The following is a 57671-nucleotide window of genomic DNA, read 5'->3' as shown; positions in this document are numbered from 1 at the left end:
ACTGAACGCTGTACGGTTAAACTCGACGAGTCACGCTGGGAAAAGAAAATTCAGCAATGGCAGAAGATTATTATTGGCGCCTGTGAACAAAGCGGTCGCAACATTATTCCCGCGCTCAACGCCCCGGTAAGTCTTAATCAATGGTTGTCGTCTTCAACCAATACCACAAGATTAGTTCTCGCACCGGGCGCAGAGCAAAGCTTGGCAAGACAACCTTATAATGCTCAAGGCTTTCGTTTGCTTATTGGCCCTGAAGGTGGGTTATCTGAAACAGAAATTCATCAGGCAAACGAAAACGGTTATCAGTCGGTAAGTTTGGGCCCACGTATTTTGCGCACCGAGACAGCGGCGATTACAAGCCTAAGTATTCTTCAAGCTCAGCACGGCGACTTCTAAGTCAGTATTTTAGGCGACTATATAGCAAGCATAGTGCTAGCTCAGTAACTTGAAGAATTCAGGTGTGCCCCCATATATATTTACAATCAGCTGGGCCATCTGAGCCGGCATTTTATCAACATTCAAGGTGAAAACATTATGCGATATACCGTTGGCGTAATTATGGACCCCATCGCGAGCATTAAGCCACATAAAGATACAAGCTTTGCGATGATGCTCGAAGCTCAGCGCCGCGGTGCAAAGGTTGTATATTTTGAATTAAAAGACCTGTATTTAGACAATGGTAAGCCTATGGGTTTAGGTAAAACCGTATCGGTCAAGGATCAAGCTACAAATTTCTACACCATTGAAGACGAGTCGACCTTGCATTTAGGCGACATTGATGTGTTACTCATGCGCAAAGATCCACCCTTTGACAGCGAGTTTTTGTATGCGACTCAGGTGCTGTCGCTTGCGCAGGACGCGGGAGCGCTAGTTGTAAATAACCCTCAAGCGCTTCGCGACTACAACGAGAAGCTGTTTACGTCGTACTTCCCAGAACACATTCCCAATACCTTAGTCACGAACAACCAAGCGCTTATCCGTGAGTTTCACGCCAAGCACCAAGACATTATTTGCAAACCCTTAGACGGTATGGGTGGCGCGTCTATCTTTAGAGTGAAGCCTGATGGCAATAACTTAGGCGTTATTATTGAAACCCTAACCAAGTTAGGCACGCGCTACATGATGGTACAAGAGTACCTTCCAGAGATTAAAGACGGCGATAAGCGCGTACTCATCGTTGATGGTGAAGTCATGCCGTATTGCTTAGCGCGACTGCCTACAAAAGGGGAAACCAGAGGTAACCTAGCCGCTGGCGGTACAGGACGCCCTCAGCCAATCTCAGATTCTGACCGCGCCCTAGCCGAAGCCATCGCGCCAACGCTCAAGGAAAATAACATTTTATTTGTAGGACTTGATGTTATTGGCAGCAAAATTACTGAAATAAACATTACTAGCCCAACTTGCGTAAGAGAAATAGAAGCAGCTTACGATGTTAATATAATGGGTGCGCTGTTTGACGCCATTGAAAAGCGCTTAGCCAGTAAATAAAGTAAGGTTGTATTGGTAACACAGTGCAATTCGTATCGTAAAAAGCAAATATGAGTGGATAGAGCGCCTTTAGCTTCAATAGTGTAAAGGCCCTCACAGAGCAAAAGATAGTAGATAAAAGACAAACTATGACGGAATTAAAAAGCCTACAAAATCATTTTCTAGTCGCGATGCCTAGTTTGGACGATCCGTATTTTTCTCGCTCACTCATTTATATTTGTGAACACAACGCTGAAGGTGCTATGGGTATTGTAGTAAATCAACCCTCCACAATGAACGTGAAGCAGCTTCTTGAACAGACTGACAAAGAACTCACTGTGTCTGACGACAAAGCAGAGCAAATCGTGCTGGCTGGCGGTCCTGTAAGCCAAGAGCGAGGATTTGTGCTGCACTCGTCGCAAAGAGAGTGGACATCTAGCTTAAAGCTTGCACCAGGGGTTATGGTGACCACCTCCAAGGACATTTTGACAGCTATTGCCAATGATGAAGGCCCTGAAGACGTTTTGATTGCTTTGGGGTACGCGGGCTGGACAGCCGGTCAGCTTGAGAAGGAAATGCAGGAAAACGCATGGCTCACCATCGAAGCTGACGAAGAAATTCTGTTTAACACGCCTATGCACAAGAAATGGCAAGCAACAGTAAATAAACTCGGTGTGGATGTATGGCAGCTAGCACCGGGAGCGGGACATGCCTGATATAGGAAATCGTACGGTACTTGCGTTTGATTTTGGTACCAAAAGCATTGGCGTGGCGGTAGGTCAGGAAATTACCGGTACGGCTTCCCCTCTTGCAGCGCTGAAGGCACGAGACGGTATTCCTGACTGGACGTTAATAGAAAAGCTTTACGAAGAATGGCAACCGCATATCGTGGTGGTGGGTTTACCGCTTAATATGGATGGTACTGAGCAGGAGATGACTCAACGCGCCCGCAAATTTGCAAACCGTCTACATGGGCGTTTTAAAGTGGCCGTTGACACCTGTGATGAGCGACTGACTACCACAGACGCTAAAGCCATGCTGTTTGAGTTAGGTGGCTATAAGAAACTGACTAAAGATAAGGTTGATAGTGTGTCGGCATGCGTAATATTCGCTAGCTGGAGCGAGAGTCAGTACGAATAATTGTTAGGGCCTGTTGACCTTTGTATGCTGCTGGCTCTTGCTGTTATTACTTTTCTGCCCCACACTGCCAGCAGACATCAAAAGCAGCGCCATTTTGTTCACTGCACTCACCACAAATCCAGTCTTCACTAGATACTGCCTTATCGTTTGATTTCTGAATGAAGGGCTCAATAACTTTCGACGCTCTTGCATACCAGCTATCGTCAACAAGCCACACTTCCTGCTGAGAATCTTGCCAAGGCAGCTCTCCGATTGCGCCACTGGCATACTCATTTTTTACCATATAAGGAATAGATAAAGCATCAAGCTCGCTGCGAACCGCTTGAAGTTCAAAAGCGTCTTGTGAAGTGAAGAGTTTTTTCAATGGCTACCCTCTTGTTAAACACAAAAGCAGCCCGTGGGCTGCTCATCATGCGAGAAAAACGTGTCTCTCTACTGCTTTATTTCAGTAAGCGTTTCAAATGCAGCTCCCCCTAAAGGGATTTCAGCATAAAGCGAAAGCAATTAGTCATCCATATCAATAGATACATTTGACAGTGTACCTAAGCTAGAACCGTCGCTGGTATCTAGCTTGATCATCAAGCGCAAATCGTTGGGCGAGTCGGCGTGGTGCAGCGCTTGGTCCATATCAATCTTACCCGCTTTGTACAAATCATACAGCGCCATATCAAAGCTCTGCATGCCCTGCTCTTTGCCTTTTTTCATTGCTTCTTTTAACGCGCCTATTTCATTGCGCTGTATTAGGTCGCGCACTAGCGGCGAGTTTAGCAGTATTTCTATTGCCGCAACCCTACCCTTGCCGTCTGGCGTTGGTACTAGTTGCTGCGCAACAATGGCGCGGATGTTTAAGCTTAAGTCAAAGCGCAACTTATCGTGCTGATCTTTCGGCGCTAAATGCATAATACGTTCAATAGCTTGGTTCGCGTTGTTAGCGTGCAGCGTAGCCACACACAAATGCCCTGTATCAGCAAACGACATGGCATATTCCATGGTTTCCATTGAACGAATTTCACCAATAAGAATGACATCAGGCGCCTGACGTAGCGAACTTTTAAGGGCGTCGTCGAAAGACTGAGTATCTATGCCCACCTCGCGCTGGGTAATAACACAGTTTTTATGCTCGTGCACAAATTCAATGGGGTCTTCAATAGTCAGTATATGCCCGTGCGAATTTTCATTTCTATGCCCAATAAGCGCAGCCAATGACGTTGATTTACCCGTGCCTGTTCCACCTACAAATAGAACAAGACCGCGTTTAGCCATAATAATTTCTTTTAATACTCGCGGCAGACCCAAATCATCAGCTTTCGGAATTTGGGTAACGATGCGGCGAATCACCATGCCCGCTTGGTCACGATGCCAAAATGCAGAGCAGCGGAAACGACCAATGCCCTCTCGTACTATGGCGAAATTACATTCTTTGGTCGTGTGAAACTCATTCTGCTGTTTTTCAGTCATCGCTTCGTGAACCAGCGCCAGCGATGCCTCTTCCGAGGTCGCGCTTTCCGTCACTGGCGTAAGTTTGCCGTTAATTTTGGCACTTACCGGAAACCCCGCCGTTACGAATAAATCCGAAGCGTTGGTATCGACCATTTTTTGTAGTAGTGAATCTAACATATTGGCCTCTAGAAACTGTTCATCGACTGTTTATCAACTGACTTTGCTGCGGCGTCTTGTTTGGTAATAACGCCCATCGCCACTAAGCGCTGAAGACACTGATCCATAGTTTGCATACCGTGAGCCTGGCCCGTTTGAATAACCGAGTACATTTGCGGCACTTTATCTTCTCGAATAAGGTTACGAATAGCGGGGATCCCCACCATGATTTCATGAGCCGCAACTCGGCCCCCGCCGACTTTCTTAAGCAGTGTCTGTGAAATAACCGCACGCAATGATTCCGACAACATAGAACGCACCATGGCTTTTTCTTCTGCCGGGAAAACATCGATAATACGGTCAATGGTTTTTGGTGCAGAGTTGGTGTGAAGAGTGCCGAATACTAAATGGCCGGTTTCGGCAGCTGAAATGGCAAGGCGTATGGTTTCCAAGTCACGTAGCTCACCGACTAGAATTACGTCTGGGTCTTCACGAAGCGCCGAGCGCAGTGCGTTATTAAACGAGTGCGTATCGCGGTGTACTTCCCGCTGGTTTACCAAGCTAAGCTTGTTGTCGTGCACGAATTCGATAGGGTCTTCAATGGTAAGAATATGTTCACGCTTGTGGGTGTTGATATGGTCGACCATGGCCGCAAGCGTGGTACTTTTACCCGAGCCGGTGGCACCTGTCACAAGTACAATGCCGGTAGGCTGATTTATAATTTCCTTGAAAATCTCAGGCGCGCCAAGGTCGTCTAAGGTTAATACTTTACTGGGGATAGTACGTAATACTGCAGCGGCGCCTCGGTTTTGCACAAACGCGTTAACACGAAAGCGCGACAAGCCATTCACTTCGAAAGAAAAATCGGTTTCCAGGTTTTCTTCGTATTCTTTGCGCTGCATGTCATTCATAATCTCATAAACGAGACCATGTACTTGCTTGTGATCGAGGGCTGGCACGTTCAGTTTACGCATTTCGCCATCTACACGAATTATTGGTGGTAGGCCCGCTGATAAGTGTAAATCTGAGGCGTTATTCTTAACACTGAAAGCCAAAAGTTCGGTAATATCCACAACCACTTCTCCAAAACAAGGTGAATAATGCAAACAATAGCAGAAAGACTAAATTCCGCACGAAAAGGAATAGACCAAGCCGCTACCAGTGCACATCGTCCACCAAATTCCGTTAAATTGCTAGCGGTTAGCAAAACAAAACCCGTATCAGATATCATGGAAGCGTATGAAGGCGGACAACGTATGTTCGGCGAAAATTATGTGCAGGAAGGTGTTGAAAAGGTTCAGGAACTTTCTCACTTAAGCGATATAGAGTGGCACATGATTGGTCCAATTCAGTCGAATAAAACCAAGGTAGTAGCCGAACACTTTGATTGGGTTCAGTCTGTAGACAGAGAAAAAATTGCCCGCCGCTTAAACGAACAGCGACCTGACTCAATGCCGCCGTTAAACGTGTGCATTCAGGTTAATATTGATGACGAAGAGAGTAAGTCAGGGGTAGCCCTAAGTGAATTAGATGCGCTAGTGGAGTTTATTAACTCTCAAAAGCACCTGACCTTGCGTGGACTAATGGCCATTCCCAAAGCTAGTCCTAGTGAAGAACAACAGCGCGCCACACTCTCTAAGCTAAAAGAATTATTCGACCACTACCATACATCATTGAGCAATTTTGATACCCTATCCGTAGGAATGAGTAGTGATATGGCAGAAGCGATTCAACACGGGTCGACTATGGTGCGCATCGGCACCGCTATTTTCGGTAAACGAAACTAGCGCGCTAACCCAACGGGTAGCGCTTCGCCTCGCTACGCAGACTTAAACGCAACCAACAAATAGGATTTACATGCAACAGAAAAAATTAGCATTTATTGGCGCGGGTAACATGAGCCGCAGCATCATCAGTGGTCTTATCAAATCTGGGTACGCGAAAGAAAATATCCTTGCGGCAAACCCTTCCACACCAAAGTTAGACGGCCTGAAGGCCGAGTTTGGTATTCACACCACACAATCTAATGATGAAGCCTGCCAATTCGCTGATGCCATAGTGCTTGCGGTAAAACCACAAATAATGGGCGATATGTGCGGCGAGCTTCAGAAAAACAATGACCTTTCGGGCAAGTTGTTTATGAGCATTGCAGCGGGGCTGCCGGTAGCCAGATTGCAAGAAATGCTAGGTGGTGAATACCCTGTTGTTCGTATTATGCCAAACACCCCGAGTTTGTTAGGCAAAGGCATGTCTGGGATGTATGCCGACGACACGGTTTCTGAGTCGGACAGGCAATACGTTGACGATGTAATGAACAGCGTTGGCGAAACCGTTTGGGTAGATAAAGAAGAGGGTATTAACGGTGTTATCGCCGCAGCGGGCAGCAGCCCAGCTTATTTCTTCTTGTTCTTACAAAATATGCAGGAAGAAGCCATGAACATGGGTTTTGACAAAGCGCAATCCCGCTTAATGGTTCAACAAGCGATGTTAGGCGCAGCCGAAATGGTTTGTAACAACCCAGACCTTGAATTAAGTGAGCTTCGTGCCCAAGTTACGTCTAAGGGCGGCACTACCGCAGAAGCCGTTAACACTTTCATTAATGAAGGTTTAAAAGATATTGTCAGCAAATCGATGCGCGCCGCCGTAGCACGTGCTGAAGAAATGGCAAAACAGCTATAACGTTTTAGGAAAAACACAACATGAACGCAACGGTATTTTTGGTTGATACCTTATTTAGCCTTTATTTGATGGTGGTTATTCTGCGCCTTTGGTTACAAATGGTTCAAGCAGATTTTTATAATCCACTCAGTCAATTTGTAGTAAAAGCAACCCACCCTATCGTGGGGCCGTTGCGCCGTATCATTCCGTCAATCGGCAGGTTCGACACCGCTACCTTTGTTTTAGCCATAGCGGTATGCGCGCTTAAGTTAATAACCCTTGGGTTAATGTTTGGCGGTAGTCTAAACCCAATCGGCATTGCGATTTTGTCAGTGGTTGGCGTGATAAAAGAAACCCTGTCATTAATGTTCTGGGTGCTGCTGCTACGCGCTATTTTAAGCTGGGTGTCACAAGGTCAGTCTCCGGTTGACTATGTACTGTATCAGCTGACCGAGCCGTTTTTGGCGCCAATACGTAAAGTCATCCCACCATTAGGCGGTTTAGATTTATCAGTGCTTATTGCCATCATCGCATTACAGTTTCTACAGCTTCTGATCCGAGACATTTTCCCTATGTAAACAATGTCTGTTAAAGACACTGTTAATGAAAATATCGGTCATACAGTTTGGGTCATAGAGCGAAACAAGCTGTAATGGGTAAGAATTAAAAACAAGATGAAGGCAGAGGTAGTTTCTATCATGGGTAGAATAAATCAAATCAAAAAAGCTTACGTAGCACTTTTTGCGATGGCTATGTCATGCTTAAGCTTTTCCGCATTTGCCGAGCAAAAGCAAACGCTTGGTGAATGGGATGTTCACTATATGGTGGTGAGTACACCATTTCTGACACCTGAAGTGGCGGCAAGCTACGGCATTGTAAGAAGTAAGTTTAATGCGTTGGTTAACATTTCGGTGTTAGACAAAGATTCCGGTAAAGCACAACGGGCAGATGTAACAGGTACAGCTAAGAACCTGTTAGGCAACTCGCGTAAGCTGACTTTCAAGAAGGTGGAAGAAGACGATGCTATCTATTACCTTGCCGTGCTGCCATTTCGCGACCAGGAAACCTTTAGGTTTGAAATTGACGTGCAAAAAGGTAGCAGCAAACAAACACTCAAGTTCCAGCAGAAAATGTACGTAGACGAGTAATTCATAGGGCGATTAGCGCTTTAATAGTGCCCAGGGCATTAGTAAGCGTTCACCCATAAATCATTCATGCTTTTGAGAAAAAGCCATGATTAACGAAGCGAGATATCCGTTAGCCCGGTATCTCGCTTTTTTATTATGTTAAAAATATGGGAACTGCACTTTACCAATCGAATGCGGTGGTAAATAATCAAAGCAACTGGTCGGGCAAGTTAGTGTGATCGGATTATGTGTAACCATTAGCACTTAAATCACGAAAGACAGTTGAACACTGCGCCGCAGCAAAGAGCAACATGCACTAACTGCCTTCATAGCAAATAAAAAGAGAACAATTATGAATACGCCCTCGTCTCAGACCGTATCTCAGACAGCTACACCGCAGTCTGCTAACAATTCGGAACAACTCTCACCTTACTTCCCTAACCTGTTAGCTCCGTTAGATTTGGGCTTTACCAAACTTCGCAACCGCACCCTTATGGGTTCAATGCATTTAGGCCTGGAAGAAGAGAAAGGCGGTTTTGACAAACTTGCTGCGTTTTACGCTGAGCGAGCAAAAGGCGGTGCGGGGCTAATCGTAACAGGTGGTATTAGCCCGAACATTTCAGGTTGGGTAGCGCCCTTTGCTGGCAGAATGACCCGCTCTCGCCACGCGAAAAAACACCGTGTTATTACAGATGCTGTGCATAAAGAAGACGGCAAAATTTGCATGCAAATTTTGCATTCAGGCCGTTACGGTTATCATCCACTTGCTGTTTCGGCTTCACCGATGAAGTCCCCCATTACCCCTTTTAAGCCCCGCGAATTATCCTCTCGCGGCGTAAGAAGCACAATAAAAGACTACGTAAAATGCGCTAGCCTAGCTCAAAAGGCGGGCTATGACGGCGTAGAAATTATGGGTTCTGAAGGCTACCTCATAAATCAGTTTTTCTGTGAGCGCACCAACCACAGAAATGATGAATGGGGTGGCAGCTTAGAAAACCGCGCTCGCCTAGCGATTGAGATAGTAAAAGGTGTACGCGAGAAAGTGGGCACTAACTTCATCATTATTTATCGCCTGTCTATGCTGGACTTAGTCGAAGGCGGCGCTAGGTGGGAAGAAGTCGTATATTTAGCCAAAGAAATCGAAAAAGCAGGCGCTACCCTGATCAATACTGGCATTGGATGGCACGAAGCACGGGTACCCACTATTTCCACATCTGTGCCTCGAGCGGCGTTTACCTGGATAACCGAACGCATGAAAAAAGAGGTGTCTATCCCTCTTATTACCACTAACCGTATCAATACACCTGAAGTTGCAGAATCGGTACTCGCACAAGGCCATGCTGATATGGTATCGATGGCGCGACCTTTCTTGGCTGACGCTCACTTTGTAGCGAAGGCTATGCGCAATGAGTCTAAGCTAATCAACACGTGTATTGCCTGTAACCAGGCTTGCCTAGACCATGCATTCGAACAAAAGCGTGCAAGTTGCTTGGTAAACCCACAAGCGTGCTACGAGACCGAACTTTCCTTTACCCCTACTCAAAATAAGAAAAAACTAGCGGTAGTAGGTGCAGGGCCTGCGGGTTTGGCGTTTTCCATGTATGCCGCAGAGCGCGGTCACGAGGTACATCTATTTGATAAAGCCAGTGAAATTGGCGGTCAATTTAATTACGCCAAGCAAGTGCCGGGTAAAGAAGAGTTTTACGAAACCCTACGCTACTTTGACAATCAATTAGCTCGCCTGGGCGTTACGGTTCACCTTAACACCCAAGTAAACGTAGAGAGCCTTTCAAACAAGGGGTTTGATGAAGTGGTGCTAGCCACCGGTATAAATCCTCGTACGCTTACAATTGACGGGCACGACCACCCTAAAGTGATGAGTTATTTAGACGTATTACGCGACCACAAGTCAGTAGGTAAGAAAGTGGCTATTGTTGGCGCCGGCGGCATTGGTTTTGATGTAGCTGAGTTCTTGGTTGAACACGAACATTTAGCCAAAGATAAAGAAAAATGGCTGGCGCATTGGGGTATAGATAAAGACTATGCGGCACCGGGTGCACTAAAGGAAAAAGCCATAGAGCCTTCAGATCGCGAAGTGTATCTACTGCAACGTAAAACGTCTAAAGTGGGCAAAGGGCTAGGCAAAACAACGGGCTGGATCCACAGGCAATCATTGAAACACCACAATGTTCAAATGATAAATGGTGTGAGCTACGAGAAAGTAGACGATGAAGGCCTGCACGTGCTGATTAACGACACGCCCAAAGTATTGCCGGTCGATAACGTCATTGTATGTGCTGGTCAGGAGCCGTTTAAGCCTCTGCAACAACCTCTAGAAGAGGCAGGATTTACCGTGCACATTATCGGCGGTGCTGACGTAGCGGCTGAACTTGATGCTAAACGCGCTATTCGTCAGGGCGCTGAACTGGCAGCGCGAATTTAAGCGCACAGCCAGCACCAAAAAAACCGTTCGTTATTGGCTATTTTGAATAGCCTGTAGCTTTGCGGTGTAAAGCGCTCTGTTATGCGAAGGCAGCGAAAGAGAGAGCGCTTTTTCCATCATACTTTCAGCTTTGATCACCTCTCCCTTTAAAAAGTAAGTTTTAGCCATAGCCGAGTAACTCTCGCCTAAATAAGGTCCTGTAGCGATGGCCTTGTTGAAAAACATTTCTGCCTCCGAAAGCTCACCTTTCGCTAAAAATGCATTCCCCAAATCTATCCATCGGTAAGGGTTGTCATCGTCTGTTTTTAAATACATTTCCCCAATTCGCGATAAGGTTTCTACGTCGCCTATTTTCTTAAGTAGCACTGCAAAGTTTGATAGCGTATGAACCGATTGGATATGGTTTTCAATTGCAAATTCGTAAAGTTTCCGAGCTTCTTCTTCATAGCCGTTTGAACGGTAGAGTACCGCGAGAGAATTTAGCGTAGATGCATTCGCCGTGTTTAACTGCATTGCGCGATACAAATAACTGTAGGCTAAATCAGGGTTGTCGCTCATCACTTCAGCAGACATATTTTGGTAATACATTGAGATAAAGTCAGCCTCGGAGATATAAACTCCCCGGTCGTTACGGCTTGATGGAAAATAATCAATGATAGCTCTTCCCCGAAAAACAATACTATCGCCTGTTTTTTCGGGTTCAGGCCCTAAAATAATGCTTCGAACATGTGTTGACGTAGTGAGCGTGTTTCCAAACCGCCGATACAGTGGTGGAGTATGGACCTGTTGATAAACCACATCTAAGTTAACGAGCTTGGCAAGCGCTGTAGTAAGCAATGCAAGCGACATGCAGTTTCCGTAACGTTTGTTTAAAACATCTCGAGCTATTAGCGTGTCGCCTGCGTAACTGAAGTTCGAAACCAGGTTATCCAGATAATAAGCGAGGCGAAAGTTAGGTGATATATGTGCTTTGGCGGGCGAATTATAATAAGAAAGAAAGTGCTGCTTTTGCTGCTCAGATAACGCAAAGAGCGCCTCGGGCTCTTCCACATCGACCAATGCGAATTCGCTAATCTGCCAATTGAAGGGTGCTAACTCACTCTTACTCTGGGCATCACTGCTTTTGGTGCTCTGGCACGCCACATTAGCCATCAATGCCATAGCTAGAAATAACAGTTTTGTTTTCAACATGCTTTCCCTTTCTGACTTTCCCTTAGTTTAAGAGTAATTGTTCAAAAAGCGCTTTACAAGTTAGCCCACAAATCGCGATTAGAAGGGCTTCTTTATATTAAAACTGATCGAACATAATAGCGTTGCCATCCGGGTCTTTAACAATTAGATGCCCGGGACCGCTATCGCCTTTCACAGGCACGTCCAATGCAATACCCTGCTCAACCAAGCTCGCCTGAAGTGCTCTAACATCGCTAGGGTTAAAGGTCATAATATTGTCTTCAAACATTCCTTCAAATAAGCCAATCATGGTGCTGCCATTTTTCATCATTAGCCATTTGTCTTCCACCGACCCACAGGACGGCATAGCATCAAAGCCCAATGCTTCATAAAACGCTTTCGACTTTCTGATGTCCTTTACCGTTAAACTTAGCGAAAATAACCCTAACTCCACCTTATTCTCCCTTATATTTCGTAACCATTATTCACTTATACCAATTAATACTCTAGTGAAGCTTTTGAACAATATCACTGCCATTAGTCGCAAAAAGAAAAAAGCCAGTAATACTGAATATTACTGGCTTTACGTCAAATATCGGCTTTTTACTGTTCTTAACTTAACGCTGATTTCGCTGTAAAAAGTTTAATTAAAGGTATTATTCCTTAACTTTTTTGACTAGCGATCCAGCGATCAATTTTCTGTTCAAGAATAGCAAGAGGAATGCCGCCCGTGTTTAACACTTGCGCGTGGAACTCACGGATATCGAAATCATCACCTAATGCCTTCTCTGCGCGCGCGCGCAATTCTTGAATTTTAAGCGCGCCCACTTTGTAAGATAGCGCTTGCGACGGAATAGCAATATAACGCTCTACCTCGGCCACAACTTCTGTGCGGGTCATACCTGAGTTATCAAGCATAAAGTCGATGGCTTGTTCACGGGTCCAACCTTTCGCGTGAATACCTGTGTCGACTACTAAACGCATGGCGCGCAACTGTTCATCTTGAAGCGTGCCATAACGATTCCATGGATCGTCAAAGAACCCCATTTCATACCCTAGCGTTTCAGAATATAGCGCCCATCCTTCACCGAAAGCGGGTAGGAAGCTAAAGCGCATAAACGACGGTAGCGCCTCATTTTCTTGTGCAAGACTTACTTGGAAATGGTGACCTGGAGCGCCTTCGTGTAGGTATAAGGTAACGTTGCCAGTGGTTAAGCGGCTAGGCAAATCGTAGGCATTAAAATAGAAAGTACCTGGGCGAGAGCCATCTGGCGTGCCCGGCTGATATGAGCCACCCGCACTGAACTGCTCGATAGCAGGGTCGTAAGGTTTTATTTCTAACTCTGACTTCGGCAATAGTGAAAAGTACTGATCAATTTTCTCATCAACTTCACGGCCAATATCATAATAGCTCTGTGTGAGCGCTTCACGGCTTTCAGGCTTGAACTTAGGATCGGTACGTACATAGTCGAAGAATTCGTTTAATGTCCCTTCAAACTTCACTTCGTCCTTAATTTCAAGCATGTCATTTTTGATACGCTTAACTTCTTCTAAACCAAGGTTATGCAGTTCATCAGGCGTCATTGGTAGTGTCGTTGAACCTTCCACCATCAATTGATAAAGCTTTGCACCACCTTTCATATCGCTAAGGCCAATGCTTTCACGGGCAACAGGCAAATACTCATCGCGAAGGAAGTCGCGCATACGCGTGGTTGCATCGTAAATCTCTTGCGTCGCTTTCTCGTAGTCAGCGGTTAAACGGGCTTTTTCTTCGTCAGAGAAACTTTCTGGGAACATGGTAATTGGCCCCCAAAACTGTGATTCTTTAATTGGGATAGCCAGCTGAGTATCGAACTGCTTGATCACGCGATCGATAGTCAGCTTAGTTTCAAGAACACCGCTTTCCATGCCCTCGCGGAACTTTCCGATAGCGCGGTCAGAAATAGCAATGTAATCCTTATGGCGAGATAAGTTATTTTCGTAATCTTCTACTGTTTTAAATGGCGCTGCGCCCTTTCCGCTCGCGAAGGTCGGGTAGAAGGTGTGGAACCCACTGAAGTGATTAACAGGACGCACTTCCGTTAGCGCTTCAATCTCGTCGGTAGACATTTTTAGCGAGCGCTCTTCGTTGTATTTAAATACGTCGTAGGCGAGTTTATCGGTGTCGCTTAACTTACTGCGGTCAATTTGTTTAAGCTCTGACAAATTCAGCAATGTCGCTGTCTTTCCCGCCAAAGCGTGAGAGTCTGTAAAGAAGTCGCCCATTCTGTCCGCGTAACGCATGTCGCCGCGAAAAATGGCCATAATTGGGTTTAGCTCAATATCACGCTGGTCAGCAGCTGCAAACAACGCAAAGAGTTTTTCGTGCTCAGGCGCTTCTTTTGTCACTGAAGTACTTTTTGATGAACTCTGCACATTTGCATTGCCGTGTTCATGTGCCGCAGCTGAGCTAAGGCCCAGTGCCATGGTCACAGCACTACTTACAAGTAGTGTTTTAAATGCTTTCATTTTTTGTTCCCTTGTTATTTCGCCTTTATTTTGCGGTTTGTTTTCAACAAAAAAAGGCGCTGTCGTTTTGTGTTTCTTTGATTCTATATATCGCGTGATAAACGCATTTAAACCTAATAGTGCGTACCTAACGCCAGATATCAGGCATACCGGCTGTACAATGCAATTCAGCGTTTACTTAATGAGCCACATTTTCACACGGTATCTATTTATTTAAGGTTTTTCAGGCTGCGCTGTTTATTCAGGCAAATGAGCCGTCTCTTTTCGCCACGCCCTTTCATACGCCTCACGGCCTAACACACGTTGAGCGTACGCGGCTACATTGTCTATTTTACCGTTCAAAGTAATATCTAATTTACTGCCCTTTGCCCACGCCAAAATATGACCTGCTATTATGTCGGCCATGGTAAACATGGTGCCGCATACAAATTCTTTATCGCCCAGCATAGAAGAAAATACGGGCAACACGCGCTTAAACTCCCACACCGCTACATCACGCATTTGTTCAAGTCTTTGCTCTTTAGGCAACGCAAAGGTGTGCTTTGCTAAATTCCAAATCGGCTGCTCTAACTCATTGGTAAGAAACAACATCATTTCTTCATATTTGGCTCGCTCGAAGCTACCAGGCTCTGGAATGAATTCGTGCATGCCGTGACGTTCAGCTAAAAAAGTGACAATAGCGGCTGACTCGGTCAAGGTACCTTCCGCTGTCGCTAGCGCTGGAATTTTCGAGGCTGGACTAATGGCTTTAAATTCTTCTGTCAGGTGTTGCCCCTGCTTTAAGTCAACCAAGTTGTAGTCAAAAGGTAAACCTAGCTCTTCCAGTGCCCATGCCACGCGAACCGAGCGGGTTTTCGGATATCCGTAAAGTGTGTACATACCTATGCCCTTGCTTATGTAATGTGAGCTAACTGTAAGTCGAATAGGAAAAAAGTGCTACTGCCATATTGTTACTGAGTTTTAACACTGTAACTTCTGTATGACAGTACCGCCTACTCATGGAGAGGCTCCATATCCAAAGACTATATGAAGAGGCGACCTTCAAAGAGAGTGAAAATAATACGGAAAAGCCAAAAAGATAAGGTAATGGTCGGTAACTTTTTCACGTAACCAATATAATGATTTCCGTAAATGCCAGTAGCTGTTCGCTAACATACAACTCGGTTGTCGCTTCAACGCCCTAGTATTACTAGTCTTGCGTAGTATCCCTGAGTTATGCGCCACAATGGTTCACTTTATGCTCATCTCACTTCAATGCTTTTAACAAATTCGTTAATAATTGAGTGAAGGAGAACACGATGAAGAAACGTTTACTATCTACCTTAGCAGGCTCACTGACATTAATGTTAAGTGCGAGCAGTTTCGCAGGCCATCATGATAACGATGGAAAAGAAGTGATAATGAATAACCTGGAAACAGGGATGAGCATGGGCTCAGTAGTGGTGAGCAGTTATGATGATGACGGTTTAGTATTTACGCCAAACCTGTCAGGGTTAACGCCAGGCATTCATGGTTTTCATGTCCACCAAAATGGTGACTGTTCACCCTCAATGAAAGATGGACAAAAAGTGTTGGGCGGCGCAGCGGGCGGCCATTTCGATCCAGAAGGTACCGGTAAACACCGTGCTCCTTGGTCTGAGAAGGGTCACGAGGGCGATCTACCCGTGCTTTATGTTGATGAAAATGGAAACGCAACCCAGCCTATCTTTGCACCAGAGCTTGAGTTAGATGATATTGAAGGCCGCGCCTTAATGATTCACGCAGGTGGCGACAATTACTCTGATTCACCTAAAAAGTTAGGTGGCGGTGGTGACCGCGTAGCATGTGGCGTAATTGGGAAATAAACTAACGCCACCTCATGTTATGCAATCAACATCTTATACAAAAAAGCGGCTTCTAAAGCCGCTTTTTTATACTTCACTTGATAAAGACAACTTGCCTGCTGTTGTCTAACAAAGCGAGTCCTATCTTTCGATAAGGATAGTAATAGCCTTTATCTCTTATTCAATATTCAATCGGTATTCCAATGTGATGTTGGCATTAAGAAGTTGAGATACTGGGCAATTTTCTTTTGCTTCCTGGGCAATTTTCTCAAACTCATCTTCGGTAATCCCTTCAACCTCAGCATCTAAGCTTAGTGCCGATTGAGTTATTTCAAAGCCGTCATCGTTTTTCTCTAAACTGATTTTTGCAGTGGTATTTAACTCGCCGTCATCGTATCCCGCGTCTGAAAGCGCAAAAGAAAGTGCCATGGTGAAACAACTTGCATGCGCCGCACCAATTAATTCTTCGGGGTTAGTTCCCTTTCCATCTTCAAACCGCGTGTTAAAACCATAAGGCTGGTTCGATAAAGCACCGGTTTGTGTAGAAATGCTCCCCTTTCCCTTTTTACCTAGCGGCTTGTAAACTGCACTACCTGATTTGACTATCGACATATCATCTTTCCTTTCATTTTAACTAAACTGATTTTCATGTAGTTGGATAAGATGCAAGTGCTCTGCCGATCATAATAAATCGCTCTATCCCTTGTCATAGCGGCTTTACAGCCCCGTCTTGTAAATGATGGAATCAAAGACAGTTCCCTTTTTGAAAGAAGACTACAGAGTGAGATGAAAATTTTACTTACATCCTCCTAGTCTTTTTCAGTACCTATGCTTTAGCGCCAGGCATCAAGCTTCGCAATGTGCGTTTAGAAAAAATGTGCGCTTGTAAAACAAAATCGAATTAACTCACAGCACTACGATGAAATTAATTTCAGCTTAAACCGTTCTTTATTCGTTAACCGTATATCTTCGCAAACTAGGGCCTGAAGACTTAAACGCGAAGGTCGCTTCAACGTTAAACCAACACATAAGAGGTGAGTGATGAAATTAACACTTTCTGCAGTTTTAATTAGCACAGCGTTAAGCGCTTCGGTTTTTACGCCATCAACAAGTGCCGACGAGGCCATACTAGCTGGGGGCTGCTTTTGGTGCATGGAGTCTGATTTTGAAAAGCTAGACGGGGTTACTGATGTGGTGTCGGGGTTCACTGGCGGAAGCGCGCCAAATCCGACTTATAATGGCAACCACAAGGGACACTTTGAGGCGGTAAAGATCACCTACGACGGCGGTATGCTTTCTTATAATGATATTCTCGATCATTTTTGGGTGAACATTGACCCTTTCGATGACCGAGGTCAGTTTTGTGATAAGGGACCCAGTTACTTAAGCGCCATCTTTGTAGCAAACGATAAAGAACGTGCTATAGCAGAAAAAACAAAAGGTGACGAAATTGGCCATCAAGATTTTTATAAAAAAAGTCCCGTTCGCTATAAGTTCTACCGATGGAACTGTGGGCGTGACCAGCGCTTGGAAGAAATTTGGGGCGAGAAAGCCTTGGGTAAGAATAAGTCTTAGCCCAACAACTTAACATCTACGCGCAACGCTAAACCAAAGCGATACCAAAAGCCACACCAAAAGAAAGCACGCCGCAAAACACTGGCAGCCCTAAGCTTTTGAATTTGCGCCAAACAAGCACAGTGACAACAGTGCCTATTGCGGTTGCAATCCAACTCGCCGCTGACGGTGCTTTTGGAATAAGTGACGCTCCTAGCATAGCGGCAATCATCAACGGCCCTAACACGCTTAGCCACGTAGGTAAACGCGCCTCAGTGTTATTGGCCTTGTGTTTATTAAAGTGACGCTGAGTCCACAGCAACGGGACTACGCGCAATGCATATGTTCCGATGGCCGCAACAACAATAGCTATCCAAATATCAACGTGCATGAGATTGCTTCCTTTCAACGTGCGAGGTGAGAAGATAAAAGGTTATTGCACCGCATAGTGCTGCCAACGGAATTGCAGCGTTTTTAAAGGCGCTGAGAGCCAAAAAAAGAGCCGCCGTCATTGTAACGAGCAAGGTAGCGCTCCATAATTTACTTGAGAATTTAGGCGCGAGTAGCACAAGAAAAAGTGCAGGTAAGGCAAAGGGCATCACGCTGTCTAATATTGGCCATTGTTGGGTAAGGGAGTCCCCTGCGATACCGCCAAGCGCCGTCCCTACGATCCAACTAAGCCACGCCACCATCGATACACCTTTAAACCAATCTACCTTGTTAGCATCGTCCATTAGCGGCAAGCGAGTATGGGCTAGCGCAAAAATCTGGTCAGTAAGGCCGTGCATTAAATAGGGCCAAGCTTTACTTTGCGGTAAATAAGGCACCAAGTTGGGCGCATAAACCACATGACGTACATTAACTAATAACGTCATACAAACCGCTAGCCAAAGTGGCGCACCTGATGCCACCATGGCTACCAAAAGAAACTGCGACGCGCCTGCGTAAATGAATATGGAAATTAGCGTGGCTTCCAACGTAGAAAAGCCGGCTTGAACTGCGATCACGCCAAATGAAATGGCTACAGGAATGTAACCACCTAACAAAGGTAACCCGTCAATAACCCCTTGCTTAAGTCCGCTTTTTGATGAAAGTTGGCTCATTCCTTTGCCTCTTTGTGATAAACGATTGTGATAAGACATGTCGCCCACTCGTCTCCCGTTTTGTATACGTGAGGCAAATCAGCGTTAAATGCTAAACTTTGTCCCGGATGCAGCCATTGAGTAATTCCACTATTCCCAGCTTCTAGAGAGCCGCTAACAACGGTAATCGTTTCTTCTGTTCCTGTGGCGTGAGCTTCTGCCTCTCGAAAAGTATTGGGTGCAACCGACATCCAATAAGCATCAACGTTCGGGATACCTTGTCCTTGCTCAATTAAACGAACTTCTACCCCCTTTTCTCCAACGCTTGCGCTAAGAGGCTGAACTAGCTGACCGAACGGAACGTCTAGTTGTTTAGCTAATCGCCAAATGGTGTCTAGGGTCGGGTTGCCATTGCCCTGCTCCAATCTTGAAAGGTTAGATTTAGCGATACCTGCCCCTGCTGCCAATTGCGACAGCGAGACACCTTTGTCTTGCCTGAGTTTCTGCAAATGCCTTCCGAGAATGTTGAGCGTTGATTGATTCACACCTTACCAACTTCATTTTGTTCCATTTAAAGAACGTTCTATATATAGAACACCTCAAAGTCAAGACGTTTGTTTTCAACGGAGGCATAGATACGGCGTTGTGCTCACGCCACGATTGGAAAACGTGACAAATGTTAAAAGATGACAAAGTGATGAACTAAAAGGTAACCAATGTTTTTGCACAGAAAACAGTCACCTTCGATTTTCTTAAACGCCCATTCGACTTTCTAACGCAAAAGGTCCGACGTAATTTATTAACAAAAGCACTACATTTAAATCGCTGAATTGATTAAGAAACCTTATCAGTTACCGTTACTTGCTATCTGAGCGATGCTACGATCTCTTGCAGTAAACGAATACGAAAAGCACGAACCTGTGCGCTGTTGCTCATTGCTAAATATTACCGATGGTTGCTAAATATTATCGATGATAAGGACGACTATTCGAAGAGAACCGGCAAACATTCTGTTGAGCCGGTATTTGCGTTTCATCAAAGCGCTAGTCTGCTGAGAGCCTTTTATCTTTGATGACACACAGACATTGTAAAAATGCACAGCAAAGCTCAACAGACCCTCGCTAAAACAGCCACTAAGTACGTGATTGAACTCAATGAACAAAAGGACGTTTATGACGAATCAAACTGACAAGATTCTTTCTGACCAAGCCTCTCCAAAGCAGGCCTCTTCAGAGCAGCCCTCAGCATTGGGTGAATACTCACTGGCCACTATAACCTTTTGGCTGGCTTTCGGAACCTTTGTGATCGGTTGCAGCGAATTTGCGGCAATGGGTTTATTGCCTTACTTTGCAGAAGATTTTGGCATTACTGAAAATGTCGCCGGTCACGCAATTAGTGCTTATGCCATTGGTGTTGTAGTGGGCGCGCCGCTTATCACTATCTTTTTTTCCAGGCTTGCAAGACGCACCATGCTTATTTCAATGATGGTATTTTATGCTGGCGGAAACTTGCTAACAGCACTAGCGTGGTCAGAATGGACAATGAATATAGCGCGCTTTATTGCTGGCCTTCCTCATGGCGCTTACTTCGGCATTGCCATGCTCTTTGCTGCAGACATTGCCGGTAAGAATAAACGGGCGCAAGCTGTCAGTAACGTCATTTTAGGCTTGGCTATTGCCAATATTATTGGTGTGCCGTCAATTAGCGGTATTGGGCAAATGTTCGGATGGCGAACTGGCTTCTTTATTATTTCAGCCTTTGCGTTAGTTACTGCATTAATGGTTTGGAAAACCGCACCGTACCGCGGCCCTAATCCAGATGCCAAACCGCTTACCGAGCTTAAAGCTCTGAAAAACAAAGACGTGCTGCTGGTACTACTTATGGGCGCGATTGGCTTTGGTGGCATGTTCTCCGTATATTCTTACTTCAGTGCCTCTTACCTCAATACAACCTCTTCACCTGAGTGGGGAATCTCGGCCACATTGCTTATCTATGGCATAGGCGTAACCTTGGGCAATATTATTGCAGGCCGCTATTCTGAGGGCAGGCTACTGACGTCAGCGATTACGTTTCAGGTTTTATTGGGCCTATCAGCTGCAGCTTACGCTGCGTCGATGGGAAATCCGTACTTAATGGCAGCATCACTGTTTTTCATTGGTATCGGTGGTGGCATGGTGGTGCCGCTGCAAACAAGGCTTATGGACGTCGCTGGCGAGGCTCAGACTTTAGCCGGCGCCATGAACCATGCGGCTTTTAACACCGCTAATGCGCTTGGCCCTTGGTTGGCAGGAATGACACTGTCAGCGGGTTACGGCTATACATCAACGGGTTGGGTAGGCCTAGCGCTTGCCGGTGGTGGTGTACTGGTGTGGCTGGTCATTGTTATGACTGCTCGCAATACTCAAGTACAAACAGCAACCGTATCTGGTTAAATGAAGGTTGAGCGCTGACAACCTTCGTTGTTAGCGCTTGTCAATTATATTCCCTCGGTATTACTCGGCGTCGTTTTCACGATCAGAGTTATTGCGAGAAGCACTTCCCCATACATCTTCGGGAATGTCTCTTTTGGGCGCTGGCGCACTAGCTATCGCTTCAGCCTGCTTCTTCTCTTGATTTGACCACTTAACACGAATTTTCTTACCGTCGATAACTTTGGCGTTAAGTTTTTCAATGGCTTTATCGGTTTCTTCTTGCGTGCTCATTTCTACGAAACCAAAGCCTTTCGATAAGCCAGAAGCCTCATCCATCACCAAGTCGCACGACGCTATGGTGCCAAACTCGAAAAACAAGTCTTCAAGATTTTCTTTTGTAAATGTCTTTGGTAAGTTTCGAACTAATATACTCAAGATTTTGGCTCTGCTTTAAGGTGGTTTGTTCTGTACCTATTGTAGCACGCAGCAGCATGTTTAATAGAGGTATTAACCGCTCAACGCTAATTGTTGAACAAGCGCCCTAAACTACGTTAACGCCTATTCGTTGTTTGCTGATAAGTATCTCGCCAGCGTGAAACATTCATTCCAAAAGTTCGTTTAAAAAGTCGATTAAAATGCCCTGGGTCTTGATACCCCACTGCCCATGCAATTTCTTCTGCACTCTTATCGCTGTGTTTCAGAAACTCTTTCCCCTGTTCTATTCTAAGTTGTTGAATGTAACCAAGAGGAGTTTCCCCCGTAGCCTCTTTAAACCTGCGTTTAAAGGTGCGTTCAGTCATATTTATGCGCGCCGCCATTTCACCTATGGTCACTTTTTCTGCAAAGTGTATCTCTAACCACTGCTGAATATTTAAAATATCGTCGTCTTGATGATAGGTTTGGTGGTTGAGCGACGTTGCTTCTGACGTAACACCACGGCGAAAGTCGACCAGAAACGCCTGCTCTATAGCCTCCCCCACCGCTTTGCACGACAAACGCGATATCAGAAAAACAATTATTTCTAATGCGGCATTTAGCCCTGCAGAACAATACAGCTCGCCTGTGGCGGTAATGAATCTATCAGACCTAAGGTTTACTTTGGGAAAAGCTCGTGCAAAGTGCGATTGTTTATGCCAGTGAGTGGTGCCCATTCTCTCGTTGAGCAGCCCTGCCTGTGCGAGAAAAAAAGCGCCCGTGGCTGCCGCCATTATTGGAATACCTTTGCTATGCCACTGCCGTAGCTTCGGGTATAAAGCGGTTTGTTGAGCCAATAATGGTTCCATGTCCCCCCACACACTGTGCAGTATTACCAAATCAGTCTCATCAATATCAGCCAGCGCACAGTCTGGAGTAATCGCAAGGCCACTAAACGTTGTCGTAGGATTACCGTCTATCGTCACTAGCTTTACTGTTATCGCGTTTCCCAGCAGTTTATGCTGAAGGTCTGACGCAAATTTCAGCACGTCATGGGTTAAGCCCATGCTAAGCCCCATGGTGTTTTCGCTGGCATATAAAGTTACGTGTTTAAGCATGGTCTTTCCCTGTTCAAGCTAGCTATTTTGATCTCGCCACTTTGGCCCGATTGGCCAATCTATTGTCCCAACTCACACTGTTAACATTATTTTCACAAAATTACTATGAAGTCAGTCACAATTTCGTAGAGATAGAAAAATGCAATTTACTGAAGAGCACAACGCACTTAGAAAAACCGTTCACGATTTTGTAAATCAAGAGATGGACCCGTTCATTGACGAATGGGAGCAGGACGGCATTGCTCCCCTTCATAGCTTGTTTAAAAAGATGGGGAATTTAGGTCTCTTAGGTATTCAAAAGCCTGAAGCCTACGGCGGCGCGAGTTTAGATTACAGTTTCAACCTGGTATTTGCTGAAGAAATAGGTCGTGCGTATGGCGGTTCTATTCCTATGGCTATCGGCGTTCAAACCGATATGGCCACCCCTGCCCTGGCGCGATTTGGCAGTGATGAACTAAAGCGTGAATTTTTAGCGCCCGCTATTGCCGGCGACATGGTGGCATGTATTGGAGTGAGTGAACCAGGGGCGGGGTCAGATGTTGCAGGGTTAAAAACCACAGCCCGTACAGATGGTGACGACTTTATTATTAACGGCACGAAAATGTGGATCACGAATGCCACGCAAGCAGACTGGGTTTGCCTGCTAGCAAACACAAGCGACGGGCAAGTGCATGCTAATAAATCATTAATTATCGTCCCCCTTAACACCCCAGGCATAACCATTTCAAAGCCGTTAAACAAACTGGGGATGCGCGCCAGCGACACTGGCCAAATTTTCTTCGATGATGTGCGCGTTCCAAAGCGCTTTTTAGTTGGAGATGAAAACAAAGGCTTCACTATGCAAATGATGCAATTCCAAGAAGAGCGCATGTATGCAGCAGCTAGTTCGCTGAAAGGAATGGAACGCATTATAAGCGACACCATCGAATGGACAAAAGACCGACACACATTTGGTCAGCCTGTTATCAACAACCAAACCGTCCATTTCAAATTAGCTGAACTGCAAAGTGAAATTGAGGCTCTGCGCGCTTTAACGTGGCAGGCATGTCAGGACCATATTGAAGGAAAAGATGCCACTTACTTGGCGTCAATAGCAAAACTGAAAAGCGGCCGACTGTGGCGACAGGTTACCGATGGCTGCCTTCAGTATTGGGGCGGTATGGGTTTTATGTGGGACAACCCTGTTGCGCGTGCATATCGCGATACCCGAATATTATCCATCGCTGGCGGTAGCGACGAAATGATGCTCGGCATTATTGCAAAGTACATGGACATTTTCCCTAAACGTAGATAGCGACGTATTTTTATGATGAAAACAGTTCAAGATATGCTGAATAAAAATATGCGGCTACCCGTGATTTGCGCCCCCATGTTTTTAGTTTCTAGCCCAAATTTAGTGGTTAACGCTTGTAAAAATGGCGTGGTAGGTAGTTTTCCCGCCTTTAATACTCGCACTCAAGCAGCGTTAGATGAATGGTTGACCACCATCACCGTGGCCTTAGATGAAGAGAAACGGACTAACCCAGCAGCAAAAGTGGCGCCGTACGCTGTAAACCTGGTGGTGCACGCCTCGAACAAGCGCCTTCATGCCGACTTTGAGATAGTCAAAAAGCACAAAGTGCCGTTTGTTATTACCAGCCAAGGTAACCCTAAATCTGTTATTGATGCAGTCCATCAGTGGGGAGGCATTGTTTTTCACGACGTAATTACTGTAGCCCACGCGAGAAAAGCCATTGAAGCAGGTGCAGACGGCCTAATCTTAGTTGCTGCTGGTGCTGGCGGGCACTCAGGAGAAGTAAACCCTTTCGCGCTTCTGCGTGAAGTGAGAGAGTTTTGGCAAGGCCCACTGGTACTTGCTGGCGCTATTAATGATGGTTACGGAATTAGAGCCGCAGAGATTTTAGGCGCTAATTACAGCTATATGGGCACACGCTTTATTGCTACGAACGAAGCCGAAGTAGACCCTGATTACAAAACCATGTTGGTTAACGCCAACGTGAACGATCTTGTGTTTACTGACACCTTCACTGGCGTCAAATGCCACTTCTTAAAACCCTCTATCACTCGAGCTGGCGTAGACTTAGCGTCGGTTGAGGGTAAAGAAAACGTCGACTTAGACTTGGGCGGCAGTAACGCTTGGAAAGATATGTGGAGCGCAGGGCATGGTGTAAGTGGAATTCGCTCAGTGATTTCAGTACATAGCCTTATTGAACAACTTGAAGGGGAATACAATAAAGCGGCCACAACGCCATTGTTTAATCACGTTACGGAACATCAAACCGCGCACGCAGGAAGCTAAGTCATGGCCATTCTTCAGTCTAATATTGACGTTAAAAGTACATCTTATAGTAACAATTACGCCGCTATGGAAGACGCCGTTGCCGAATTTCGCACTATCGAGCAAAACGTCATTCAAAACGCGCAAGAAAAAGCACCGCGTTACGAAGAAAAAGGGCTACTGTCACCACGCAATCGACTCACCTTATTGCTTGACCCCAACATGCCGTTTCTTCCCCTTTCAACATTATGTGGATATCTGCAAGAAGGCGACAAAGACGGCAGTGCTGCCGGTGGCGGAGTAATAGCAGGCATTGGTTATGTCGCTAACACTCGCTGTATTGTTATGGTTGATGATTACCTCACTAAAGGTGGCAGCATAACCGAACTTGGTAGCAAAAAGCGGCTGCGCTTGTATCACATTGCCCTTCAGCAAAAATTACCGGTAATAGCGTTATCGCAAAGCGGTGGCGGCGACCTTACTTCGCTAGGTGATTGGTTTGGGTTCTCTGCTGCAGGTTTCGCTATGCAGGCTCGCTTGTCGGCCGCAGGTATTCCGCAAATAACAGTTGTGCATGGCAGTGCCACAGCAGGCGGTGCGTATCAGCCTGGACTGTCAGACTATGTAATTATGATACGCAACCAATCTACGGTGTACCTTGCAGGCCCGCCTTTACTAAAAGCCGCAACAGGGGAAATAGCCACTGACGAAGAAATAGGTGGCGCAGAGATGCACAGTGAGGTTTCTGGCGTAGCAGATTTCATTGCTCAGAGCGATGCCGATGGTATTCGCATTGCCCGTGAAGTTACGCAAATGCTGAACTGGAATAAAGATTTTTCTGAAGCAACAACACCTTGCGATGTTGCCCCTGTTTATACTTCAGATGAACTACTTGGCATCGTTCCCAAAGACGCCAAGACTCCATTTGATGTGCGCGAAGTCATTGCCCGTATCGCTGATAAATCAGATTTTGTTGACGTTAAGCCCGAGTTTGATATGGGCACCGTGTGCGGATACATGGCCATTGAAGGGCAACCGTGTGGTGTTATAGGCAACAATGCGCCTATTACTGCGAAAGGCGCAGCGAAAGCAGCACAGTTTATCCAGCTGTGTGAACAAGCTGGCACTCCTTTGTTGTTTCTACATAACACCACCGGCTTCTTAGTGGGCACAGAGTCTGAACGCGCAGGCATCATAAAGCACGGCGCAAAACTCATTCAAGCAGTTACCAATGCTACCGTCCCCAAGATAAGCATTGTTCTGGCAGGTTCATTTGGCGCAGGAAACTACGCCATGGCTGGACGGGGCATTGAGCCTGACTTTATGTTTTCATGGCCCCGCTCAGTGGTCGCCGTGATGGGCCCCGCCCAAGCTGGTAGTGTGCTGCGCACCGTTGCTCACGCCAAAATGATGCGAAGTGGCAGCGTAGATGAGGAAAAGCTAACCGCACTAGAACAACATACCGTCACGGTAATGGAAGCAAAATCACGTGCCCTCGCTAATTCTGCTCGCTTGTGGGATGACGGCATTATAGATCCAAGAGATACCCGCTCTATTGTTGCTTTTGTTCTTTCTATTTGCCAGCACGCTAAAACGAAGCAACTTCACCCTACTAGCTTTGGCGTAGGCAGGCTATAGGCCTCAATTTGACTAAAGAGGACAACAGGATGCCCCACTTAGAATCAATGGTATTCGAAGAAATTACCGCACGGCTTACTGACAACGTGTTGCACATTCAATTTAACCGCCCGCATAAGAAAAATGCCATGAATTTAACATTGGTTGAAGAGGTCATGCAGTGTTTTGAACGCGTTGAAGATATGAATAATTTACGGGTCGTCGTAATACAGGGAAGCCATGGCAACTTTTGCGCTGGCGGCGATATTTCTGACATGCATTTATCGTCGTTAAGTGAATCTGAACGAGAAGACACTATTTGGCACTTCAATCGTAGTTTTGGTCGCATGATTACTCAAGTAAAACACTCTGCCACACCAGTCATTGCTGTGGTTGAAGGCGCGGTACTTGGCGGCGGTTTTGGCTTAGCTTGTGTAGCAGATATAACCATTGCCTCTGACAGCGCCTTTTTCGCACTTCCTGAAACAGGGTTAGGTGTTATTCCCGCACAAATAGCGCCATTTGTGGCTAGCCGCATTGGGGTCGATCAAACAAAAAGATTGGCACTTACTGGTGAAAAGCTAAATGCCGAACAGGCATTGCGCTTGGGTTTAGTGCATGGCGTTTGTCAATCAAACGCCATTTCCGAACAGGTAAACAAAGAAATTACCCGAATAAAACAATGCGCACCGCAAGCAAACTCAAATACCAAGCGTTTGTTATTAGGATTAAATAACACGCCACTTGAACAGATCCTTGACGGCGCTGCTACGGCGTTTGTTAAGTCGCTAACGTCTGAAGAAGGGGTAGAAGGAACCCAAGCCTTCATTCAAAAACGCAAACCTTCTTGGTGTGAGTGAACACATTATGACGCGAAACATTCAAAAAATACTCATTGCTAATCGCGGCGAAATTGCCTGTCGCATTATTCGAACCGCACACAAGCTGGGCTTTTTTACCGTTGCTATTTATAGCGAGGCTGACCGCAACGCGCTGCACGTACAGCAGGCTGATGAAGCTGTTTTCGTTGGTCCTGCCGATCCTACATCGTCGTATCTTCACAGTGAAAAAGTGATAAACGCCGCAATTCAAACACAGGCAGATGCTATCCACCCTGGGTATGGCTTTTTATCAGAAAATGCTGACTTCGCACGTGCATGTGAAAAAGCTGGCTTAACCTTTATTGGCCCTAACGCAGACGCCATAGCCTTAATGGGTAGTAAGCGTTTGTCAAAAATAGCCATGCTGCAGGCTAATGTTCCCTGTATTCCAGGCTATGAAGGTAGCGACCAAAGTGACGAGGCACTCATTGAAAATGCCAAAAATATTGGCTTTCCTTTAATGGTGAAAGCCAGCGCTGGTGGTGGCGGCAAAGGTATGCGTTTAGTGCATGAAGCCAGTGATTTGGCAGCTCATATTTCTACGGCTCGCTCTGAGGCCTTAAACGCATTTGGAAATGACGAACTTATTTTAGAGCGTGCGTTAATTGCGCCTCGGCATATAGAGATTCAAATTTTTGCAGACGGCTGCGGCAACACGCTTTATTTAGGTGAAAGAGATTGCTCAATTCAACGCCGGCATCAAAAAGTGATTGAAGAAGCCCCGTCGCCGTTTGTGGATGAGCAATTACGCAAACGCATGGGAGAGGCGGCTGTGGCTGCTGCAAAGGCTTGTAACTACTGTGGTGCAGGCACGGTAGAATTTCTAGTTGATAGCGACAAACAATTTTACTTTTTAGAAATGAACACGCGCTTACAGGTAGAACACCCGGTTACAGAGTTAGTGACGGGGCTAGATTTAGTTGAATGGCAACTGCGAGTAGCCTGTGAAGAATCGCTTCCCTTCACACAGCAAGACATTCAAATAAGCGGTCACGCCATTGAAGTCCGCCTGTACGCTGAAGAGCCGCGCCAAAACTTTATGCCGCAAACTGGGAAGGTAAAAGTATGGAAACCTGCCACGAACGCTAGAACCGACCACTGCGTTTATCAGAACATGGAAGTAAGCAGTCATTACGACCCCATGCTTGCCAAGATAATTGTTAAAGCTGAAAGCAGGGAGAGCGCGGTTAGAAAAATGGCGAGAGCGCTTCGCGAAACACAGATAATTGGAATAAATACCAATAAACACTTTTTACAAAACCTTGTGCAAAGCCCTGCGTTCTTGGGAAGCGATGTAACAACGGCATTTATTGAGCAACACGCACAAAACGACAACACGAAAGGCAGCCTTTCGCCATCGTTTTCGTTATTAGCGAAAGCTGCGCTGCTGTTTGCGTTAACGCAAAATAAACATGCCAGTACATTGGTTTATGGTAATGCATTGAATAAGCTCACACCCACTTGGCAACACTCCATGGGCTTTGCTTACCCCATCATTATTACTTGCAACGATGTCACCGCATCAATGACTGTTACGCCTTTCACTAATCACTATCGAATCTGCGATACAAGTACTAAAACAGAAGTAACACTTACGTTATTAGACTTAACGCCACAAAGCTTAGTAGTAGAAGCAGATAAGTTGCGAAGCACGGTCTCATACGCTGGGAACGGTAACACATTATTTATTGACGATGGCACAGGTCACTTCACGTTTAGCTGCGTAACGCACAGCAAAGTAGATAACCAAAAAACACAGGGCACAGCGCAAGTGAATGCAGTGATGGACGGTGTCATCGTTGCTCTTCTTGTAAAGCAAGGTGATACCGTTAATGCAGGCGATACGGTGGCCATTATGGAAGCGATGAAAATGGAACACCCCCTTAAAGCAGGCATAAAAGGTACGGTTCACCTTTCTTCAATTACAGCTGGCGATCAGGTTAAATCTAAACAAACCATAGCCACCATACTTCAAGCCGACGAGGTCATCCATGAACAAAAATAAGGTTCGTATAGGCGGTGCTTCAGCGTTCTATGGTGACAGTCAGCTTTCTGCAAGGCAGCTAGTTGAAGAAGGTGACATCGATTACCTTGTTTTTGATTACTTAGCCGAAGTGACAATGGCCATTTTATCGCAAGCCAAAGCAAAGAATGAAAAGCTAGGCTATGCCGTCGACTTTGTAACCGTGGCCATGAAAGACGTACTGCAAGACTGTGCACAAAAAGGCATAAAAGTAGTTGCAAATGCGGGGGGAGTCAATGTGCCGGCCTGCATAGAATCGCTTAATGCCCTGTGTGCACAGCTAAACCTAAATTTGAATATTGTAGGCGTGTACGGTGACAACTTGCTTAACGAGGTGCACCGCGAAACTCTAGCTGAAGCTAATACCCATGACCTTGATAATGGCAATGAATTACCTAATACCCTTGCGTCGATGAATGCGTATTTAGGCGCCCAGCCAATTGCCGATGCGTTAGCTGCCGGTGCTGATATTGTGATTACGGGTAGAGTGGTAGACAGTGCGCTCGTGCTTGGGCCCTTAATGCATGAGTTTTCATGGAGCTATGACGATTACAACGCGCTCGCGCAAGGTTCGCTTGCAGGACATTTGCTCGAGTGCGGTGCTCAATGCACCGGGGGAAATTTTACCGATTGGGAGCAAGTGCCTGACTTTTCAGACATGAGCTACCCCATTGCCGAGGTTAAACCAAGCGGCGAGTTTACTATTGTGATCCCACCAAACACTGGTGGACTGGTAACAACCTTCACAGTGGCCGAGCAGCTGCTGTACGAAATTGGCGACCCTGCAAATTATCTTCTACCCGATGTTTGTTGCGACTTTACCCACGTATCTTTAGAGCAAACGCATAGCAACGCTGTACGTGTGTATGGTGCCAAAGGCTCAGCGCCTGGTAACGACTACAAGGTATGTGCAACATACATAGACGGCTATAAACTTACTGGCGCTTTTTTTATTGCAGGCTTTAACGCAAAACAAAAAGCGCTTACCAATATTCATGCGCTGGTTGCACGAACCGAACGCGCGCTCATTGAAAGAGGTATGCCGCCCTTTAAAGACACCTGTATTGAAATATTAGGCAGCGAAGCAACCTTTGGCCCCCATGCTAATGCAGAGCATACGCGAGAGGTCATTGCCAAATTCACACTTCATCACAGTAATAGTAAAGCCCTTTATTTTTGTGCCAGTGAAATGGCGTATTTGGCTACATCGGCTGCGCCTGGTATGGCGGGATTTGGCGCTGGTCGCCCTAAGCCACAACCTCTTATTCGGGTGCACTCGTTTTTAATCAACAAGAATAAGGTTTCGGTAAGTATTCAAAAAAATGATGTCATTGTGGCGCACGCTACTTACCAAACTGACGCTGCTCCCATTCAATCTCAGAAAGAAGCATGTCGTTCTGAACCGACTCAAGAAGCACAGCTTGATAATGAACACTCAGTCTCTCTTCCATTAGTTGAGTTGGTTTGTGCCCGAAGCGGCGACAAAGGTAACAACTTAAACATTGGGGTGATCGCGCGACATCCAAAGCTCTTTCCCTTTTTAAATCGGGCTCTAACTGCTGATGTGGTGAAACATTTTTTTGCTTATTCAGTAAAAGGAAGTGTTTCTCGGTATGCCCTACCTGGCATTAACAGCTTTAATTTTTTACTCACTGATGCATTAGGAGGCGGCGGCACCGCATCTCTTCGCACTGATAGCCAGGGAAAATCAGCCGCGCAAACGTTGTTAACCATGCCTATTAACGTGCCAGTGTCGTTGGTCCCTTTTACCAAACACAAAGGTGAGTGAATGCCATATCAATCAACGTTAGCAGCAAGAAGCTTTTTAAAACAAACGATTGTTATCACCGGAGGAGGCAGCGGTATAGGACGATGTACTGCCCATGAACTTGCCTCATTAGGTGCAACCGTTATTCTGATTGGCCGAAGTGAAGATAAGCTTATAAACACCACTGCAGAAATCAAAAGCGATGGAGGCACAGCCTGTTATTACACGCTTGATATACGCAGTGAAGAAGACGTATCAGACACCGTAAACGCATTGCTTGAGAAGCATAAACGCGTGCACGGGTTGGTAAACATGGCGGGCGGCCAGTTTCGCGCCCCACTCTCGCACATATCCCAAAACGGTTTTGAACGCGTTATTCAAACTAATTTAATTGGTGGCTTTCTAATGGCGAAAGCCCTATTCAATAAGCACTTTAAAACTCATGGCGGCAATATTGTCAACATTACCGCTGACAACAAAAATGGCATGCCGGGTATGGGACATTCTGGTGCCGCCCGGGCAGGCGTCGAAAATCTCACTAAAACCGCGGCGTGGGAATGGGGTTCATTTGGCGTTAGGGTCAATGCTATTGCGCCTGGATGGGTAGCATCGTCAGGGCTAGACACCTACCCCGAAGATATGAAACATGCTATTCAAAACCTAAAGCACGCGGTTCCGCTAGGACGAATTGCCAGCGAAGCTGAAGTTGCTTCTACGGTGTGCTTTCTTCTAAGCAAGGGAGCGAACTTCATCACTGGGCAAACACTATTTGTAGACGGTGGTGCCAGCATGGGGTCGGCTCCAGCACTCTTCCCTTTGCAGAACCTTCACCAGCCTGCCAGCGAAACGTGGGATGGCTTCCACAGAAGCATTACACCTGAGGTTTTGCGTTAACGACAAGGACACAAGTATGAGAACACAACAATTAGAAAGAAACTTGGTAGAACGCGTAGCCATGGGGGATTTGTTGCGCAGGCGCGCGCGAGATAGCGGCAGTTTACCTGCACTAGTTGACTTTTATCACAATGAACGCCGCACCGTTACCTATAACGAGCTCAACAAAAAAGTTAATAAATTAGCCAATGCGCTGATGCGTGAAGGCATTAAACAAGGCGATAAGCTGGCGATATTAGCGGTAAACCAGATAGATGTTGTTGTTACTTACTTTGCCTGCTACAAACTGGGCGTTATTGCGGTGCCTATTAACTTTATGCAAAGCGTTGCCGACGTGACCTTTAATCTTGAACACAGCGGTTCCAAAGTAGTCGTTTTCGATCCCCTCCTCTCAGATCTTGTGTTTGCAAGCATAAGCAATAATGACGACATACGTTTTACCATTCAATTAGGCCAAGATAAGGGCAAGGCTACGTTCGCATTTGAGTCCTTTATCAAAGAGCGTAGCGACGCAGAAATTGAAGACAGGATAATAAACGACAGAGACACAGCCCATATGATTTACACGTCTGGGACCACCTCTAAACCCAAAGCGGTTGAAACATCTCACCTTTCATTAACCATTGCAGCGCTTACTGCGGCAATAGAACTAGAACTAAGCGCACAGTGCAGAATGTTACTCGTTCTTCCTCTATTTCACTGTACCGCCCTTTCAATACTCTACCCAACGTTTTTAAGAAGTGGATGCTGTACGCTTCACGCTACATTCGATCCTATTCAAATAGCGAACAGCTTAGAAAGTGAAAAAATAGAGACGTCCGTGCTTTTACCTATGATGTGGAATGCACTAATGGCAACAGATAACTTTCACGAACGAAACCTCAGCCACTTTAAATTAGCCATTTACGGTATGGCGCCAATGAGTGAGCAGAGTCGTCAGCAAATTCGTGATGCTTTTGGCTGCAAAGTCCACTTAGGCAGTGGGCAAACAGAATTTAGCCCTGTTTCTAGTTTGTTCAAAGACGGTTGTGAAACTGAATTTGCAGAGGGTAATTACTGGGGTGTTCCCCTGTGTTCTAACGAGCAAGCAGTGATAAATGAGGAAGGTGTTGAAGTGGAACAGGGCGAAACAGGTGAAATAGTTTGGCGAGGCCCGCAGGTCATGAATGGATATTATAAGAATGAAGACGCCAGCAAAGCCGCTTATAAATTTGGTTGGCACCACACGGGTGACTTAGGATTTATTGATAGTAAAGGCCAACTAATGTTTATCGACAGGGTAAAAGATACCATTAAGTCTGGAGGAGAAAATGTGTCGTCTCAAAAAGTGGAGCAAACGCTTTGCTTAATGAAAGAAATAGAAGCTGCAGCTGCGATAGGAGTGCCCCATCCTCACTGGGGTGAAGCGGTTTGCGCATGCATAGTGGGTAATGACTTAACACATGAGATGTTGCCAGCCATCAATGCATTTTGTAAGGAGAAGCTCGGCAAGTTTGAAGTACCCAAACATATATTTATTTGCGAGGCATTACCAATGACAAGTACAGGGAAAATTCGCAAAGTAGAGCTAAGAGAGCAATATAAAAGCTTTTTTATACAGTGAGTAAACTAAAAGTGGGTATTCCGTAATGATGGTTTACCCACTTCAGCACGCGCAGAAGAAAAAAAGAGAGCGCCATTGCTTTAAGGGACAATAGGCAAGCTTGCTTAGAAAGCCCCCTATTACTGGGCTTTCTTTTAGCTTTCCTGATTGCGAAGAAACACAAGTTCCGTCGATGAACTTTGTTCTTCGCTAAACTGATAGCCGTCTACGTCGAAGTTTTTTAAACCTTCAACGTCTTCTACACGGTTTTCAAGAATATAACGCGCCATCAAGCCACGGGCTTTCTTCGCAAAGAAGCTGATAATCTTATACTGGCCGTTCTTGCAGTCTTTAAAAGTGGGCGTGATGATCATGCCATCTAAAGACTTCTTCTTCACTGCTTTGAAGTACTCATTTGAAGCAAGGTTGATCAACACATTGTCACCCTGTGCTTCTAATGCTTTATTTAGCACATAAGTAATGCGATCATCCCAAAACGCATACAGATCTTTACCTTCAGGGTTTGCTAATTTAGTGCCCATTTCTAAACGATAGGCCTGCATTAAGTCTAAAGGACGAAGTAGTCCATATAGGCCAGACAAAATTCGAAGATGTTTTTGCGCATATTCGACCGTTTCGCTATCAAGCGAGTAAGCATCTAACCCAGTATACACATCACCATTAAATGCATACATTGCTTGGCGTGCATTATCGGGCGAAAACGGCGTAGAAAACTCAGCAAAACGGTTGGCGTTCAACGTTGCTAACTTGTCGCTTATTTTCATCAGCGATGATAAGTCAGCAGGCGATAAGGTGCGGCAAACTTCCATCAAACGTTCAGTGTCTTCAAGCATGGCAGGCAGAGTGAACTGGCTCACAGGAATTTCGCTTTCAAAATCTAAATTTTTTGCTGGGGATACTACAACTAACATTTCGACTCCTTAGGTTTTTATACCAATCCGCATAGATCATTGCCCACTCAGAAGGCGCTGGCAAGTTTCCTAACGAAGCGTGGGAATGCAGGAATGGCTCTTCCCTTTCAAATTCCCAGAATGAAGCTAGGAAGCTTGTCAGACCTTCCCGAAGGGCGAGTTTAAAATGCCCGTACTCTTTGTTGTGCCACCTTGATGTAGAACCACTATACCTGCGGTAACACGCCGCGATTACGAACATTTTAACTCTCGCTGAGTGGGTAATGATCTATACGGAATGGTATTACCCCTCTATTGTACCATCTGATACGCTTTAAAAAGCAAAATGGCATAAGAAAGACGTAAATTGGCTTAACAGAGAAATCCGATTAGCCATTTTGTCGCTATTCAATGTATGAATTGTCACACGGGTTTGATATAAATAGCGTTACAAATAATTATTCAAACAATAATTGAGATACACCTTCCGTGAACGTACCTCAATTACCAAAGCGCTGCATGTACCAGTACTTATTAAAGAACTAAGAACTGGTAAAAAAGAACGCAAGCGCGAAGCCCTACACACGCGCAAGCGAACCGTTTTATTCAACTGGCTTTTCCAGCGAGTTGTCCAAATTTATTTTGATAAAGAACAGAGAGAATTATGAGCAATCAGTTAGCTTCATTACGTGATATCACTACCGTTGTTGCCGACACGGGCGACATCGATGCCATTAAAAAGTATCAACCAGTCGATGCCACAACTAACCCGTCGCTACTTTTAAAAGCGGCTGGTCTTCCTCAATATGCAAGTCTAATTGATGATGCTGTAGCATGGGCAAAACTTCAGTCAAACGATGCTGACCAGCAGCTTACCGATGCCGCAGACAAACTAGCGGTAGCGATTGGTAAAGAAATCTCTGCAACTATTCCTGGCCGAATCTCAACTGAAGTAGACGCACGCCTATCGTTCGACACTGCCGCCACTATCGAAAAAGCGGAACGCTTGGTTCAGCTATATGAAGACGCGGGTATCGATAAGTCACGCATTCTTATCAAAATTGCGTCTACTTGGGAAGGTATCCAGGCAGCAGAAGAGCTAGAGAAGAAAGGCATTCAGTGTAATTTAACGCTTCTATTTAGCTTCGCCCAAGCACAAGCTTGTGCAGAGGCCGGTGTTTATCTTATCTCTCCATTTGTAGGGCGCATTTTAGACTGGTACAAAAAAGCGACCGGCACTGAGTCTTACGCACCAGATGAAGATCCAGGCGTAGTATCTGTAACTAAAATTTATAACTACTACAAAGACCACGGCTACAATACCGTAGTGATGGGCGCAAGCTTCCGTAACATTGGTGAAATTCAAGCGTTGGCAGGTTGTGATCGTCTAACCATTAGCCCAGCACTGCTAGAAGAACTGGCAAACGAGCCTGGCGATCTAGAGGTTAAACTTAAAGACAATGGCGCTACAAAAACACCAGGTGACCGCTTAACAGAAAGCGAATTCCGCTGGGCAATGAACGAAGATCCAATGGCAACCGAAAAGCTTTCTGAAGGCATCCGCAACTTCGCTGCAGATCAGGAAAAACTTGAAACCATGCTTCGCGAAAAACTAAGTGCGTAAGGGCTATTGAAACAATGAGTGTTTTAACTTCTCTTCCTGAATGGAAAAAGCTGTCTGAACTTGCTGCAACGGTAAAAGATGCGCACATGCGCGACTGGTTTGCACAAGATGCAAATCGCGCAGATAAGATGCAGCTTGAAGCCTGCGGTATTTTTCTTGATTACTCGAAAAACCGTTTAAATGATGACGCGCTTAAAGGACTTTTCGACCTTGCCCGAGCGTGCAAACTAGAACCCCTTCGCGACGCGATGTTTTCTGGTGAGCAGATTAACTCAACAGAAGGTCGCGCTGTGCTTCACACCGCACTTCGTAATTTCTCAGACCGTAAAGTACTGGTAGATGGCGAAGACGTAATGCCTGAAGTGCATGCTACGCTTGCAAAAATTGAAGCGTTTACTGCATCGGTTCACAGCGGTGAACACAAAGGTTATACCGGCAAGCCTATCAAGCACATTGTGGCAATTGGTATTGGTGGTTCGTTCCTTGGTCCTAAGATTATGACTGAGGCACTTAAGCCGCATACAGTTGACGCCGTGAAAGTTCACTTTGTTGCCAACGTTGACGGTTGCCACATTCACGATGTGCTATCTAGCGTAGATTTTGAAGAAACTTTGGTGGTCATGTCATCAAAGTCGTTCTCTACCCAAGAGACGCTTCAAAATACACTTACGGCTAAAGACTGGTTCTTAAAGTCTGGCGGTACACAAGAAGATATTGCTAAACACTTTGTAGCCGTGTCTTCAAACGTTAAAGCAGCCACCGAGTTTGGTATTAGCGCCGACAATATTTTCCCTATGTGGGATTGGGTAGGCGGTCGTTATTCGCTTTGGTCTGCTATTGGCCTACCTATCTCACTAGCTCTCGGCTTTGAAAACTTTAAAGGCTTGCTTGAAGGTGCGTTTGAGATGGATACCCATTTCACTACTGCACCACTTGAAGAAAACATGCCTGTATTGCTTGCGTTGTTAGGCGTCTGGTACAGAAACTTTTTCGATGCACAGTCTCATGTGTTGCTGCCTTATTATCACTATCTTCGCGGCTTACCAGCTTACGTACAGCAGTTAGATATGGAAAGTAATGGTAAAGAAGTGACGCAAGAAGGTGAGCACGTAGATTACCCTACTGGCCCAATTATTTGGGGCAGTGAAGGTACAAACGGCCAGCACAGCTTCCATCAGCTTATTCACCAAGGTTCTGGCGTTATCCCAGCAGACTTCATGTTGCCACTTAACGTTCCTAACCAGGACGACACGCATCACGCTATGCTTGCGTCTAACTGTTTTGGTCAAACCCAGGCACTAATGCAGGGTAAAACCTTTGAAGAGTGTTATGCAGACCTTGACGGTAAAGGCCTAGACGACGCAGAACGCAAACGCTTGGCCGCTCATAAAACCATGCCTGGCAACAAGCCTAGCAATACTTTCTTGTTTGATAGCCTTACGCCTAAAACACTTGGCGCGCTGGTTGCAATGTATGAACATAAGGTATTCGTTCAGGGTGTTATCTGGAACCTTAACTCATTCGACCAATGGGGCGTTGAGTTAGGTAAAGTACTAGGAAACCAAGTACTTGCAGGCATTCAAGGCGAGGCAGACAAAGAGAATTTCGACGCTTCAACACAACAATTGATTGCCAAATTCAGAGCAGCGAATGCACCAAAATAAGGAATGCGAGGTGATTTAAAATCACCCAATTGGTGCAAATAACAAACTGAACGGCTAGCTTTTTCGGAAGCTAGCCGTTTTTTGTTGCGGTTTTCATCGACAATACGACAGACATTTTTGATATCCGTAACACTGTACAATTGATTACTAACAAAACAAATAGGATCAATTACATACAGTTATTGTTCACGCTTTAAACACACTGGACATTTCCTTACCGTTGTCATCATATCGTCACAATTTGTTAATAAAAGGTAAATTAAACTATTTTATTTTAGTGGCGGCTGTGATACAAAATTGTACAGAGGGAATTAAAAACAAAAACTCTGTATTAGTTGTAGTGGTATAAAAAGGAGATCCCAGTGGATAAATCAGATCTATTTGCCATGTTAGACATCGAAGCAAGCCCAGCAAAAACCAAAAGCAAAAAACGTAAGTGGAGAGAAATCGAAGCGCTACAAGATCGCTACAAATTAGAAAAAGAACTGGCCGAACTCGACTGTGGTTTCGAGTACGAGCTAGAGACACTGGAAAGATAAAACGAAGGCCGCCTGTTAAACAGGCGGCCTTTTTACTTTCTAGCGTGCTGTAAATGCTTCACTTGCAAGCATGGTGTCTCTTCGCTGGCTCTATGTAATAGGGTAATAGCTAAGGAGTATGCTCTGTGCCTAATTGCGGTCAGACCGCATAACATGGTCTCATAGCTATTTAGGCATTTATCTAATGAGCTAGCTATTGATAGGGCGCAGAATGGGGCAATCACACTTGCTGTGTGGCTAGCTGCTATTTCTGCCAGTACTATACCTGCCAATTAATGGGTTCTTTGCCCTTAGCAATAAGGTATTCGTTTGTTTGGCTGAAGTGTTTGCAACCTATAAAGCCTCTGTGTGCTGAGAGTGGCGACGGATGAGGCGCATGTAAAACGTAGTGTTTTTCACGGTTAATGTGCTTACCTTTCTTTTGCGCATGGCTACCCCACAGAAGAAACACAACGTTTTGGCTGTGCTCATTGACCACATCGATAACCTTATCGGTGAAGGTTTCCCATCCCCATTTCGCGTGGCTATGTGCTTTGCCCTGCTCAACGGTCAATACAGTATTAAGTAGCAATACGCCTTGCTCCGCCCACGACGTCAGCGTGCCGTGATTAGGCTCGGTGAAACCATCAATGTCAGACAACAGCTCCTTGTACATATTTTTAAGCGATGGCGGTGTTTTAACGCCAGCTTTTACTGAAAAACAAAGTCCATGGGCTTGATTAGGACCGTGGTACGGATCTTGACCCAAGATCACCACTTTTACTTCGTCTAGCGGCGTGTATTTAAGCGCATTGAATACGTCAGACTGAGGCGGGTAGATAACGCTTCCCGCTTCACGAGCGTGCTTCACGCGCTCAAGCAACGTAACAAAATAGTCTTTTTGCTTTTCATCACTAAGCGCGCTTTGCCATGTTGTAGCCGAGGGTGTCATTACTTAAGCAAATCCATCATATGCTGCTTAAGTGCATCGTAAGACGCTGGCAAGTCTACCGCTAAGCTGTCTTCGCCTGCTACATCGGCCAACGCTTTCGGTAAGCTGATTGGATTACCTAGCACGTTTTCAACGGTTTCTCTGAACTTAGCCGGGTGCGCTGTTCCTAAGAACAAACCAATTTCGCCGTCTTCTAAGTCGTGACTTACTGCGCGATAGGCAATCGCGGCATGTGGCTCGCTGGTATAGCCTTGTTGCGCTAATTGACGCATAGCAAGCTGCGTATATTCTTCGTCAACCATCTCACCTTTAAGACACGCTTTGTCGATATAGCCACGCTCAATAAGCGCCTCTATTCGCGGCCAGTTATTAGGCTGACTCACATCCATTGCGTTAGACATGGTCGCAACCGTCGCCTTAGGTTCCCACTCGCCGGTTTTAAGATATCGAGGTACCGTGTCGTTTAAGTTAGTTGCTGCGATAAAACGCTTTATAGGTAAACCTAACGATTTAGCAATCATGCCAGCCGTAAGGTTACCAAAGTTACCACTAGGTACTGAAATAACGAGTTGGTCTCGTTTCTCTTTTGGCAACTGACTTACTGCTTCAAAGTAATAGCAAACCTGCGCTAGTAAACGGCTGATGTTGATTGAGTTTGCTGAGTTCAGGTGAAGGCCTTCACGTACGTCAGGGTCGTCAAACGCGGTTTTTACTAGTGATTGGCATGCGTCAAAGTCTGACTCAACAGCAACGGTATGAATGTTACCACCTAGCGTAGTGAACAGCTTTTCCTGCAGCGCGCTAATCTTGCCCTTTGGAAACAAAATAACCACGTTGATATTGTCGATGCCGTGAAATGCATGTGCGACCGCTGCGCCGGTATCACCTGAAGTCGCTGTTAGAATAGTAACTGGCTTCCCTTCGCTAATACGCGACAGGGTTTGCGCCATAAAACGGCCGCCAAAATCTTTAAACGCCAGCGTTGGACCATGGAAAAGCTCTAAGCAGTATACGTTCTCGTTGACCTGCTCAACTGGTGCACCAAAAGCAAATGCGGTCTGAACAATTTCTTCTAGCTCGCCATTATTCAGCTCATCGCCGATAAGGGCGCGAAGTACTTCAATACTGCGCTCTACAAATGGCTTTTCCAACAATTCGTCAATATTTTCTAGGGTAGGAATATGCTCTGGAAAATAAAGCCCTTGGTTTTTACCTAAGCCCCGCTTAACGGCTTCAGCAAAATTTGCTGTGTCCGATGAATCTTTTAAATTTACCAATTCCACTTGCTGTTACCTTTTTATGTGGGCAAGTACTCTGCCCTTTTAATCTTTTAAAAAATTATTGTGCTTTTAGGAAATCATTTGCCTTTAAGAAACCATGTACCTTGAAAAGCTATGTACCCTAAGAAACAATGGTGCCTTGGCTTGGTATTTGGCACACATGGCTAAAGCCATCTTCATTTTGAATGTAGTTCTCTGTTAAATAGGCGGCGACTTTTTCCGCCTGCGCTTTACTTGGACACACGGCAAAAACCGTAGGTCCCGAGCCAGAAATACCAAAAGCGAGCGCACCCGCTTGCTCACTAAACGCACGAGCGTCATCAAAGCCAGGCAGTAGCGATTTTCTGTAAGGTTCGGCTATGACATCGTTCATTACCGATGCTGCCAAATCAAAGTTACCTACATGTAAGGCATGTACAAACACACCTAGCTGTCGACCAAAGGTTAGTGCCGTCGCCATTTCCACCTGTTTAGGTAAGATATCGCGAGCCGCCGCCGTTGATACGCTAATGCCTGAATAACAAACGGCATAGTACCAATCGTCGTTTAAAGGCAACGACAGTGTGACCGGCGCATCGCTACCTGTCATTAACGTCATACCACCTAAGTAACAGGGAGCAACATTATCATAGTGAATACTACCGCTTATTTGGCCTTCTAATTCGCCCATCATTATAAGCAGAGTATCTTCATCGAACGGGGTGTCGAAGTAAGCATTTAGCGCTGCAAACGCTGCCACTATAGAGCTTGCGCTTGAACCCAACCCGCTGCCTATTGGAAGGTTTTTATGAAGCGTAAGCGCAACAGGAGAGGTTGTTTTTCCAGCCTTTCCCATTTGCTCACAGAAATAGTGATAGCACTTGGTTACAATATTACTGTCTGCATCGCCCGGGAGTTTGTGAGCAAAGCGCCCCACCGTTTCTAGTGAAAATGACTCAGCCGCCTTTATTTCAACTTCATCACCTAGCTTAGTGCCATCAACGGGCGCAAGCGCTGCGCCCAGTACGTCAAAGCCTAAGCTCACATTTCCAATTGATGCCGGCGCGAAGGCCGTGAATGCTTTCATATTATTACTCTTACTTCGCTTGTAGCGTGCTCTTTATATTAGCGCTTCAAATTAGCTCAATAAATTAGCGCTTTAAATCGATGCCACAACATTACTGGCCTAAGTCACACCTTCGAATATTTTACTTTAGCCGCCTATCTACGCTAAGCAAGCTAAGCGTTATTTAGCCCTTAGTGCGCCATTTGCTTCCACGGCATAGTACGCAGAATGTCAGCAAACACCCCAGCTGCTGTTACCGTACCACCTGCTCCATATCCTCTAATTACATAAGGGATTGGGCTATAGTAGTCACTGTTAATCGCCAGCGCGTTTTCACCGTCTTTTACCTGCGAAAGAGGGTTACTTGCCGGTACAGCCTGAATGCTTACTCTGCATTTTCCGTCTTCAATGCTGCCGATATAACGAAGTACTTTACCTTCTGCTTTAGCCGCTTCAACCTTTTCACCAAACGACGCATCTAACTCTGGCAGCTGCTGCATAAACTCGTCAATTGAACAATCTTCGGCAAAACCTTTTGGCAGTACAGACTCAATTTCAATGTCAGATAGTTCTAACGCTAAATCAGCTTCACGAGCCATGATAAGCAGCTTGCGCGCTACGTCCATGCCGCTTAAGTCATCGCGCGGATCAGGCTCTGTGAAACCGTTGTCTTTGGCTGTTTGTGTCGCTTGCGACAGGCTCATGCCCTCTTCAAGTTTGCCAAATACATAAGACAAACTGCCCGATAGAATTCCTTCAAAGCGGTGTAAGGTGTCGCCGGCGCTGAATAGCTTTTGCAAGTTATCAATAACCGGTAGCCCTGCGCCGACAGTGGTTTCGTAAAGGTACTGACGATTTGTCGATTGCGCGGTCTTGCGAAGCTTACGGTAGTAAGACATTGCGCTCGTGTTCGCCTTTTTATTTGGCGTTACCACGTGAAAACCGCTTTCCATCATATCTACATATTGCTGTGCAATCGCTTCGTGACTAGTACAGTCAACAATCACCGGGTTTACCAGACTATTGTCGTTGGCGAACTGATGCAGGCGCTCTACGCTTAATCCTTCGCTTGCCGATTCAAGTGCCGCTTTCCAGTCACCGCTTAAATCAATACCTTGACTGTTTAACAGCAGTTTCCGGCTATTTGCAATGCCATAAACTCTCAGCTGAACATTGCGTTTTAACAATGCAGGCTGTTGTTTTTCAATTTGACCTAGCAGTTCGGTTCCCACATTGCCACACCCTACTAGGAATACGTCAATGGTATGGCGGTCAGAGAAAAAATTCTGGTGAATAACCTTTACCGCTTTCTTAGCACGCTTGCTTTCAATTACCGTTGAAATAGAGCGTTCTGAAGAGCCCTGAGCAATAGCAACGTTGTTTACCCGCGCTTGGGCAAGCGAGTTAAAGAAACGCGCTGCCAAGCCTTTGGTTTGACGCATACCGTCACCAACCAAAGTAACAATGGCTAGGTCATGACGCACTTCAATGGGGTCTAGCAATTGATTTTGAAGCTCTAGCGCGAACGCATCTTCAAGAAGCGTTAACGCTCGGCTGGCGTCTTTGCTTTGGATACAGAAACTGATTGAGTATTCTGAAGAAGACTGGGTAATAAGGCTTATTGAAATATTGGCGTTCGACATCACCTCAAACACACGACTTGCCATACCTACCATGCCTTTAAGGCCAGGGCCTGCAACGTTAAACATGGTGACGTTATCAAGCTGTGAAATACCTTTAACTGACGTCCACACCTCGCTTTTTTCATTGCTGATTAGCGTACCTGGCGCAGCTGGGTTTAGTGTGTTTCTGATCAAACAAGGGATGTGGTGTTGGGCAATAGGACCGATAGTTTTCGGATGAAGTACCTTGGCACCGAAATAAGACAGCTCCATCGCTTCTTGATAGGTAAGCTTGTCTAACAGCACTGCCCCTTCAACTTGATTCGGGTCAGCGTTATAAACACCGTCTACGTCAGTCCAAATTTCACAGCAGTTTGCATCGATACACGCCGCTAGAATGGCCGCTGAGTAGTCTGATCCGTTTCGCCCAAGTGTGACTTTCTCGCCCGCTTCGTTAGCCGCCACAAATCCTGGCATGATAAGAAATTCACTGCCGTCAGTAGGTACATCTGAAAAACGCGCTTTACTTAGCGATACATCGGCGATGCTATCTAAGTAGTCGCCTTCGGCAAGTACATATTTAACCGGGTCGATTACGCGGTTAGCGATACCTTTGGCAGATAGCATAGCGCTAAACAGCGTTACCGAAATGTACTCGCCAATACTTAGAATACCGGCAGCGACATTATCAGGTGCAACACCAAGCAACTTAATGCCTTCAAGGTGCTGTTTTAGTACTGATAGGTGGCTATTAATGAAGTCTACTACGCTTGCATGTGCAAACCCGTCGAGTTCTTCGTTTAGGTTGTTGGCGATGCCGGTAACCGTGTCGTTCAACTTATTGAATAAAGGCTGGAAATCTTCACCCGCGGCTGCTTGTTCACATAGTAGTGAAAGCGCGTTCGTTACCCCCTTTGGGGCAGAGAGTACAACCGCAGCACCGTCGGTTTGGTGGGTCGCCGTGCTAATCTCCATAACGCGCATGTATCGCGGTGCATCGGCTAGAGAAGAACCCCCAAACTTTAAGACTTTCATATGCTGCTCCTTAAGGTTACGCATGCTAAAACGTGTGTAAAAAAAAGCCCGCTCTGTGTTAGGCGGGCTTTCGTTGTCTTTTGCTTACTTGCACTAGTCAGCGACCGCCCTTTTTAAGGTGGTAATTAACATAATGGTGGTGCGAGTAAGTAGAATCTTTTTCATACAAGCAATTTGCCGTATAGACGTCTATATGTCAACCGCAGTTTTCACCACACTGTGTTGCAAAAAGTGCAACACTCTTTAGTTATTATTTCTTTTTAAGGTACAAATACGAGTTCAAGCAGTTTCTTTGCTGGCTTACTAGTACTCAAGTAACTTTAAACAACGACTTATTTCTAAGATCATTCAAACCTAACTCAATCAAAATCTTTCTTTAAGCCAAACTCGCCTTCAAAAATGGGGCTGTTGCACTTTGCTGGACTTTAGCAACCTCCTCTGGTCTGCCTTCAGCAACTATTTCTCCTCCCTCGCCACCAGCGCCTGGCCCCATATCTATAATGTGGTCACATGACCCAGCCACCTGCATATTGTGCTCAACCATCACCACCGTATTTCCCGCTTCAACAAGCGTGGTTAAGTGCTGCATAAGTAGCGAAGTGTCTGAAAGATGTAAACCTGTTGTAGGTTCATCAAGCACGTAAAGGGTATTGGTATTTTGAGCGCGCTTAAGTTCTGATGCTAATTTAATACGCTGAGCCTCGCCGCCTGATAACTCAGTGGCACTTTGCCCAAGGGTTAGATAGCCAAGCCCTACGTTCATTAGCGTTTTTAGTCCCCGCGTAATAACTTGATTACCACTAAATACAGATAGTGCTTCTTCAACCGTAAGCGATAATACATCAGCGATGGAATGTTTGTTGTAACCAACTTCCAGTACGTTATCGTTAAAACGCTGACCGTTACAAACGGTGCAGGTGGAATAAACACTCGGCATAAACAACAGTTCTACCGATACCACACCCAAGCCTTCACAATGTGGGCACCGCCCTTTTGCAACGTTAAACGAGAAATGACCCGCATCGTAACCACGGGATTTTGCTTCTTCGGTTGAAGCAAATAAACCTCTGATTTGGTCAAATATGCCGGTATAGGTTGCCAAAGTTGAACGGGGTGTCCTGCCGATGGGAGACTGATCGACCACAACTATACGACTTAACTCTTCAAGTCCGCTTTCAATAAAGCCTTGCTGCAGCTCACTTTCGTGTAAAAAAGTGTCTTGAGCGAGAAGAGAGTTGGCGTCGGTAAGCTGTTCTTTCGTTTTTCTCGTCTCTTTCGTTTCTTTCGCTCGCTTCCTTTCTTTCTCGACTGGACTTAAACCGTCTTTGACTAGCTCAACTAATGCTTGGCTAATCAAACTCGATTTTCCAGAGCCGGAAACGCCTGTAACACAGGTCATTACGCCAAGTGGAATATCAATATCAACATGGCTGACATTATTTCTGGACACGTCTTTTAAACGCAATGCCCCTGATGATTTACGTTTGATACGCTGGCTTAGGGCTTTATTGTTAAAAACATAGTCTGCCGTTGGGGAGCCTTTAATGCTTGCCAGTTCTTTTACCGGCCCACTGTAAACAAGTTCACCTCCGTTAACTCCCGCTCGCGGCCCCACATCCACAACCCAGTTAGCGCCTTTGATGACGTAAGGGTTGTGCTCGACAACGAGCAGCGAATTTCCCGTTTCGGTAATATTGTGAAGCGCGCGAATAAGCCCTTCTACATCGCGAGGGTGAAGACCTGATGAGGGTTCATCCATCACAAAGACAACGCCAAATAAGTTCGATTTAAGCTGGGTCGCCAAACGCAATCGCTGTAGTTCTCCTACTGAGATACTTGTTGTACTTCTATCTAACGAAAGGTAATGAAGCCCAAGTGCTATTATAGGCTTCACTCTTTCAATAATGTCGCCCGTAATATTGCGTATCACCTGACCACGCTCTGACGTTTCGCCTTTGACTGACTTTCTTAACGCCTTAAGCTTTTCGTAAACTTGCTGTAGTGGCAGCCTTGAAAAATCAATAATATCTAAGCCATCAACTTTTACTGCCAGCGCATTTTGCTTAAGCTTTTTTCCACGGCAAACAGGACATGCTTCAACAGATATAAAGGGAGCAATTCGCTGCTTCATCTTCTCTTTTTGAGACGTTTTGAAGGTATCGAGCACATGACGTCGCGCGCTGATAAACTTGCCATTGTAGCTGGCAGGCTCGCCCTCTCGCTGTGCTTTTCGGGTTTGCGCTAGGTTATAGTTTCGGTATACAGGTAACTGAGGCATTTCGTCGGTGTATAAAATCCAGTCACGCGTTTTTTGAGGCAGTTCACGCCATGGAATATCAACATCGATATCTAGCGATAACAGTACCCTTACTAGGTTTTTGCCCTGCCACGCACCAGGCCAAGCTGCCACAGCGCCCTCACGTATGGTGAGACTGTCGTCGGGTACAAGGCGATGAGCTTGTGTGTCAAAAACTTTTCCAATACCGTCACAGTGTTCACATGCTCCTTCAGGCGTATTAGGAGAAAACCCGTCTGCGTAGACAATGTTCTGCCCTTTGGGATAATCCCCGGCCCGGGAATAAAGCATTCGCAGGCTATTAGAAAGCGTGGTGATACTGCCAACGGAAGAACGAACGGAAGGTGCGCCACGGCGCTGATGCAGGCCCACAGCAGGCGGTAATCCCTCAATCGCGTCTACGTCAGGTTTCTCCACCTGCTCAATTAGCCGTCTGGCATAAGGTGATATTGAATCTAAATACCGATGCTGAGCCTCGGCATAAAGCGTACCGAAAGCCAAAGAGGATTTTCCTGAACCCGATACACCGGTAAACACCACCACTTCATTTCGCGGTATATCGATACTGATATTTTTTAAGTTGTGTAAACGGGCGCCGCGTACGTGAATTTTTCCCTCATCATTGTGCACTTCATCACCTGCATATCACCAATATTAAAGAATTTTTAGATACAGACGCTATATTTCGATCACTATTTTTGCGAGGGCGCTTCAACTGTCTGAAACAAGATGTTGGGCTAAAAAATCCACCAGCAACCTAATTTTAGGTGCAACATTTCGGTTTGAAGGAAATACAGCCCATATCGCCTCTTGCTTGTCTTTGTACTCGGGGAATAGCTCAATTAGCTGACCTGAGGCCAGTGCCTTACGCACGTAAAATCCAGGTAGTTGTGCAATACCCAAGCCAGCAACCGCGGCGCTGCATAAGGCATTTCCGCTGTTATACCGTACTCTCCCCTGTACAGGAATTGATTGAATTTTATTATCGATAAGTAAACGCCAATAGGGTTGTGACCCCACCAGCAGCGAGTGCTCTTTTAACTCTTCAATACTTTTGGGCTGACATTGCTCTTTAAAATAATCCTTACTTCCGCATACAAACAAATGACGTGTAGCCAGCTTTTTGGCAACCAGCGTCGAGTCTTCTAGTTTGCCAATGCGTATGGCAAGGTCGAGGCCTTGCTCGACAATATCGAGCTTTTCGTTTGAGAAAGTGCATTGCACGCTAATGCCAGCGTACTTCTGCATAAAGGTATTGAGCAAAGGCGCGATGAAGGCTTCGCCAAACGCTACTGGAGCGGTAAGTTTAATTAGCCCTTGCGGCGATGCTTGCAGTGCGCTCACCGCAAGTTGGGCATCTTCGAGCGCCTTTAACGCAGGCATTGCCTGCTGAAAATACTGCGTACCCGCTTCAGTAAGCGATACGCTGCGCGTTGTACGCTGTAATAATTTTACGCCTAGCTGCTTTTCAAGTGATGCGACTTTACGGCTTATCTGCGCCACTGACGTATCTAGCTTATTTGCAGCCCCAGTAAAATTGCCAACGTCAGCTACGGCACAAAACTCGGCTATACCTTCTAGATATTTCATTATCGCCACTCGTTAGTTTAGCGTTGTTCAACACAGCGCTGATTTATTTAAGTACATTCTATTTGGCCAAATCAATTATTACAAATATGAAATAGTGTTTTACTAAAATCGTATTTATCATTAGTAATCCGTCTCCTATACTTTGGCCTATAAAACATCATCGTATATTTATGATTAAGGAGTCATCACATGACATCGTTTAAAGATTCGTTGCAAGAAGGTCAAACGCACATTAAGTCAAAAGCTGCGGTGGCTTGGGGCCCGGGTGAGCCGTTAAAGATGGAAGAAGTTGACGTAGAGCTTCCTAAGAAAGGCGAGGTACTTGTACGCATCGTTGCAACTGGCGTATGCCACACTGATGCATTTACGCTGTCCGGTGATGATCCTGAAGGCGTATTCCCTTCAATTCTAGGCCACGAAGGTGGTGGTATTGTTGAAATGGTGGGCGAAGGTGTAACCAGCGTAGAAGTTGGCGATCGCGTTATTCCTCTTTACACTGCAGAATGTGGCGAATGTAAGTTCTGTAAGTCAGGCAAAACTAACCTTTGCCAAGCGGTGCGCGAAACACAAGGTAAAGGCTTAATGCCAGACGGCACAAGCCGCTTCTCTAAAGAGGGTGAGCCAATTTATCATTACATGGGCTGTTCAACGTTTTCTGAGTACACAGTTTTACCAGAAATATCGCTAGCAAAAGTAAACAAAACAGCCCCGTTAGAAGAAGTATGCTTACTTGGCTGTGGTGTCACAACCGGTATGGGCGCCGTGCTTAAAACGGCGAAAGTACAAGAAGGCGACACGGTTGCTATCTTTGGGTTAGGTGGTATCGGTCTATCTGCCATTATTGGTGCACGCATGGCAGGCGCCGGCCGCATTATTGGTATTGATATTAATGAAAGTAAGTTTGACCTAGCAAAACAGCTTGGTGCAACTGACGTGGTAAACCCACAGAATTTCGATAAGCCTATCCAGGAAGTGATTGTTGAAATGACTGACGGCGGCGTTGACTACTCGTTTGAATGTATCGGCAACGTAAACGTTATGCGCTCTGCACTTGAGTGCTGCCATAAAGGCTGGGGTGAATCAGTCATCATTGGTGTTGCGGGCGCAGGGCAAGAGATTTCAACACGTCCATTCCAGTTGGTGACAGGTCGTGTATGGCGCGGCTCTGCATTTGGCGGTGTTAAAGGTCGCTCAGAGCTGCCAGGTATTGTAGAGCAATACCTAAATGGTGACTTTGGTCTCCAAGAGTTTATCACTCACACCATGGGTCTTGGTGACATTAACAATGCCTTTGATTTAATGCATAAAGGTGAAAGTATCCGCTCTGTTGTGCATATGGATAAATAAACATTAGAACCAAAGCGCAGATATTTTTGCATAAAAAACAAAGGCCCGCATAAACGCGGGCCTTTTCGTAATTACCATATGTGTAAATCTATTTGGCTCTCCTGCGTCTTATAAACGCAAAAGCTGAAAGAGGTAGCAAAATAGCCAAGCTCGCTGGCTCACTAACTGAAACACTGGATACACTCGCTAAACTAGGCGCTTCAGTTACCACGATATCATCAACAAAATTGCCATAGGTTCCTGTATTGATGGTAGAAAAACGGATGGTTGTCAGCGCAGTTTGCGCAACAAAATCACCGTAGAATTCAGACCAAGTTTTAATGGCGTGATCGTCAAACACTTTACTGAACAAAATGTTATCCATATCGCTGAATATGTCTAGCTGAAAACTTTCACCTTTGCCTCGTGCTGCATAAGCAAATGACACATCATAGGTAGCATCTGCTTCAGTAGAGAAGCTTTGAAAAATAAAGTATCGTCCATTATTGCCATTGGCATTAAGCTCAGCATATTGGCTACCATCAAATGCATTTAACCCTTGGAAATTATCCCATAGCTCCATATTTGTGCCGCTCCACCCATCAACTGTTCCAGCAGTGAAGGCTTTCCAGCTATTACTCTTAATATCGTTGTTCTCAAAGCTACCGTTTAAAATCAAATTGGCGTGAGCTGTCTTGCTCACACCAAAAACTAAAGATAAAACTACTAACCACTTGCTCATGTACTTCTCCGAAATCACATGTGATCCTATGATTGTATTTTATCAAGTGGTCCAACCTGTGTATCTTATTCTTTAGCATGTTGTATAAAAGTATAACTAAATAACTCCCTGCTCTAACGCCTTGAGCACTGCCCTCGTTCTATCTCGTACACCAAGCTTAGCCATGACTGAAGAAACTTGGTTCTTAATGGTGCCTGTTGATTTGAACATCGCATCTGCAATTTCTTTATTACTGTAACCCGCAGCGATCAAACGGAGAATTTCGACTTCTTTCCCAGTAAGGGGCTCTGGGTTTTCAAACGACTCAAATTCTACGTTCAGTCCTTTCAAGCCTTGTAACACTTTTTCGGTCACCGCGGGCTGAATCATCGTTTTGCCGTTTTTTATTTGTGTAATAGTGTCTACCAGGGTTTCTAGCGACACATCTTTAAGTAGATAGCCTTTTGCACCGGCGCGCATAGCACCGTTTACCAGCTCGTGATCGTCAAACGTAGTAAGCATTAGCACCGGGGTTTTAATCCCCTTATCTCTCAGCGCAAGTAAAGTATCGATACCCGATAATTTGGGCATGCGTATGTCCATCAATATCACATCGCAATTTGTACCGTTTTCACTGTCAATGAGCTGCTGACCATTTTCGTATTCGCCAACAACCTCAACGCTATCATCAAGTCCTAAAAGCGATTTGATGCCTTCCCTCACCAGCATTTGATCTTCAACTAAAATAAGGCGTGTTTTCATTCGCCCTCCGGAATTTGAATTGCGATGCAAAAACCCTGTTCGGTTTGCTGCCAGCTGATAGTTCCACTTAGCTCATGAACCCGTTCCTGCATTCCTTTAAGGCCATTGCCAGCCACCACACGACTTGAAGTGTCCGAGTCGCTTGGCCCTGCTTTCGTTTGAACGCCTTCTGTATAAGCGCCTTCTGAATAAGCACCTTCTGAATAGCTACATGGTGCTTTGTCGAAAAGCGGTATGCTACTTGGCTGTTCGCCATTTAGTTTCTTATCAGCAGCATGCGGCACCATACTGTCTTGCATTAGTAAGTTATAAGCGCCGTTGTGTTGCGTCAGTGATATGGAAAAATAATGCGCCTGTGTATGGCGAATCACGTTTGTTAGCGCTTCTTGCATACTTCGCAACAGGCAGTCGGCAATTCGCACGTTGGTTAACATTAAATCATCGTCAATGTGCAGATTTACCATCGGCCTAGGCAAGTCTTTAATCAGTGTGTTTACCGCTAATGAAAAATCGATTGCCGCATTTTCCCGAATATCAGAAATCGCTTCTCTGACATCAGAGAGTAAAAGCTTTGCGATACTGTGGGACTGCTCAACGTGTCGCTTTATAGCTTGCGATTCAGTGCTCTCTAATAAATCCGCCTTTCTAGACGCGACTTGAAGGTTGATGGTAAGCGCCGTCAAATGATGCCCTAAAACATCGTGAATGTTTCGCGCTATACGCAGGCGTTCATCTTGAGTAAGCGCCTGCTTCATTAGTTGCTGAGTACTTAATAATTGTCTATTAAGCGCGTCAGCTTCTTCACGTGCTTTCGATTCTTTAATGGCCGTGTTCGACATGATCATGGCAAATAAATTGAATGTCCAAAACAGCGCGCCGGTTAAGACAGCTTGCTGCTCTTGCCACACTGCCCCTTGGATGAGGATGGTGGGCAAAGCCAATGGTATTGAAAGTACGACGCACTTTTTCCAATTAACATAGTAAGGAAGAATGGCGGACCAAATAACAATGAAGATGGCAAGGTAGGCATAGGGAAGCAAAAACTGGCACAGTACCGCCAATAGAAACATCGCCCATAACGTTGGCAGCCTTAACGAAGACATACTCTGGTCATGCCTACTGACAATCACAAAAGTCACAGCTAGCATACAAAAAATAGCGATGGCGGAGAGGGTTCGCCAATGCATGAATGAGTATTGAAGATACAATAAGTAAAGTGCAGAGCCGCTTACAAACAACCACGTAATGCATGCAGACGCGCGCTCAATATCGATGCTCACCCGCCAGTGAGCAGGGATTGAGATTTTCATTCGTTTCTGACTACCTATACCTTTTCGTTCTTATAGCGCTACTTTGACAAAAAATACGGTTCAATGCATGGGCCAGAAGTCACTTTTTATTTCATGACTTCTGGCACTGTTGTCAATCTCGTGAAGTTATCACTATAAGCCTACAATTTTGTTCATTGCCAAAGGAAAGCAAGATGCAAACAATTCATGGCTTTATAGTAGCGCTTCACGTTTTAACGGGTGCATTGTCACTTTTACTATTTTGGGTGCCTAGTTTTACGAGAAAGGGTGGAAAAGCCCACAAGCAATTTGGTGGTTACTACATAAAAGCGATGCTATTTACGTCTATTAGTGGCGTTATCAGCTCTACAATGGTGTTGTTTATTCCGCTAGTCATCTACCCAACAATGCCCGAGCACTTTGAGTCTGTTGCTTATTTCACTGCATACCTTAGAGGTCAATATATCTTTTTGCTGATGTTAAGCCTGTTGGTGTGGAACAACGTAAGACATTCTGTAGCGGTGCTTAAAGTGAAGCAAAATCTTGAGCAGCTGCGCACAATTGAATATTTATGGGTACCCGTACTGCTTTTTGTCGTCGCTTCCATTGCGTTGTATCAGGGTATTACGTACGGCATCACGCTAACTTGTATCTTTGCCCCTATTGCACTGTTAAATGCCATTGGTATTGTGCGCTATGTTTATCAAAAAAACATCGTTGCAGGTTCGTGGGTAACTGAGCACATTGGGCATATCATTGGCTCTGGTATTGGTGCATATACCGCATTTTTTGCCTTTGGAGGACGCGCATTATTCGAAGGCTCGCCGTCACTGCAAATTGTCAGTTGGGTTCTACCTGCTCTTATAGGCGTTCCTTTTTCAATCTGGCTTAGCTGTAAATACAAACCCAAATCATCTGGCCGTAATACGCCTTCTTTAAAACCTAAGGTAGTGAAAAGTTAAACTTAAAAGTGATATATAAAAATTCAATTCAGCAGTTGTTATCAATGCCACGGTTAGGGCCTGTTTACATAACAATGGCATTGCCACTTGGACAACAAGCCATCAAATGTGTAACGTAAGAAATGGCAATAACGCCACCAGTAACCAGTGTGAACATCGAGCGCTAAATTATGAAAAAGCACCAATCAGCAGCACTTAAAATATTGAAAGATACACTATCATTTAAAACGTATAAGCGTAGTCTCGCTGTCAGTGCGGCCTGTATTAGTTTAGGGCTAGGTTTAAGTGCACATGCGAACGCATATCATGAGGACAATTCTACACGGCAAACCAATGACCAAGCGCAAATGAATACCAAACTAACACTTGCAACGCTCACCAACTACCAAGAAAACGCGCCATATATGTTCTCTTCGGGCTTACCCGATGCCTCTCACCTTTCTTTACTGAAAGAAAAAGGAGTGACACACGTTGTAGATTTGATCCCGGGGGATAGAACCAGTGAAATCTTAACTACCTCAGAATTAGGACTCGATTACTTTAATGTGCCCGTGGATTGGGAAGGCCCCACATTAGCCAACTTTTTAAATTACGCTGCATTTATGCAAACCGTCGATATCAAAAAAGACAAGGTACTCACGCACTGTAAACTGAATTGGCGAGGTGCTGCTTTTACGTATCTATACAGAATTAACGTACTTGGTGAAAATGAACAAGCCGCCCAAAAAGACCTTATGGCTATTTGGCATCCGAATCCAACATGGTTCGCCTTCATGAACGAAGTAATCGCCCACTACAATGAGATAAACGGTAAAGAGGTAGCGATGTCGTTCGAGGCTGCCACTCCTGAAAACCACTAAATTTCTGGCTTACCGAGAATAATGGCGGTTTAAGACCCTCTCGTCCCTACCAAACATATATGAAATTTCAGATTTATCATTGACACATACGGAATTTCATATACGATAAATCACATACGAAATTTCATATGTGATGTGGTTTATGTCGACTTGTTCTGATTCTGCGCAGCTACAGCCTTTAACATTTTTCAAATGCTTGTCGGAAGACACCCGCTTAAAGACGCTGCTTATGCTCAGTGTAAAAGGTGAGCTATGCGTGTGCGACCTTACTGATGCGCTTCAATTAAGCCAGCCCAAAATTTCACGCCATCTCGCTGACTTACGAAAGTGCGGTTTAGTTCTCGATACTCGTAAGGGTAAATGGGTGTATTACCAGCTCCATCCTGACCTACCCGCTTGGGCACTGGAAGTCATTAAAAACACCGCTATTCATAACAATGAATATATTAGCGAGGCGTTAGCGAATTTGTCCTGCGAGAATTGCTAGATTCCAAACTTTCTGGATGACAACACTAGTTTTAATTGCAGCTTAATATGTCGCCAAGTATCTGTTTTTTCGAAGTCTTATTCTATTTATTACAGCTACCCACAGTAGCCTCGACCATTAAATAAGGTTTTATATGAAGATTTTATATATTTGTACGCACAACCGTTGCCGCAGCATTCTTTGCGAGGCCATCACTAACGCCTCGAACGGCAATGTTAAAGCACGTAGTGCTGGCAGCCAGCCTGTAGGGGAAGTACACCCTCTTTCTCTTAAGTACCTTGCAGAGCGCGGGTTTAGTACAGACGGCCTTCAAAGCCAGTCGTGGGATGAATTTGAAGATTACGATGCTGATCTTGTTGTCACGGTTTGTGATTCAGCGGCGGGCGAGTCATGCCCTGTTTATTTCGGTAAATCTCTTAAGGTGCACTGGGGCTTAGAAGACCCGTCTAAGTTAGAAGGTAGCGAACAAGAGAAAGCAGAGGCATTCAACAACACCATCGATATTATTGAAAAGCGTGTAGCGGCATTAGCAGAACTTGCTGAGAAAAACTTAGATAAAGCAGCGCTTAAAGAGGCACTATCAAAATTAGGAGCCCAGTAATGGGTAACAGTAAATCAATGAGCCAAGATATATCAAGCAACCAAGAAAGCTCAACGGCACAAAGCCCATCTGATAACGCGGTAATGGCGCAAATGCACAAGCCAATTATGGCTAACTTTGCATCAAGGTTCTCAGATCACAAGCCGCGTATTTTGCTACTTTACGGCTCGCTCAGAGAACGCTCGTACAGCCGCCTAGTAATTGAAGAGTCGGCAAGGTTGCTTGAGTACTTTGGCGCTGAAGCCAAAATCTTTGACCCTCGTGGATTGCCGCAGCCAGATACTGAAGATGACTCACATCCAAAAGTGAAAGAACTGCGTGAGCTTATGATGTGGTCTGAAGGGCAAATTTGGTGTTCACCAGAGCGTCACGGCAGCATGACTGGCATTATGAAAAGTATGATTGACTGGGTACCGCTTAGCCTTGGCGGCGTTCGACCAACCCAAGGTAAAACGTTGGCGATCATGCAGGTTTCCGGCGGTTCACAATCGTTTAATGCTGTAAACCAGATGCGCATTTTAGGCCGCTGGATGCGCATGCTAACCATCCCTAATCAGTCTTCTGTGGCAAAAGCCTTTCTAGAATTTGAAGACGATGGTCGCATGAAGCCGTCACCTTACTACAACCGCATTGTGGACGTAGTTGAAGAGTTGGTGAAATTTACTTTGCTCACCCGCGACAACAAAGACTTTCTCGTTGACCGATATTCTGAGCGCGTTGAAAGCGCAGAAGAAGTGAGTAAGCGTGTTAATCAAAAATCGTTGTAAAGTAAGACAAAGGTGAATCAGAATGGGTTTCTTTGAACGTTATTTATCAGTTTGGGTTGGCCTTTGCATTGTTGCAGGGGTGGGCCTAGGCTATGCCATGCCGGGTGTCTTTGCGTCTATTGCGGCGCTTGAATATGCGCACGTAAACCTGATAGTGGCAGTACTTATTTGGCTAATGATTTACCCAATGATGGTACAAATAGACTTTGGCTCAATTAAAGACGTTGGTAAAAAGCCGAAAGGCCTTGTACTGACCTTGGTGATTAACTGGCTGATAAAGCCCTTCACTATGGCACTATTGGGTTGGCTATTTTTTAAGGGCATTTTTGCCGACTGGGTAGATCCGCAAACTGCCACTGAGTACATTGCCGGCATGATCCTACTGGGCGTCGCTCCATGTACAGCGATGGTATTTGTGTGGAGTCACCTTACCAAAGGGGATGCTAACTACACGTTAGTCCAGGTATCAATTAACGACTTGATTATGGTCGTTGCCTTTGCACCGCTTACCGCCATGCTGCTGGGCGTAACAGATATAACCGTACCATGGGATACCCTGCTGCTTTCTGTTGCACTGTATGTTGTATTGCCATTGGTCGCGGGTTATATCACGCGCCGTCACTTAGAAAATAAAGGCAATAACGCACAAGGAAATGGCGCTGTTGACGCATTGGTTAGCAAGTTCAAGCCCTTTTCAGTTATCGGCCTGCTACTCACTATTGTTATTTTATTTGGTCTTCAGGCCGAAACTATTTTATCGCAGCCGCAAGACATCGTGCTTATCGCAATACCGCTACTAATACAAACTTACGGTATTTTCGCCATTGCTTATTTTGCGGCAAAACGTATGAAACTGCCGCATAATGTTGCAGCACCTGCATGTATGATTGGGACGTCTAACTTTTTTGAATTGGCGGTAGCTGTCGCTATTTCGCTATTTGGTTTACACAGCGGCGCAGCACTTGCCACTGTGGTGGGTGTATTAGTTGAAGTGCCCGTTATGCTTTCGCTAGTGTGGTTTGCGAACAAAACGCGCCACTGGTTTGACTAAGCGCTGTGTCGTCCTGATATAGGTTGACATAAAGAGGACTTCTTTATGTCAACGTATTTCGGGACGGGACAAACGCAAAAAAAAGGGGAACCTAGCGGCTCCCCTTTTTCCTGGAATTTTGAGTATCCTTCTCCGCGATCCTTTGCGACAAAAATCTTCCCGATTAAAATCCGTATACGCCCCTTTCCATCTACTCTCGCGCCTTCCTGTGCGAGCTACACATCCATGCGTAGGTCCCTTTCCTTTTATCCTAATTTACTGTACATCCTTCATACAGCGTTCCTCTTCCTGAGGCTGTCCTTATCAGACTCCGCTGACGTTCCCTTCCCTCGTTCCATTATTTGCTGCACATCCTGCTACAGCTTTGCCAATCCCTTAGCATGTCCTTCTTTCGTCCTTGGTTTGCTCGTCCATGCAAACTAGAAATTCCTTGATGGCTATCCTGCCGTTGGCCCCTTGCCTCTAGCTCCTTGCTAGCTCTCGTCCATTTTTCCCTGCTACGTCCTGTATGCGAAGTCCTTTCACATTTTACGTCCCTGAATCCCTTTATATCCTTTAAAATCCGTTTCTAACATCCTGTTAATGCAGTGTCCTATCTGCTTTCCTTTCCCTCTCCCCACTGCCTTGTGGGAGTCTCATCCTTAAGTTGTCCTAACTTATTCCGTTGATGATCCTTAACTCAATCCGTGACTCGTCGTGTTTCCTTGTGACATGTTCATAGTATCCCTTCCAATTCTGTCTCTTATACACATCT

General features: G+C 45.5%; 53 protein-coding genes (1 of these 53 running past the window's edge). 30 read left to right on the top strand and 23 right to left on the bottom strand.

Annotated elements, in window-relative coordinates; genetic code table 11:
• From F0261_RS16315 to ruvX, 4 genes are all read left to right on the top strand, one after another.
• Positions 1-396: the 3' portion of a 16S rRNA (uracil(1498)-N(3))-methyltransferase gene (locus tag F0261_RS16315; protein ID WP_014980069.1), read on the top strand. It extends 333 nt beyond the left edge of the window; the window shows 396 of its 729 coding nt (coding positions 334-729); the start codon falls outside the window, past its left edge; it ends in the stop codon at positions 394-396.
• Between the two features lie 138 nt (positions 397-534).
• On the top strand, positions 535-1488 hold the full coding sequence (gene gshB, locus F0261_RS16310; RefSeq protein ID WP_171338465.1) for a glutathione synthase: 954 nt from the start codon (positions 535-537) through the stop codon (positions 1486-1488).
• Between the two features lie 128 nt (positions 1489-1616).
• On the top strand, positions 1617-2183 hold the full coding sequence (locus F0261_RS16305; protein WP_049586040.1) for a YqgE/AlgH family protein: 567 nt from the start codon (positions 1617-1619) through the stop codon (positions 2181-2183).
• Entirely contained in the window at positions 2176-2607 is a 432-nt protein-coding gene (ruvX, locus tag F0261_RS16300; protein WP_014980071.1) for a Holliday junction resolvase RuvX, read from the top strand. The genes F0261_RS16305 and ruvX overlap by 8 nt, the downstream gene beginning before the upstream one ends.
• Before the next feature lie 46 nt (positions 2608-2653).
• On the opposite strand, the gene F0261_RS16295 is transcribed toward ruvX, so the two are convergent.
• From F0261_RS16295 to F0261_RS16285, 3 genes are all read right to left on the bottom strand, one after another.
• Positions 2654-2971 carry a DUF2007 domain-containing protein gene (locus tag F0261_RS16295; protein WP_014980072.1) on the bottom strand — a complete coding sequence of 106 codons (318 nt, stop codon included), beginning with the start codon at positions 2969-2971 and terminating at the stop codon, positions 2654-2656.
• Between the two features lie 140 nt (positions 2972-3111).
• Positions 3112-4224: a PilT/PilU family type 4a pilus ATPase gene (locus tag F0261_RS16290; RefSeq protein WP_171338464.1), complete on the bottom strand. Its 1113-nt coding sequence runs from the start codon at positions 4222-4224 to the stop codon at positions 3112-3114.
• Positions 4225-4232: 8 nt separating this feature from the next.
• Positions 4233-5276: a type IV pilus twitching motility protein PilT gene (locus tag F0261_RS16285; RefSeq protein ID WP_014950464.1), complete on the bottom strand. Its 1044-nt coding sequence runs from the start codon at positions 5274-5276 to the stop codon at positions 4233-4235.
• Between the two features lie 27 nt (positions 5277-5303).
• On the opposite strand from F0261_RS16285, the gene F0261_RS16280 reads away from it, so the two are divergent.
• The 5 genes from F0261_RS16280 to F0261_RS16260 all read left to right on the top strand — a co-directional run bounded on the left by F0261_RS16280 (position 5304) and on the right by F0261_RS16260 (position 10431).
• A complete protein-coding gene (locus F0261_RS16280; protein ID WP_014980073.1) occupies positions 5304-5990 on the top strand; it encodes a YggS family pyridoxal phosphate-dependent enzyme in 687 nt (228 codons plus the stop codon).
• Positions 5991-6060: 70 nt separating this feature from the next.
• Positions 6061-6882: a pyrroline-5-carboxylate reductase gene (proC, locus tag F0261_RS16275; RefSeq protein ID WP_014950466.1), complete on the top strand. Its 822-nt coding sequence runs from the start codon at positions 6061-6063 to the stop codon at positions 6880-6882.
• 20 nt (positions 6883-6902) lie between these two features.
• Positions 6903-7439 (top strand): YggT family protein, encoded by a 537-nt coding sequence (locus F0261_RS16270; protein WP_014980075.1) that lies wholly within the window; start codon positions 6903-6905, stop codon positions 7437-7439.
• Between the two features lie 96 nt (positions 7440-7535).
• Positions 7536-8009 (top strand): DUF4426 domain-containing protein, encoded by a 474-nt coding sequence (locus F0261_RS16265; RefSeq protein ID WP_171338463.1) that lies wholly within the window; start codon positions 7536-7538, stop codon positions 8007-8009.
• Positions 8010-8340: 331 nt separating this feature from the next.
• Complete coding sequence (locus tag F0261_RS16260) at positions 8341-10431, top strand: NADPH-dependent 2,4-dienoyl-CoA reductase (RefSeq protein WP_253819443.1); 2091 nt, start codon at positions 8341-8343, stop codon at positions 10429-10431.
• A 30-nt stretch (positions 10432-10461) separates the two neighbouring features.
• Here F0261_RS16260 and F0261_RS16255 read toward each other — a convergent pair whose 3' ends face one another.
• The 4 genes from F0261_RS16255 to F0261_RS16240 form a co-directional block, all read right to left on the bottom strand.
• Positions 10462-11622, bottom strand: coding sequence for a lipopolysaccharide assembly protein LapB (locus F0261_RS16255; RefSeq protein ID WP_014980078.1), 1161 nt, complete (start codon positions 11620-11622; stop codon positions 10462-10464).
• A 97-nt stretch (positions 11623-11719) separates the two neighbouring features.
• On the bottom strand, positions 11720-12055 hold the full coding sequence (locus F0261_RS16250) for a VOC family protein (RefSeq protein ID WP_014980079.1): 336 nt from the start codon (positions 12053-12055) through the stop codon (positions 11720-11722).
• Between the two features lie 209 nt (positions 12056-12264).
• Complete coding sequence (locus tag F0261_RS16245; protein WP_171338462.1) at positions 12265-14109, bottom strand: DUF885 family protein; 1845 nt, start codon at positions 14107-14109, stop codon at positions 12265-12267.
• A gap of 237 nt (positions 14110-14346) precedes the next feature.
• Positions 14347-14988, bottom strand: coding sequence for a glutathione S-transferase family protein (locus F0261_RS16240; RefSeq protein ID WP_171338461.1), 642 nt, complete (start codon positions 14986-14988; stop codon positions 14347-14349).
• Between the two features lie 419 nt (positions 14989-15407).
• Here F0261_RS16240 and sodC point away from each other — a divergent pair, with 419 nt between their 5' ends.
• A complete protein-coding gene (gene sodC / locus F0261_RS16235) occupies positions 15408-15953 on the top strand; it encodes a superoxide dismutase family protein (protein ID WP_171338460.1) in 546 nt (181 codons plus the stop codon).
• A 156-nt stretch (positions 15954-16109) separates the two neighbouring features.
• Here the strand turns inward: sodC and F0261_RS16230 are convergent, their stop codons facing one another.
• Complete coding sequence (locus F0261_RS16230; protein WP_014950474.1) at positions 16110-16544, bottom strand: OsmC family protein; 435 nt, start codon at positions 16542-16544, stop codon at positions 16110-16112.
• Between the two features lie 429 nt (positions 16545-16973).
• On the opposite strand from F0261_RS16230, the gene F0261_RS16225 reads away from it, so the two are divergent.
• On the top strand, positions 16974-17507 hold the full coding sequence (locus F0261_RS16225) for a peptide-methionine (S)-S-oxide reductase MsrA (RefSeq protein ID WP_171338459.1): 534 nt from the start codon (positions 16974-16976) through the stop codon (positions 17505-17507).
• 28 nt (positions 17508-17535) lie between these two features.
• Here the strand turns inward: F0261_RS16225 and F0261_RS16220 are convergent, their stop codons facing one another.
• Genes F0261_RS16220 through F0261_RS16210 form a run of 3 tightly spaced genes read right to left on the bottom strand, consistent with a single transcriptional unit; the run spans position 17536 to position 19077 of the window.
• On the bottom strand, positions 17536-17877 hold the full coding sequence (locus F0261_RS16220; protein ID WP_014950476.1) for an AzlD domain-containing protein: 342 nt from the start codon (positions 17875-17877) through the stop codon (positions 17536-17538).
• Positions 17867-18589: an AzlC family ABC transporter permease gene (locus F0261_RS16215; RefSeq protein WP_014980084.1), complete on the bottom strand. Its 723-nt coding sequence runs from the start codon at positions 18587-18589 to the stop codon at positions 17867-17869. Before F0261_RS16215 ends, F0261_RS16220 begins: the two co-directional genes overlap by 11 nt.
• Positions 18586-19077, bottom strand: coding sequence for a helix-turn-helix domain-containing protein (locus F0261_RS16210; protein ID WP_080591981.1), 492 nt, complete (start codon positions 19075-19077; stop codon positions 18586-18588). Before F0261_RS16210 ends, F0261_RS16215 begins: the two co-directional genes overlap by 4 nt.
• Before the next feature lie 663 nt (positions 19078-19740).
• On the opposite strand from F0261_RS16210, the gene F0261_RS16205 reads away from it, so the two are divergent.
• Positions 19741-21000, top strand: coding sequence for an MFS transporter (locus tag F0261_RS16205; protein ID WP_171338458.1), 1260 nt, complete (start codon positions 19741-19743; stop codon positions 20998-21000).
• A 60-nt stretch (positions 21001-21060) separates the two neighbouring features.
• Here the strand turns inward: F0261_RS16205 and F0261_RS16200 are convergent, their stop codons facing one another.
• Together F0261_RS16200 and F0261_RS16195 are read right to left on the bottom strand one after the other, a co-directional pair.
• Complete coding sequence (locus tag F0261_RS16200) at positions 21061-21414, bottom strand: RNA-binding protein (protein WP_014980087.1); 354 nt, start codon at positions 21412-21414, stop codon at positions 21061-21063.
• A 116-nt stretch (positions 21415-21530) separates the two neighbouring features.
• Positions 21531-22511, bottom strand: coding sequence for a GlxA family transcriptional regulator (locus F0261_RS16195; protein WP_171338457.1), 981 nt, complete (start codon positions 22509-22511; stop codon positions 21531-21533).
• A 139-nt stretch (positions 22512-22650) separates the two neighbouring features.
• Between F0261_RS16195 and F0261_RS16190 the strand changes: the two genes are divergently transcribed.
• The 8 genes from F0261_RS16190 to F0261_RS16155 are packed head-to-tail and all read left to right on the top strand — an operon-like array spanning position 22651 to position 33575.
• Entirely contained in the window at positions 22651-23805 is a 1155-nt protein-coding gene (locus F0261_RS16190; protein WP_014980089.1) for an acyl-CoA dehydrogenase family protein, read from the top strand.
• Positions 23806-23817: 12 nt separating this feature from the next.
• Positions 23818-24810, top strand: coding sequence for a nitronate monooxygenase family protein (locus F0261_RS16185; protein ID WP_232306417.1), 993 nt, complete (start codon positions 23818-23820; stop codon positions 24808-24810).
• Positions 24811-24813: 3 nt separating this feature from the next.
• Positions 24814-26427, top strand: coding sequence for an acyl-CoA carboxylase subunit beta (locus F0261_RS16180; RefSeq protein WP_014980091.1), 1614 nt, complete (start codon positions 24814-24816; stop codon positions 26425-26427).
• Between the two features lie 29 nt (positions 26428-26456).
• On the top strand, positions 26457-27266 hold the full coding sequence (locus tag F0261_RS16175; RefSeq protein ID WP_014980092.1) for an enoyl-CoA hydratase/isomerase family protein: 810 nt from the start codon (positions 26457-26459) through the stop codon (positions 27264-27266).
• A 7-nt stretch (positions 27267-27273) separates the two neighbouring features.
• Complete coding sequence (locus F0261_RS16170; protein ID WP_171338456.1) at positions 27274-29292, top strand: acetyl-CoA carboxylase biotin carboxylase subunit; 2019 nt, start codon at positions 27274-27276, stop codon at positions 29290-29292.
• A complete protein-coding gene (locus tag F0261_RS16165) occupies positions 29279-31099 on the top strand; it encodes an acyclic terpene utilization AtuA family protein (protein ID WP_171338455.1) in 1821 nt (606 codons plus the stop codon). The genes F0261_RS16170 and F0261_RS16165 overlap by 14 nt, the downstream gene beginning before the upstream one ends.
• A complete protein-coding gene (locus F0261_RS16160; RefSeq protein ID WP_014980095.1) occupies positions 31100-31972 on the top strand; it encodes an SDR family oxidoreductase in 873 nt (290 codons plus the stop codon).
• A gap of 16 nt (positions 31973-31988) precedes the next feature.
• Complete coding sequence (locus tag F0261_RS16155; RefSeq protein WP_171338454.1) at positions 31989-33575, top strand: class I adenylate-forming enzyme family protein; 1587 nt, start codon at positions 31989-31991, stop codon at positions 33573-33575.
• 134 nt (positions 33576-33709) lie between these two features.
• On the opposite strand, the gene yaaA is transcribed toward F0261_RS16155, so the two are convergent.
• The gene (gene yaaA / locus F0261_RS16150) at positions 33710-34486 is read right to left on the bottom strand and encodes a peroxide stress protein YaaA (protein ID WP_171338453.1); all 777 of its coding nucleotides are present in this window, start codon (positions 34484-34486) and stop codon (positions 33710-33712) included.
• A gap of 643 nt (positions 34487-35129) precedes the next feature.
• On the opposite strand from yaaA, the gene tal reads away from it, so the two are divergent.
• The 3 genes from tal (at position 35130) to F0261_RS16135 (ending at position 38292) form a co-directional block, all read left to right on the top strand.
• A complete protein-coding gene (gene tal, locus F0261_RS16145; protein WP_171338452.1) occupies positions 35130-36089 on the top strand; it encodes a transaldolase in 960 nt (319 codons plus the stop codon).
• A 14-nt stretch (positions 36090-36103) separates the two neighbouring features.
• Positions 36104-37753 carry a glucose-6-phosphate isomerase gene (gene pgi, locus F0261_RS16140; RefSeq protein WP_171338451.1) on the top strand — a complete coding sequence of 550 codons (1650 nt, stop codon included), beginning with the start codon at positions 36104-36106 and terminating at the stop codon, positions 37751-37753.
• Positions 37754-38115: 362 nt separating this feature from the next.
• The gene (locus F0261_RS16135) at positions 38116-38292 is read left to right on the top strand and encodes a DUF3545 family protein (RefSeq protein WP_012519516.1); all 177 of its coding nucleotides are present in this window, start codon (positions 38116-38118) and stop codon (positions 38290-38292) included.
• A 259-nt stretch (positions 38293-38551) separates the two neighbouring features.
• Here F0261_RS16135 and ung read toward each other — a convergent pair whose 3' ends face one another.
• From ung to F0261_RS16105, 6 genes are all read right to left on the bottom strand, one after another.
• The gene (gene ung / locus F0261_RS16130; protein WP_171338450.1) at positions 38552-39223 is read right to left on the bottom strand and encodes a uracil-DNA glycosylase; all 672 of its coding nucleotides are present in this window, start codon (positions 39221-39223) and stop codon (positions 38552-38554) included.
• Entirely contained in the window at positions 39223-40506 is a 1284-nt protein-coding gene (thrC, locus tag F0261_RS16125; RefSeq protein ID WP_171338449.1) for a threonine synthase, read from the bottom strand. Before thrC ends, ung begins: the two co-directional genes overlap by 1 nt.
• A gap of 118 nt (positions 40507-40624) precedes the next feature.
• Positions 40625-41569: a homoserine kinase gene (gene thrB / locus F0261_RS16120; RefSeq protein ID WP_171338448.1), complete on the bottom strand. Its 945-nt coding sequence runs from the start codon at positions 41567-41569 to the stop codon at positions 40625-40627.
• A 170-nt stretch (positions 41570-41739) separates the two neighbouring features.
• Positions 41740-44205 (bottom strand): bifunctional aspartate kinase/homoserine dehydrogenase I, encoded by a 2466-nt coding sequence (thrA, locus tag F0261_RS16115; protein ID WP_171338447.1) that lies wholly within the window; start codon positions 44203-44205, stop codon positions 41740-41742.
• Between the two features lie 376 nt (positions 44206-44581).
• Positions 44582-47131, bottom strand: coding sequence for an ATP-binding cassette domain-containing protein (locus F0261_RS16110; RefSeq protein WP_171338446.1), 2550 nt, complete (start codon positions 47129-47131; stop codon positions 44582-44584).
• An 81-nt stretch (positions 47132-47212) separates the two neighbouring features.
• A complete protein-coding gene (locus F0261_RS16105; protein WP_171338445.1) occupies positions 47213-48091 on the bottom strand; it encodes a LysR substrate-binding domain-containing protein in 879 nt (292 codons plus the stop codon).
• Positions 48092-48280: 189 nt separating this feature from the next.
• Here F0261_RS16105 and F0261_RS16100 point away from each other — a divergent pair, with 189 nt between their 5' ends.
• Positions 48281-49438, top strand: a complete 1158-nt coding sequence (locus F0261_RS16100; RefSeq protein WP_171338444.1) for an S-(hydroxymethyl)glutathione dehydrogenase/class III alcohol dehydrogenase — start codon at positions 48281-48283, stop codon at positions 49436-49438.
• Positions 49439-49526: 88 nt separating this feature from the next.
• On the opposite strand, the gene F0261_RS16095 is transcribed toward F0261_RS16100, so the two are convergent.
• The 3 genes from F0261_RS16095 to F0261_RS16085 all read right to left on the bottom strand — a co-directional run bounded on the left by F0261_RS16095 (position 49527) and on the right by F0261_RS16085 (position 52210).
• On the bottom strand, positions 49527-50159 hold the full coding sequence (locus F0261_RS16095) for a response regulator receiver protein (protein ID WP_171338443.1): 633 nt from the start codon (positions 50157-50159) through the stop codon (positions 49527-49529).
• 96 nt (positions 50160-50255) lie between these two features.
• The gene (locus F0261_RS16090) at positions 50256-50900 is read right to left on the bottom strand and encodes a response regulator transcription factor (RefSeq protein WP_014980108.1); all 645 of its coding nucleotides are present in this window, start codon (positions 50898-50900) and stop codon (positions 50256-50258) included.
• Complete coding sequence (locus F0261_RS16085) at positions 50897-52210, bottom strand: sensor histidine kinase (protein WP_171338442.1); 1314 nt, start codon at positions 52208-52210, stop codon at positions 50897-50899. The genes F0261_RS16090 and F0261_RS16085 overlap by 4 nt, the downstream gene beginning before the upstream one ends.
• A 173-nt stretch (positions 52211-52383) precedes the next feature.
• Between F0261_RS16085 and F0261_RS16080 the strand changes: the two genes are divergently transcribed.
• The 6 genes from F0261_RS16080 (at position 52384) to arsB (ending at position 56917) form a co-directional block, all read left to right on the top strand.
• Positions 52384-53151, top strand: coding sequence for a hypothetical protein (locus tag F0261_RS16080; RefSeq protein ID WP_171338441.1), 768 nt, complete (start codon positions 52384-52386; stop codon positions 53149-53151).
• A gap of 170 nt (positions 53152-53321) precedes the next feature.
• Positions 53322-54011: a hypothetical protein gene (locus F0261_RS16075; RefSeq protein WP_171338440.1), complete on the top strand. Its 690-nt coding sequence runs from the start codon at positions 53322-53324 to the stop codon at positions 54009-54011.
• Between the two features lie 142 nt (positions 54012-54153).
• On the top strand, positions 54154-54498 hold the full coding sequence (locus F0261_RS16070) for a metalloregulator ArsR/SmtB family transcription factor (RefSeq protein ID WP_039232026.1): 345 nt from the start codon (positions 54154-54156) through the stop codon (positions 54496-54498).
• Between the two features lie 133 nt (positions 54499-54631).
• Positions 54632-55099, top strand: coding sequence for an arsenate reductase ArsC (locus F0261_RS16065; protein ID WP_171338439.1), 468 nt, complete (start codon positions 54632-54634; stop codon positions 55097-55099).
• Positions 55099-55866, top strand: a complete 768-nt coding sequence (gene arsH, locus F0261_RS16060) for an arsenical resistance protein ArsH (protein WP_014950498.1) — start codon at positions 55099-55101, stop codon at positions 55864-55866. The genes F0261_RS16065 and arsH overlap by 1 nt, the downstream gene beginning before the upstream one ends.
• Positions 55867-55888: 22 nt before the next feature.
• Positions 55889-56917 (top strand): ACR3 family arsenite efflux transporter, encoded by a 1029-nt coding sequence (arsB, locus tag F0261_RS16055; RefSeq protein ID WP_014980115.1) that lies wholly within the window; start codon positions 55889-55891, stop codon positions 56915-56917.
• Positions 56918-57671 lie beyond the last annotated feature (754 nt).

The sequence above is a fragment of the Alteromonas sp. 07-89-2 genome, assembly GCF_013113925.1.
GTDB lineage: Bacteria > Pseudomonadota > Gammaproteobacteria > Enterobacterales > Alteromonadaceae > Alteromonas > Alteromonas macleodii.
This window is presented reverse-complemented; position numbering and strand designations above follow the sequence as displayed.

Bases quoted from the DNA above. Each gene is read 5' to 3' on its own strand.
- F0261_RS16240 (WP_171338461.1), bottom strand. From the start codon at position 14,988: ATGTACACACTTTACGGATATCCGAAAACCCGCTCGGTTCGCGTGGCA.
- F0261_RS16165 (WP_171338455.1), top strand. From the start codon at position 29,279: ATGAACAAAAATAAGGTTCGTATAGGCGGTGCTTCAGCGTTCTATGGT.
- pgi (WP_171338451.1), top strand. From the start codon at position 36,104: ATGAGTGTTTTAACTTCTCTTCCTGAATGGAAAAAGCTGTCTGAACTT.
- F0261_RS16290 (WP_171338464.1), bottom strand. From the start codon at position 4,224: ATGTTAGATTCACTACTACAAAAAATGGTCGATACCAACGCTTCGGAT.
- F0261_RS16170 (WP_171338456.1), top strand. From the start codon at position 27,274: ATGACGCGAAACATTCAAAAAATACTCATTGCTAATCGCGGCGAAATT.
- F0261_RS16105 (WP_171338445.1), bottom strand. From the start codon at position 48,091: ATGAAATATCTAGAAGGTATAGCCGAGTTTTGTGCCGTAGCTGACGTT.
- F0261_RS16175 (WP_014980092.1), top strand. From the start codon at position 26,457: ATGCCCCACTTAGAATCAATGGTATTCGAAGAAATTACCGCACGGCTT.
- ung (WP_171338450.1), bottom strand. From the start codon at position 39,223: ATGACACCCTCGGCTACAACATGGCAAAGCGCGCTTAGTGATGAAAAG.
- F0261_RS16260 (WP_253819443.1), top strand. From the start codon at position 8,341: ATGAATACGCCCTCGTCTCAGACCGTATCTCAGACAGCTACACCGCAG.
- gshB (WP_171338465.1), top strand. From the start codon at position 535: ATGCGATATACCGTTGGCGTAATTATGGACCCCATCGCGAGCATTAAG.
- F0261_RS16225 (WP_171338459.1), top strand. From the start codon at position 16,974: ATGAAATTAACACTTTCTGCAGTTTTAATTAGCACAGCGTTAAGCGCT.
- F0261_RS16070 (WP_039232026.1), top strand. From the start codon at position 54,154: ATGTCGACTTGTTCTGATTCTGCGCAGCTACAGCCTTTAACATTTTTC.
- yaaA (WP_171338453.1), bottom strand. From the start codon at position 34,486: ATGTTAGTTGTAGTATCCCCAGCAAAAAATTTAGATTTTGAAAGCGAA.
- F0261_RS16230 (WP_014950474.1), bottom strand. From the start codon at position 16,544: ATGTCGATAGTCAAATCAGGTAGTGCAGTTTACAAGCCGCTAGGTAAA.
- F0261_RS16190 (WP_014980089.1), top strand. From the start codon at position 22,651: ATGCAATTTACTGAAGAGCACAACGCACTTAGAAAAACCGTTCACGAT.
- thrA (WP_171338447.1), bottom strand. From the start codon at position 44,205: ATGAAAGTCTTAAAGTTTGGGGGTTCTTCTCTAGCCGATGCACCGCGA.
- ruvX (WP_014980071.1), top strand. From the start codon at position 2,176: ATGCCTGATATAGGAAATCGTACGGTACTTGCGTTTGATTTTGGTACC.
- F0261_RS16205 (WP_171338458.1), top strand. From the start codon at position 19,741: ATGACGAATCAAACTGACAAGATTCTTTCTGACCAAGCCTCTCCAAAG.
- arsH (WP_014950498.1), top strand. From the start codon at position 55,099: ATGGGTAACAGTAAATCAATGAGCCAAGATATATCAAGCAACCAAGAA.
- F0261_RS16245 (WP_171338462.1), bottom strand. From the start codon at position 14,109: ATGAAAGCATTTAAAACACTACTTGTAAGTAGTGCTGTGACCATGGCA.
- F0261_RS16195 (WP_171338457.1), bottom strand. From the start codon at position 22,511: ATGCTTAAACACGTAACTTTATATGCCAGCGAAAACACCATGGGGCTT.
- sodC (WP_171338460.1), top strand. From the start codon at position 15,408: ATGAAGAAACGTTTACTATCTACCTTAGCAGGCTCACTGACATTAATG.
- F0261_RS16265 (WP_171338463.1), top strand. From the start codon at position 7,536: ATGAAGGCAGAGGTAGTTTCTATCATGGGTAGAATAAATCAAATCAAA.
- F0261_RS16270 (WP_014980075.1), top strand. From the start codon at position 6,903: ATGAACGCAACGGTATTTTTGGTTGATACCTTATTTAGCCTTTATTTG.
- F0261_RS16085 (WP_171338442.1), bottom strand. From the start codon at position 52,210: ATGAAAATCTCAATCCCTGCTCACTGGCGGGTGAGCATCGATATTGAG.
- F0261_RS16255 (WP_014980078.1), bottom strand. From the start codon at position 11,622: ATGTTGAAAACAAAACTGTTATTTCTAGCTATGGCATTGATGGCTAAT.
- F0261_RS16160 (WP_014980095.1), top strand. From the start codon at position 31,100: ATGCCATATCAATCAACGTTAGCAGCAAGAAGCTTTTTAAAACAAACG.
- F0261_RS16185 (WP_232306417.1), top strand. From the start codon at position 23,818: ATGATGAAAACAGTTCAAGATATGCTGAATAAAAATATGCGGCTACCC.
- F0261_RS16090 (WP_014980108.1), bottom strand. From the start codon at position 50,900: ATGAAAACACGCCTTATTTTAGTTGAAGATCAAATGCTGGTGAGGGAA.
- tal (WP_171338452.1), top strand. From the start codon at position 35,130: ATGAGCAATCAGTTAGCTTCATTACGTGATATCACTACCGTTGTTGCC.
- F0261_RS16100 (WP_171338444.1), top strand. From the start codon at position 48,281: ATGACATCGTTTAAAGATTCGTTGCAAGAAGGTCAAACGCACATTAAG.
- F0261_RS16305 (WP_049586040.1), top strand. From the start codon at position 1,617: ATGACGGAATTAAAAAGCCTACAAAATCATTTTCTAGTCGCGATGCCT.
- F0261_RS16180 (WP_014980091.1), top strand. From the start codon at position 24,814: ATGGCCATTCTTCAGTCTAATATTGACGTTAAAAGTACATCTTATAGT.
- F0261_RS16215 (WP_014980084.1), bottom strand. From the start codon at position 18,589: ATGAGCCAACTTTCATCAAAAAGCGGACTTAAGCAAGGGGTTATTGAC.
- F0261_RS16075 (WP_171338440.1), top strand. From the start codon at position 53,322: ATGAAAAAGCACCAATCAGCAGCACTTAAAATATTGAAAGATACACTA.
- thrB (WP_171338448.1), bottom strand. From the start codon at position 41,569: ATGAAAGCATTCACGGCCTTCGCGCCGGCATCAATTGGAAATGTGAGC.
- F0261_RS16280 (WP_014980073.1), top strand. From the start codon at position 5,304: ATGCAAACAATAGCAGAAAGACTAAATTCCGCACGAAAAGGAATAGAC.
- F0261_RS16080 (WP_171338441.1), top strand. From the start codon at position 52,384: ATGCAAACAATTCATGGCTTTATAGTAGCGCTTCACGTTTTAACGGGT.
- arsB (WP_014980115.1), top strand. From the start codon at position 55,889: ATGGGTTTCTTTGAACGTTATTTATCAGTTTGGGTTGGCCTTTGCATT.
- F0261_RS16095 (WP_171338443.1), bottom strand. From the start codon at position 50,159: ATGAGCAAGTGGTTAGTAGTTTTATCTTTAGTTTTTGGTGTGAGCAAG.
- F0261_RS16065 (WP_171338439.1), top strand. From the start codon at position 54,632: ATGAAGATTTTATATATTTGTACGCACAACCGTTGCCGCAGCATTCTT.
- F0261_RS16220 (WP_014950476.1), bottom strand. From the start codon at position 17,877: ATGCACGTTGATATTTGGATAGCTATTGTTGTTGCGGCCATCGGAACA.
- F0261_RS16155 (WP_171338454.1), top strand. From the start codon at position 31,989: ATGAGAACACAACAATTAGAAAGAAACTTGGTAGAACGCGTAGCCATG.
- proC (WP_014950466.1), top strand. From the start codon at position 6,061: ATGCAACAGAAAAAATTAGCATTTATTGGCGCGGGTAACATGAGCCGC.